The following is a 55865-nucleotide window of genomic DNA, read 5'->3' on the forward strand; positions in this document are numbered from 1 at the left end:
TTCAGGGAGAGGGCGGGGGAGAGGGCGTGCCCCGTGGCGATATTTCAGGTAGAAGCGGATTCCTCCGCGAAGGGCGAGCGGGCCGCCGGAGGTTATCCCGTTGGCAGCGAATTCCTGCGCGACGGTTTTCGCGGACAAGGTCCTGTCCTCCGAGGTCGCATACGAATTATAGGAGCGAGCAAAAGCGGTCAGCGCGCTGGGGTACCCACGTCACCCCAGTCGCTTCATCGTCAGCGTCACCGCCGCGATCCGCTCGGCCTGCTGGTAGGCCGGGCATTCCAGTTCCTCGCCGAAGACGTCCGGGTCCATCTCCTCGTAGCGCCAACTGACCGGCCGGTTGGCCAGCAGTGCATCGAGACGGCGGCGCAGCGGCGCGTCGCCATTGACCACCGCGGCACCGGTGTAGAGCAGCAACGACCCGCCCGGGGCGAGGCGCTCCAGTGCGGTCTCGACGATGCGCAGCGAGAGGCCGTCGCCCAGGTCGCCGCCGCCGTGGCGGTAGGTGCGTTCGTCCGGGTCGAGCAGGTAGGGCGGATTGGCGACTATCAGGTCGAACTGCCCGTCGATGGCATCCAGCAGGTTGCTCTGGCGGATCTGCAGATCGTCGATGCCGGCGAGGCAGGCGTTGGCGCGGGTGAAGTCCAGGGCGCGGGGGTTGATGTCCACCGCCGTGACTTCGGCGTCGGGGTAGGCCTGGGCGATGAGGATGGCCCCGGGGCCGGCGCCGCAGCCGATGTCCACGGCGCGGCGCACCGAGTCGGCCGGCTCGCTATCGAAATGGCGCTGCAGCGCCTGGGCGAAGCGATAGGTATCGGGGCCGAAGAACACCGCGTCGGATTCCAGCGTCGGGTAGGCCGAATGGGCGAAGAGCTGTCCGCCCAGGCTTGACCAGCGCACCGCGCTGCGCCACTGGCTGTCTTCGCGTTGCAGCAGGCCGCCGGTTTCCAGCAGCGCGAGCATGCGTTCGCTGATCACCGCGTCGGGGAACAACCGACTCCAGCCGAACACGCCTTGCAGGTTCTCGGCGACCTGGTTCTGCGGGCGCGAGTTGACTCGCGCGTGGGTCGCCGGGGTGACGGTGGTGAAGCAATAGTTCTCCGCGCGCAGTTCTTCTCCAAGGGTGATCAGGGCTTGCAGGCGCGTGTCGAAGAAGGCGGTCATGGTTCGATTCCCAGTTTGTCGGTGTAGATACGGGTCGCCAGCAGGCCGGCGGGGGTGAAGTGCGAGTGCGGCGCCATCAGCTGTACCAGGCGATGCATACGGCTGCGCGGTGAAAGGGTGGTGAGTTCGTTGAGCAGGGCGCGCTCTTCGAGGGCAAAGTCCGAATGCATCGGCGGCTCGCCGGCGATGGCCTTGTCGCTGCCACGCCAGGGGTTGCGCGGCTGCGGTTCGTTCCAGTCGCCGGCAATCCAGTCGTGCAGCAGTTGCCGCTCGTAGGGGTTGAATACCCCGAACATGGCCGCCCCATCGCCGGAAATCAGGTTCCACAAGCGGCTGTGGGCCGGGTCCTGGTGACGGTGGATCCAGCCCTGGCGCTCCAGCGCTGCGAGGAATTCGCCCATGCGCCCCGGGCCGGCCAGCCACTGGTTCACGGTGCGCCCGCCGATGCGGGCGCGGTCGTCGTGCATCTGCTTGGCAAAGGGGCGCTTGCGCTCGAGCATGGCGATCAGCTCGGCGTCCAGGTCGAAGCCATCGAGAATCTGCCGGTTGCCCAACCCGGCCTCGTTGAGGCGGTAGCCGGCGTGCACGCGGCGCAGGAATTCCTCCTGATCGGCCACCTGCGGCATGCACGCCTTGAGGGCCTGCAACGCCTTGCGCCCGTGGCCGCTGGCGGCGTTGTCGATGGTGACGTGGAGGCGGAAGTATTCCGGGTCGATGCCCAGTTCGCGCAGTTCGTAGCTGGTGATCATCAGGTGCAGCGGCGGCAGCTCGTAGCCCAGGTTGTATCCCAGCACTTCGGGCAGGAAGTCGTCCGCCAGATAACCCAGAGCGAGTTGCAGCGTACCCTGCAGGTAGTGCGCGTCACTGAGTTGCGGCGGGGCGTCGCAACCCAGGCTGTCGAGCAGGCGCTGGTAGATCACCACATGGTTGCGGGCGGGGATGCCGTGGCCCAGTTCTTCGAGGCAGATGTGCACCAGCGGCAGCAGGCGCGGGTCGCTCCAGTGCTCGAGGATCCCATAGAGCCAGGCTCCATCGACCTGCTTGGTGGGTGCCACTGCCTGCAGGAAATACAGCGCGTGGGCGCGGTTGCGGAAGTGTCGGCGCGGCGCGCCCTCGCGCCTGTCTTCCAGGTAGCTGGCGTAGGCGGCCGCGCTGCACTCCGCGCGGCTCGCCAGCCAGGCGTCCCAGTCTTGTGGGTCGGCGGGCAGCTCGTCGTCCTGCGATAGCTGTTGCTGCAACTGTTCCTGAAGGAATTCCGCCGCCATTTCCAGGTGGTTCTGCGGAGCGCGCAGCAAGGCGTCGTAGAGATCCTGGGTGGAACGGCGTGGGCGGCGGGGGGAGACGGCCTTGCGGGAAGCGGGCAGTGTCATGCTGGGCTCCTTGAGCGGGAATGCGGCTCTTTCCATTGCGAGTGGATGAGCGGGCAAAGGTTTCAACGAAATGACCGGTGCACCGCTGTGCTGTGACGCGGCTGAAAAGACTGAACGGCGACGGTCGCCTCGCGTCTGAGCGCTTAACCGCACAACAGGAAGCACCCCATGTCGCCACGTACCGGGCTGGCCCGTTTTGGTATCGAAGAGGAGTTCTTCCTGCTCGACCCACGCACACTGGATATCGCCCGCGATGTTCCCCTGGGCCTGCCCCATGCCTGCCGTGCAATTCTGGGTAGCGAGGTGAGCGAGGAAATCTTCGATTGCCAGCTGGAACTGGTGAGTCCGATCTTCCACGCCTTGCATCCGTCAGCGCAGCACCTGGCGGACCGTCGCAGCCGCCTGCGCGCCATCGTCAACGGCCACGGCCTGGAGCTGTTGTGCGCGGGGGCCCATCCCTTCAGCCAACTGCACCTGCAGGGCCCGCAGGTGCGCCCGCGCTATCGCAACCTGATCGAGGAGGAGGGTGTGGTGGCGCGGCAGAGCCTGCTGAGCGGGCTGCATGTTCACGTGGAAGTGCTGGGTGAAGATCGCGTGCGGGTGCTCAACAAGGTGCTGCCGTGGCTGCCGCTGCTGCTGGCGCTCAGTTGCTCCTCGCCCTTCTGGGGCGGGCGCGACAGCGGACTGTGCAGTTACCGCCAGGCGCTGTCCGGGGAATGGCCGCGCATGGGCATTCCACCGTATTTCGAGGACGAGGCGCGCTGGCAGCGCTTTCTGCGGCTGCTGCTGGAGCAGGGACTGATGGACGAACCCAGCCATGCCTGGTGGTTCCTGCGGCCCTCGGTACGCTATCCCACCCTGGAATTGCGCATAACCGACGCCTGTCCGCGGGTGGAGGATGCGCTGTGCATCGCCGGCCTGTTCCGCCTGCTGGTCGCCCAGGCACAGGCGGTGCCGGACCATCCCGATCCCCACTGGCAACGGGCGTTGCTGGCGGAAAACTGCTGGCAGGCGCGGCGCCATGGTGTGGCGGCGCGGTTTCTCCTGGGAGAGAGCCGCGTCGGGGAGGGGCTTCTGGACAAGCGCGCCGCGGCGAATGACGTGGGCAAGGGCGACAGCTGCGTGACGGCGCGGGACTGGCTCAGGCTGGCCCGGCATGCGTGCGAACCCTTTGCCGGCGCGGAGACCGAGTGGGTCTTCGCCCATGCACAGCGGATCATCCACGAGGGCACCAGCGCCGACCGCCAGCGCGCCGTGCATCGCGCCGCCCGCGAATCGGGCAGCACGGAGCAGCAGGCGCTGCGGGCGGTGGTCGAACACCTGCTGGCGGAGAACCGGAGTGCGCCCGACTACAGGGACTGACGGCGCCACCGGAACAACGCCACTGCGCGAGGCGGGCAGAGAATCAGGGCGCCTCGTTCAAAGCTTGCTGGCGGGCTGCGGAAAGATGCGGTTCCTGTTGGCTGTCTTCGGGTTCGATGTCCACCCATTCTTCCAGCGCCTGCTCGCCCGAGACTTTCGGATCGGGGTCGGGGATGTCGTTGGGATTTTTCATGGTCTACCTCGGCGATCTACCTGATGGCGTGCTGGAGTGCCCTGCTGTCATTTGCCCGAGAGCGCCCGTAGGCGTGCGCCGGCGACGACGATCTTGCGCGGCCGGTGGGTCGGATTGACGGGAACGAAGGTCTGCAGCTCGATGCGCTTGAGAAACCAGTCGACGTTCTCTTGCTCCAGCGGCCCTTCGACGGTCATCAGGTCGCGGCGGATGCGTTCCACCAGGTTGTTCAACAGCACCGCGCTGCTTTGTTCCTCCTGCTGAATGACGCGGGACATCAGGCGCTTGCCCGCCGCGTTGCGCAGGTTGATCAGCACGGTGCCGTCAGGGCGGATGAAGAACTGCGGTCGGTAATCGGTGAACAGAAGGCTCATGTGCTCGATGGCAGTGTCGCGGCAGTTGGACATGTCGGTGCCTCGTATGGCGGTGCGCGAACGCCAGTGGGGTGGCGCGGCTCGCATGGGTTGGAGCCTGGACCGTTGCATCAGCCGTTCCAGCCCGGCGCAGGTTGTCTCGTTTTCTTAACAGGTTGTTATTGCTGCGCTTGGTGTCGCTGTACTGGCCCCTGGTCATCAGCAAAGTGCAAGGTCACCGGGCAGGCGTGCGGGAAAATGCACGGCCGGCGCCTGCGTTCCGCTGGGACCTTCTGTCAGAAAGCTCGTATTCGCGAGAACCAGCCCGTCGGCAAAGCGACACTTGCCAGCACTGGCTATCAGCCAACTGCCCATGGCCTCGGCGCGTGGCTGGGCCAGGTGCCACCATTTCGCTTTGGCGCCAGCGGGCTAATGTGAGGGCTGGGGGACGGGAGACGGCCATGACTGAATTCAGACGCCTGGACGTGGAGGCCGTGCTGCACGACGCCTATCCATTGTTCAGCTTCTCGTGCTGCCGCGAAGAGGGTGGACGCTATTCCATTGCCTTGGGCAGCCAGCTGGCGAACATGCCGCGCACCACGGTGGTGGGCATTCACAGCGACGAATTGAGCAACGCCGGCCGCGTGCGCAGCCTCGGCATGGAATTGATCAATAGCTTCATCGACCCGTAACAACCCCCGCGGCGGCGCGTCCCGCTCCGCTGCCTCCCAGCAGAAAACCTGAACTCCCTGATTGCGCTCGGCTCAACCCAGCAGAGCGCAAGGGAGGCTGTCGCCATGAAACCTGAAGTCTGTCAATGCCCGGGCTGCATCTGCGAGCTCGACGGGGACGCGGTGCGCCGTGGCGATCGCTACTTCTGCGGCGAGGCGTGCGCCGAGGGCCACGGCCAGGACCAGTCCTGCCGCGATCCGGAGTGCCCTTGCGTCGACAAGGCGCGGGAGCGCAGGTCCCGCCAAGTACCGCCGGGCAAATTAGCGGCAAGCGGAGTACCGGTAAGCAAAGTGCCGGCCGACTCCCCGCAGGCCACGTCAGAGCCTGCCCCAGAAGAAACCTTCCGCGCCCGCGAACCCCTCTCGCCGGGACGGACCCTCCAGGAGAAACCCCATGACTGAACGACGCGAACAGCACATCGAGATCGATGACACCGAGGACCGCATGGGCAGCGTGCGGGAGCTGGATTTCGAGAAGGGCCCGGAGGGGCGCATCGGTGACGAGCGCTCGCCTGAAGACGTGGAACGCGACTTTCCCGCCCAGCGCCGCCGCGAAATGGGCCTGAGCGGTGGCGAAACGCTGGGCCGGGGCGAGACCGAGGACGGCGTGAGCATGGACGACTTGTCGCCCGAAACCCTGATCGACGAGGACGGCACCGAATCCCCGCTGGACCCGGCCGACAGCAAGCCGGCGGACAAGGAACTGTCCATCGTCCGCGAAAGCGAGATCGGCGGCGGCATCGGCCTGGACGAGGCCGAGGAAGGCCGGGTCCATCCGCTGGACGGCAAACCCTGGGACGAGTCCGACCCTGACGAGGAACAGTGAGCCATGGCCCGAGCCGAGACCCTCCACGAATATGCCCGCAAGCGCGACTTCAGCGGCACCCCCGAGCCCAGTGGTGAATCGGCTTCAGGCCATGCCGGGGAGTTCGCCTTCGTGGTACAGAAACATGATGCCAGCCACCTGCACTACGACTTCCGCCTCGAACTCGATGGCGTACTGAAAAGCTGGGCGGTGCCCAAGGGGCCTTGCCTGGACCCCAGCGTGAAGCGCCTGGCCGTCCAGGTGGAAGACCACCCGCTGGACTATGCGCGGTTCGAAGGGCATATCCCCGACGGGCATTACGGCGCGGGTGACGTCATCGTCTGGGACGAAGGCCGCTGGACGCCTATTGGCGACCCCCACGAGGGCATCCGGAGCGGGCACCTGAAATTCCGCCTGGACGGCAGCAAGCTCGCCGGCAGCTGGAACCTTGTCCGTACACGCATGGCCGGCCGGCAACCGCAGTGGTTCCTGATCAAGGGCCGCGACGACCAGGCGCGGGATTACCCGCGTTTCGACATCCTCGCCGAGGAGCCGCTCAGCGTGGTCACCGGTCAGTCGCTGCCCAGCGAGGCGGCAGCGGTGAAGAAGGCCGCACCCAGGAGCGGTCGCCCGGAAAGGGCGGCAGTCGCTCCGGCGAAGAAAACGACGAAGCAAGCCGCTTCGGGCAAGCGCGGCAGCGCCAGCTTGCCCGACGCGCTGTCGCCGGAGCTGGCCACCCTGGTCGAGGCGCCACCGCCCGGCGAATGGCGATACGAGATCAAGATCGACGGCTATCGCATCCTCGCCCGACTCGACCACGGCAAGGTACGGTTGCAGACCCGCAACGGCCACGATTGGTCCAGCAAGCTGCCCGAGCTGTGCGAGGCGCTGGCCGGGCTCGACGTGCAGTCGGCCTGGCTGGATGGGGAAATCCTGGTGATGGACGAAGAGGGCCGCCCGGACTTCCAGCGCTTGCAGAACGCCTTCGACGCGCACCTTTCTGAGCCGATCCACTACACCCTGTTCGACCTGCTCTGGCTGGATGGCGAGGATTACCGAGGCAAGCCGCTGGAGGAGCGCCGCGAAGCGCTGCAACAGGTGCTGCGCGGTAACGCCAGCCAATACCTGCGCTATTCCGAAGACTTCACCGACGACCCCCGGAGCATTCTCGACAGCGCCTGTCGCCTGGGGCTGGAAGGCCTGATCGGCAAGCGCGCCGGCAGCACCTATACCCAGAAGCGCTCCCGTGACTGGATCAAGCTCAAGTGCAAGCGGCGGCAGGAATTTGTCATCGTCGGCTACAGCGAACCCAAGGGCTCGCGTTCGCATTTCGGCGCCTTGCTGCTGGGCCTGCACGACAAGGATGGCGAGCTGCGCTACGCCGGCAAGGTGGGCACCGGCTTCAGCAGCACCAGCCTGAAAACCATCTACCAACAGCTCAAGCCCTTGCAGCGCAAAGCCTGCCCGTTGCATACGCCGCCTCGGGGCGCCGATGCCAAGGGGGTTACCTGGCTGCGACCGGAGCTGCTTTGCGAGGTGGCCTTCGCCGAGATCACCCGCGAAGGTCTGGTCCGCCAGGCGGTGTTCCATGGCCTGCGCAGTGACAAGCCCGCCCAGGCCATAGTCGAAGAGAAACCGCAGAAGGCGGCCAGAGCGCCCGGCAAAACCTCGGGCAAAACCTCGGGCAAAACCTCGGCCGGGGCAGGTGCCTCGACGGGCAACAAGGTCGAAGGCGTGACCATTACCCACCCCGACCGGGTGATCGACCCCACCAGCAAACTGCGCAAGATCGACGTCGCCCGCTATTACGAGAAGGCCGCCGAACGGATGCTGCCCTGGCTTGGCGACCGCCCCGTGTCGCTGGTACGGGCGCCGGATGGCGTGGGCGGCGAGCAGTTCTTCCAGCGGCATGCATCGCGCAACGCCATTCCCGGCGTCGACCTGCTGGACCCGAAGCTCGATCCGGGGCGCCCGGCACTGTTGCGCATCGCCAGCGCCAAGGGGCTGGTCGGCGCCGCGCAGATGGGAGCGCTGGAGATGCATACCTGGAACGCCGCAGTCGACGACCTGGAGAAACCCGACCGCTTCGTCCTCGACCTCGACCCGGACCCAAGCCTGCCCTGGTCCCGGATGATCGAGGCGACCCAGCTGACGCTGACGCTGCTCGACGAACTGGGCCTGCAGTCCTTCCTCAAGACCAGCGGCGGCAAAGGCATGCACATCCTCGTGCCGTTGCAGCGCAACCATGGCTGGGACGAGGTCAAGGACTTCGCCCACGCCATCAGCCGGCACATGGCCAGGATCATGCCGGACCGATTCAGCGCCGTGTCCGGGCCGAAGAACCGGGTCAAGCGCATCTTCATCGATTACCTGCGCAATGGCCGCAGCGCCAGCACGGTCTGTGTCTGGTCGGTGCGCGCGCGCGAAGGGCTGCCGGTATCGGTACCGGTGAGCCGCGAGGAGCTGGCCGAGCTCAAGGGCGCCAATCGCTGGACCATCGCGAACGTCGACGAGCGCCTCGCCGCAGCCGACCCCTGGGCCGACTGGAGCAAGACCCGCCAGCGCCTGACGCGCAGGATGTGGGATCAGCTCGAGGGCTGAATCGAAAGGCTAGGGTGCCTGCGAGGCCACGAGCTGGTCGGCCAGCTCACGCTGGTGATAGAGCATCGGCAGCCAGAGCCGGGCGAAGCCTTGCAGGTCCGGGTCGGCGCTGCGCCTGCTCATGCGGTCGAAGGCTTCCACCGCGGCCTTGCTCGCCTCCAGCTGCGCCACCGCGTAGTCATGGTCGAAGCGTTCGCTCCCGGCCAGTTGCGCCTGCGTTCCTTGCTGTTTGAGCGGAGCATCCGCCTGCGCCGGCACACCTTTCTTCTGCGCCAGGGTCTGCAGGTCGCGCAGCAGATTGGAGTGCTCGTCCAGCACGCCCTGGGCCTGGTCGCGCACCGCCAGCGTCTTGCCGTAGCGGATCGCCTGCTGGGCCCGGGCGAGCTGCTGCTGGCTGTTGCGCAGGGCTTCGGAGATGAAGGCCGATTCGCTTGACGGTTCTTGCGCCGGGGTGGCGCTGCCGAACAGCAGCAGGCCCAGCAGCAGCGGGCCGAGCAGGGTCGACAGTCTGGAATGCGTCATCGCCGTTCTCCTTGTTCTCCAGTGGGATACCGCGATGGACGCGGACACGGCGCGGGGGTTCAGAAAAGCCGGTTGGCGGCCGGCACCGCTCGCGAAAAAGCCTGAACTACGCCCGTGCCCGCCGGCCTACCCAGTGAGCCCAGCCCAGACCCGGGAGGTCACCATGAACGATCAACCCTGCTCCTGCCCCGGCTGCTCCTGCAGCCTGGGCGCCAACGCCGTCTACCGCGAAGGCCGCGCCTATTGCTGCCAGGCCTGCGCCGACGGCCACCCCGAAGGCGAAAAACGCTGCCAGGACCCGCACTGCCACTGCGGCGAGCAGAAACCGCCACGCGTCTGACATTCGACAGTTGGACCTTCATCGATGCCCCGGCGGCATCCCAAGGAGAACGGCATGAGCGATACCCAGACCCTTCCGCCCCAGCACCAGGACCAGCAACCCGGCAGCGAGGAGCAGATGCAGCCGCATCCCGAGTTCGTCTCCAGCCAGTACCGCGCCGCCGGCAAGCTGGCCGGCAAGGTGGCGATAGTCACCGGCGGCGACAGTGGCATCGGCCGCGCCGTGGCGGTGACCTTCGCCCGCGAGCGCGCCGACGTGGTGCTGCTTTACCTGAATGAATCCGAGGATGCGCTCAAGACCTGCCAGGTCATCGAATCCCTCGGCCAGCAATGCCTGGAAATGGCCGGTGACGTCGCCGATGCCGGCTTCTGCGCGGAGGTCGCACGCAAGGTGCAGGAGCGCTGGGGGCGCGTCGATATCCTGGTGAACAACGCCGGCGAGCAGCACCCGCAGGAATCACTGGAGGACATCAGCGAAGCGCAATGGGAGAAGACCTTCCGCACCAACATCTTCGGCATGTTCCAGCTGACCAAGGCGGTGCTGCCGCTGATGGGCGAGGGCGGGGCGATCGTCAACACCACCTCGATCACCGCCTACAAGGGCAATCCGAAGCTGATCGACTATTCCTCCACCAAGGGCGCGATTACTGCCTTCACCCGCTCCCTGGCGATGAACCTGGTCAAGCGCGGCATCCGCGTCAATGCCGTCGCGCCGGGGCCGATCTGGACGCCGCTGATCCCCTCGACCTTCAGCGCCGAGGAAGTGGCCCGGTTCGGCGCCAATACCCCCATGGGTCGGCCCGGCCAGCCGGAGGAGCTGGCGCCGGCCTACGTCTACCTCGCCAGCAGCGATTCCTCCTACGTCAGCGGGCAGGTGCTGCACGTGAATGGCGGGACGGTGGTCAACGGCTGAGCCGCCGACCACCGCGCCGGACTCACGGGTTCCGGCTCAACGCACAAGCCGCGGCAAGGAGGCCGGCGGCCGCGGCGAGGATCGCCACGGTCTGCCACGGATGCTCGCCGACGTAGTCGCTGCCGGCCTGCACGGCGCGCCGGCTGCGCTGCATCAGGTGGTCGCTGGTTTCGCGGCTCTGGTCGACCAGCCCGCGCAGTTTCGCCTTGAACACCGGAAGCTCGTCCACGGCGAGGTCGCGGCCGCTTTCCAGCAGGCTTTCCAGGTCGCGTACCAGCGATTGCAGTTCATTCACGCCACTGTGGCGCGAGGAAGGGGACCATCGATAGCTGCCCATAAGACTTTCTCCTGGTAAGTCGTCGGAAGTGGATTTCGCTGGCTGATGCTCAGGCCGCCTTGCGCAAGGCCTCGATCAGCTCGTGCTTGCGCATGGTCGAGCGGCCGCTGATCTGCCGGGTGCGGGCGCGGTTGAGCAACTCGGCCTTGGTCATGGATTCCAGCGACTGGTCCGGACGTGGTACGCCTCGCTTGGTGGCCACCGCCCGGCGCGCGGAGGATTTGCGCGACTGGCTCTTGGCCTGGGGACTCTTGCGCTGGCCCGAGCCGCCTTTGCGCTCGCCGCCGCCGGACTGCTTGTTCACCGTGGCCCAGGCACGCGCCTCGGCTTCGCCTTGGGAAACACCACGCTCTTCGTAGCTTTCCTCGATGTGCTCGGCCTTGCGCTTCTGCTTGTCGGTGTACTTGTCTTTGCTGCCGCGTGGCATGGCTGTTCTCCTCTTGTCTCTGCTGGAAGGGCGCGGGAACTGGAGCACTCCCGCGCCGGGCCGGCAATCTGCCGCCCACAAGGGGGAGAAACCGCTCGTCGCCGAGCGTTCAGCGATTCTGATGAACGGAGGCGCCCGCCCGGCGAAAAGGTCTGAACTGATCGTTTTCGCCGTGGACAGATGCACTGGGGTACGTTGCGCTTTGCCGGCCCGCGCCCCTTTCCCGCCCACATCAGGAGACGGCAATGGCCCTGGACAGCACCCCCGATCAGTCGGAAGTCGAAATCTTCAAGCACGCCGTGCTCACCCGCCTGCGCTACGCCGTGGGCAAGGACCCGGCCGACGCCTTCGACCACGACTGGTTCGAGGCGGTCGCCCTGGCCGCGCGCAAGTACCAGGTGGACCGCTGGGAAGAGGCCACCCGCGCGATCAATCGCAGCGACCGCAAGCACGTCTACTACCTGTCGCTGGAGTTCCTCATCGGCCGCCTGCTGATCGACAACCTGAGCAACCTCGGCCTGCTGGACGTCGCCCGCCAGGCGCTGTCGGAGCTGGGCGTGGACCTGGAACGCATCCGCCTGCTGGAGCCCGACGCCGCGCTGGGCAACGGTGGCCTGGGACGCCTGGCGGCGTGTTTCATGGAAAGCATGGCCACCCTGGATATTCCGGCCCACGGCTATGGCATCCGCTACGAACACGGCCTGTTCAAGCAGGCGATCGGCGACGGCTGGCAGCAGGAGCTCACCGAAACCTGGCTGGACTTCGGCAATCCCTGGGAATTCGAGCGGCCCGAGTGCAGCTTCAGTGTCGGTTTCGGCGGCGCCGTGTACAGCGAGCCGGACGCCAACGGTGTCGAACGCCAGCGCTGGGCGCCGGTGGAGCGGGTGAGGGCGGTCGCCTACGACATGCCCATCGTCGGCTGGCGCGGCGCCAGCGTGAACACCCTGCGCCTGTGGCGCGCCCGTGCCGAGCAAACCCTGCACCTGGAGCGCTTCAATGCGGGCGATTACCTCGGTGCGGTGGCCGACACGGTGCGCGCCGAAAGCATCTCGCGCGTGCTTTATCCGGCTGACAGCACCGAGGCCGGCCAGGAGCTGCGCCTGCGCCAGGAGTATTTCTTCGTCAGCGCCTCGCTGCAGGACCTGATGCAGCGCCACCTGGGCAACGGCGAGGAGATCCGTGGCCTGCCCGAGCGCGTGGCCATCCAGCTCAACGACACCCACCCGGCCATCGCCGTCGCCGAACTGATGCGCCTGCTGCTGGACGAACGCGCCCTGGAATGGGAGCAGGCGTGGGAACTGACCGTGGCAACGCTGTCCTACACCAACCACACGCTGCTACCCGAAGCGCTGGAATCCTGGCCGGTAGGACTGATGGAGCGCCTGCTGCCGCGGCACATGCAGATCATCTATCTGATCAACGCCTTCCACATCGACGCCCTGCGCGCCAAGGACATCCATGACTTCAGCCTGCTGCGCTCGGTGTCGCTGATCGAGGAAGACCACGGCCGCCGCGTGCGCATGGGTAACCTCGCGTTCCTCGGCTCGCACAGCGTCAACGGCGTGTCCGCGCTGCACACCGAGCTGATGCGCGAGACGGTGTTCCGCGACCTGCACCGGCTCTATCCGAACCGCATCAGCAACAAGACCAACGGCGTGACCTTCCGCCGCTGGCTGTTCCAGACCAACCCCGAACTGACCCAACTGCTGGTGGAAACCCTCGGCGAAGACGTTCTGGACAACCCGGAGAATCGCCTGCGCGACCTTGCCGCCTTCGCCGAGAAGACCGCCGTGCGCCAGCGCTTCGCCCAGCAGCGGCGCAACGCCAAGGAACGCCTGGCGGGACTGATCGAGGAGCGGCTGGGCGTGCGGGTCGACCCCGATGCCCTGTTCGACGTGCACGTCAAGCGCATCCACGAGTACAAGCGCCAGCTGCTCAACCTGCTGCACACCGTGGCGCTCTACCAGGACATCCGCAACGACCCCACCACCGAGCGCGTGCCGCGGGTGAAGATATTCGCCGGCAAGGCCGCGCCCAGCTACGTGCTGGCCAAGCTCATCATCAAGCTGGCCAACGACATCAGCCGCACGGTCAATGCCGACCCCACCGTGCGCGGGTTGCTCAAGGTGGTGTTCATCCCCAACTACAACGTCAGCCTGGCCGAGTCGATCATTCCGGCGGCCGATCTTTCCGAACAGATTTCCACGGCGGGCCTGGAAGCCTCGGGCACCAGCAACATGAAGTTCGCGCTGAACGGCGCACTGACCATCGGCACCCTGGACGGCGCCAACGTCGAGATGTGCGAGCGCATTGGCCCGGAAAACATGTTCATCTTCGGCCTCAAGGCCCAGCAGGTAGTGGCGCGCAAGCGCACCGGGGACCTGGCCATGCACAACGAGATCGCCGCCTCGCCGCGCCTGGAAGAGGCGCTGCGTTCGGTGGGCAGCGGGATCTTCTCGCCGGACGATCCGCAGCGCTACACCGCCCTGGTGGACAGCCTGCGCTACGACGACCGCTTCCTGGTCTGCGCGGATTTCGACGCCTATTGGGACGCCCAGGAGCGCGTCGAGCAACTCTGGAGAAAACCCTCGCGCTGGTGGAAAGCTTCTATGCTCAACACCGCGCGGGTCGGCTGGTTCTCATCCGACCGCACCATCCGCGAGTACGCCCAGGACATCTGGAAAGTATCGACGGGACAACAAGAATAAGGTGCGACGATTGGCGGCAGTTCGCGGGGCAGCGTAGCGGTGTTCGCTTGTGTAGGATGCCGCCCGCCACGCCATGAGCACTTCAAGAACCGGGAGACGACCGCCGATGCTGATCCGTGACCTTCGCGACGACGACATGGACCGGGTGCTGGATATCTGGCTGCGAGCCTCGCAGCAGGCCCACGACTTCATCGACGCCGATTTCTGGCAGCAACGCCTGCAGGACATGCGCGATGTCTATCTGCCTGCCGCCGCGTCACGCGTCGTCGAGAGCGACGGTTGCGTGAGTGGTTTCTACAGCCTGCACGATGGCGCACTGGCCGCGCTGTTCATCGCCCCGGAATGCCAGGGCAGGGGTCTGGGCTCGCACCTGCTGAGCGACGCCAAGGTTCACCTGCCGATGCTGGAGCTGTCGGTCTATTCGGCCAATGCCGGCGCGGTGGCCTTCTACCGGCGGCATGGCTTCGAGGTGCTGGAAGAGCGCGCCGACGAGCACACCGGCCATCCGGAGATACGCATGGGCTGGACCGCGCGCCCGACAGTCTGCGGATACTGAAGCAGGGCGCGGGCGCTGTGCTGCTGGCGGTTGCCGGCCTCGCCAACGCCATGGATGGCAAGGGCAACTCCTCCGACCACTTCACCGTCGGCAGCAGCCTCGGCACGGCCGCCGTCGGCGAGTCCACCAGCCAGTCGCCGCGCGCTGCCTATCAGCACGCCCGCGACGATGCGCTGGCCTATGTCGCTACTGCCGGGCTGATCCACGGCGCCCAACTCGAACAAGCCCTGCATCTGTATCGCAGCGAGCATCCGCAATCGCCCCTGAGCGACCTGCAGGTGGCCGAGGCCATCGCCAGCCAGGGCTGAGTTCTCTACCTACAAGGAATCAATCCGGCTTGCATTCGTGAGCTGGAGTCAATTGATTTTGCCGAAATGACGTCTTAATCCCCGCCGGTAAAGCCCGCAGACTGCCTTCCATTCGAACGATCGAGTGGTTCGCGGCACTGCACCGGGCCCCGCGAACTTCCCGATCGCGCCTCTTGCCGCTGAAGGAGTCCGCCATGAGCACCCACGCATCCCCGCTGTTCCAGTCCTATTCCCTGGGTGGCCTCGAACTGCCCAACCGCATCGTCATGCCGCCGATGACCCGCTCACGCGCCAGCCAGCCGGGCGACGTGCCCAACGAGCTGATGGCGGAGTATTACGCCCAGCGCGCCGGCGCCGGGCTGATCGTCAGCGAGGGCACCTGGATTTCCCCGCTGGGCAAGGGCTACGCTTGGACCCCGGGCATCCACACCCCGCCCCAGGTCGCCGGCTGGCGCAAGGTCACCCAGGCCGTGCATGCCGCCGGCGGGCGCATCTTCGCCCAGCTCTGGCACGTCGGCCGGCTCAGCCACATCAGCCTGCTCGACGGCCAGTCGCCGGTGTCTTCCTCGGCAATGCAGGCTGAAGGCGTCAACGTCTTCGTCGCCGAGAACGACGGCACACCCGGCTTCGTCCAGGCCTCGAAACCCCGTGCGCTGAAGGTGGAGGAAATCCACGCCATCGTCGACGAGTACCGCCAGGCCGCGCGCAACGCCATGGCTGCCGGCTTCGACGGTGTCGAGCTGCACGCCGCCAACGGCTACCTGGTCAACCAGTTCATCGACTCCAACGCCAACGACCGCACCGACCAATACGGCGGCTCGCTGGAGAACCGCCTGCGCTTCCTCGCCGAAGTGACCAGGGCGCTGGTGGAAGGCACCGGTGACAAGGGCCGCGTGGGCATCCGCCTGGCGCCGCTGACCACCCTGAACGGCTGTTCCGACGCCGACCCGCAAACCACCTACCTGGCCGCCGCGCGCCTGCTGGGCGAGATCGGCGTGGGCTACATCCATATCGCCGAAGCCGACTGGGACGACGCCCCGCATATGCCGCTCGAGTTCAAGCGCCGCCTGCGGGAAGTGTTCCCCGGCGCGCTGATCTACGCCGGCAAGTACACCGCCGAGCGTGCCACTGCCGCGCTGAATGAAGGCTGGGCCGACCTGATCGCCTTCGGCCGGCCCTTCGTTGCCAACCCAGACCTGCCCGAACGCCTGCGCCTGGGCGCACCGCTCAGCACGCACCAGCGCGAAACCCTGTTCGGCGGCGGCGCCCACGGGCTTACCGATTACCCGCGCCTGACTGCCTGAACTGCATCACTGCCTGAAGACAGGAATCCGAACATGAAAGCCCTCGCGACATTCACCCTCGCCGCCTTGTTGCCGCTGGCCATGCAGAGCGCCTCGGCAGAAGACTGGTACCCGTCCGTCTACGGCGCCAACGACGAGATCGGCGCCGCCAACCTGCTCACCCCGGCGGTGACCCGGCAGGCCGTGGAGCTGGTGAAGACCGGCAAGACCTACCCGCTGGCCGTGCCGGTGGACAAGCACCTGCCGGCCTTCCGCCACCGCAGCTTCCACCTGTACAACATCCAGCCGGGCGAGCAGGACGGGCAGACGCTGGGCCCGAACCAGTTCACCTTCAACGATGAACTGGTGAACGCCTGGACCGGTGTCGGTACCCAGCTCAACGGCATCGGCCACATCGGCATCGACAACCGCTACTACAACGGCAACCGCGCCGCCGACTTCGTCACCGTCGAGGGCGTGAAGAAACTCGGCATCGAGAAGGTGCCGCCTTTCGTGACCCGCGGCGTGGTGCTGGACATGACGGCGCACTACGGCAAGGCCATCGTCCCCGGCGGCACCGAGTTCAGCGTCGCCGACATCCAGGCGGTACTGAAGAAGGAAGGCCTGACCCTGCGCAAGGGCGACGTGGTGCTGTTCAACACCGGCTGGCTGGAGCTGATCGGCAAGGACAACAAGCAGTTCCTCGAAATCGAACCGGGCATCGGCATGGAAGCGGCCAAATGGCTGGCCGACCAGGGCATAGTCGCCTTCGGCGGCGACACCTGGGCCTCGGAGGTTTACCCGAACCCGCACGGCAAGGACGAGTTCCCGGTCAACCAGTACCTGCTGGCCAAGCGCGGCATCTACAACCTGGAACTGATCGACAGCCGCGCGCTGGTGCGCGATCAGGCCTGGGAATTCCTCTTCGTCCTCGGCCAGCCGCTGTACGTCGGCTCGACTCAGGTCAACATCAACCCGGTGGCGATCAGATGACGGAAAAGCCCCGGCCAATGAGCCGGGGCCTGTTTCGATGCGGACCGAATCAGATCGCCAGGCTATCCACCACGCCGCCGTCCACGCGCAGTGCGGCGCCAGTGGTAGCGGAGGAGTAGGGCGAGGCGATGTAGGTCACCAGGGCGGCTACTTCGTCGACTTCGGCGACGCGCTGGATGATCGAGCTGGGGCGTTCGCGGCGGACGAAGGCATCGGCTTCCTCGCGGGCGCTGCGGCCGGACTCGCGCACGGCATCGGCCACGAGGTTGGCCACGCCTTCGGTGAAGGTCGGGCCGGGGAGAATGGCGTTGACGGTGACGCCGGTGCCTGCCAGGCGCTTGGCCAGTCCGTGGGAGACAGCGAGGTTGGCGGCCTTGGTAACGCCGTAGTTGATCATCTGCGCGGGGATGGCGATGCCCGATTCCGAGGACAGGAAGATCACCCGGCCCCAGCCGCGCCCGACCATGCCAGGGGTGTAATGACGGGCCAGGCGCACGCCGGAGAGCACGTTGATCTCGTAGAAGTCCAGCCACTCCTGGTCCTGGGTCTCGTAGAAGTCGACGTCGTTGTAGATGCCCAGGTTGTTCACCAGGATGTCGGCGTGGGGTTCGGCGGCAAACAGTACGTCTGCACCGGCGGCGTTGCCCAGGTCCGCGACCACGCCGCGAGCCTTGCCATGGGCGCCGTGGATGCCGGCCACGGCTTCGTCAACCGAGGCTGCATTGCGTCCGACTATGACTACCTCCGCGCCGGAAGCGGCGAGCTGGCGCGCGATGCCCAGGCCGATGCCGCCGGTGGAACCACTGATGATGGCGGTCTTGCCGCCGAGATCGATCTGCATGTCTTCAATCCTCATCCAGGAAGGCGCGGGATGCGCCGATGATCGCCTGGAGTTGGCGCCATGCTAGGAACGACCTGTAAGATCGTACATAACTTAATTCGACATACTTGAGTCCTTGAGGGTCTATGCTCGATCTCAGACAACTCCGTTACTTCGTCGCCGTCGCCGAAGTCGAGCACGTCGGCAAGGCGGCGGAGACGCTGCACATTTCCCAGTCGCCGCTGAGCCGGCAGATCGCCCAGCTGGAGGAGCGCCTTGGCCTGCAGTTGTTCGAGCGCAGCCAGCAGCGCCTGCGCCTGACCTCCGATGGGCGCACCTTCCTGCACGAGGCCAAGGCGCTGCTCAAGCATGCCGAGCGCCTGGAATCCCTGGGCCGTCGACTGGGCCGGGGCGAGACCGGGGGCCTGTGCATCGGTTATGTCAGCCATGCCATCCATGCTGGCGTGTTGCCCGAAGCGCTGCGCCATGTGCGCGAGGAGCGGCCGGGCATCCATATCGCTCTCTACAATCTCTCGGCCCAGGAGCAGTTCGAGGGTTTGCGCCAGCGCAGCCTGGATATCGCCCTGGTGTGCGAACCGCCGGCCGAAGACGATCCGGACCTGCTCGCTGCGCCGGTGTTCGACGACCCGCTGCACCTGGCCCTGCCGCTGGGGCACTCGCTGGCGGATAAACCGCTGATCGAGCCGGCCGACCTGCATGAGCAGGACTGGATCATGGTGGAGGGCCACCTGCAGCAGAGCCGCCGCGAGCGCTTTCTCGCCAGTTGCGTCGCTGCCGGGTTCACTCCGCAGATCCGCCTGGAAGCCGCCGAGCCGCTCAGCGCCCTCGGCCTGGTGTCGGCAGGATTGGGTCTGGCGCTGATCCAGCGGAGCATCGGCGGGGAGCGCAACCCCAATGTGGTGCTGCGCGAGCTGCCCTGGCTTGGCCAGAGCACCGGACTGTGGGCCGCCTGGCATCGCGTCGACCTGCGGCCGATCGTGGGTGACTTCCGCGAAATGGTGCTGGCAGGTGCTCTTGTCTGAAAAGCGCTGGAAGACAACTTGATGCTGCGTTAGGTCTCAAGTCTGTCGAATTATGACTTGGACGGTCTAGGTGGGGCGGGCATAGGATTGTCGCCACTGGAGTTCACAAGCGACTCCCCCCAACCCGGAGAACCCTCCATGAGCCTCAAATCCTTGATTCCCACCCGCCTTGGTTTTGGCACTGCGCCGCTGGGCAACATGTACCGTGACGTGCCCGCCGAAGAAGTGCAGGCCACTGTCGATGCCGCCTGGGAAAACGGCGTGCGCTACTTCGATACCGCGCCGTTCTACGGCGCCGGCCTTTCCGAATCCCGTCTGGGCGCCGCCCTGGCCAACCGCCCGCGTGACGAGTACGTGCTCAGCAGCAAGGTAGGCCGCATCATCCTCGACGAGCTGGAAGACCCGGCCGCCCGCGAGCTGGGCGAGAAGAGCGGTCTGTTCGAGCACGGCAACCGCAACCGTATCGTCAACGACTACAGTGCCGACGCCACCCTGCGCTCCATCGAGGACAGCTTGAAGCGCCTGGGCACCGACCGCCTGGACATCGTCTGGATCCACGACATCGCCCAGGACTTCTACGGCGACGAATGGCTGAGCCAGTTCGAAATCGCCCGCACTGGTGCCTTCCGCGTGCTCACCCGACTGCGTGAGGAAGGTGTGATCAAGGCCTGGGGCCTGGGGGTGAACCGCGTCGAGCCCATCGAGCTGACCCTGGACCTGGACGAGCCACGCCCCGATGGCTTCCTGCTCGCCGGCCGCTATTCGCTGCTGGACCATGAGCGCGCGCTGCAACGCGTGATGCCGCAGGCAGTGGAGCAGGGCGTCGGCATCGTCGTCGGCGGCCCGTACAGCTCCGGCGTGACCGCCGGCGGCGAGCACTTCGAATACCAGAAGGCCAGCCAGGCCGTGCTGGCCAAGCTGGAACGCATCCGTGCCGTGGCCCGCGATCACGGCGTCGACGTGAAGGCCGCCGCGCTGCAGTTCGCCCTGGCCCATCCGGCCGTGGTAGCAGCAATCCCCGGCTCGACCCGCCCGCTGCACGCCAACCAAGACCATGCCGCGCTCAGCGCGGTCATCCCCGCCGCGTTCTGGAGCGACCTGCGCTCCCAGGGCCTGATCAGCGCGGTGGCGCCAGTCCCCGTCGTTTGACGCTTCAGGCGCCGGGCCTCGTGGTCCGGCGCTTCACCGAATCACCAAGGGGCCCTTGCCCCAGGAGAAACATCATGGCCAAGGCCACTGCTCACATCGACCTCAACGCCGACATCGACCAAGTCTGGCAACTCATCGGCGGCTTCGATTCCCTGCCCGACTGGCTGCCGTTCATTCCGCAAAGCCGGCTCAGCGAAGGCGGCCGCGTACGAACGCTGAACAGCGTCGACGGTGAAACGATCATCGAGCGCCTGCTGGATTTCAACGAAGCTGAGCGCAGCTACAGCTACACCATCCTGCAGGGCCCGGCGCCGGTGCGCGACTATCAGTCGACCCTGCGCGTTCTGCCCGGCAGCGAAGGCGTGCGCGTGGAATGGTTCGGTTCCTTCACGCCCGAGGGCATCACCGATGCCGAAGCTACCGCGTTGTTCACCGGCATCTACGTCGATGGCCTGGCGGCGCTGAAGCATAAGCTCGAAGGCTGATTGCGTCGGCGAAAAAAGCCCCTTGCCAGCGACTGGCAAGGGGCTTCGTCGTTCCTGCAGGGTGACTTACCAGAACCCCCCGGCATGCCGGCTGGACGCATAGTCCAGGTGCAGGGCGAAGGAGCTCTGGAAGAATTCCAGCAGGCGGGTGTCGAGCACCATTTCATTGAGCGAGGCGAGCGAGCCGATCACCTGCTGCACGTCGCCTTCGCTCTCGCCGCAGCGGTTCTCGTGGCATAGCCGCTGCGTCTGCGGGTCGGCGCTGATGCGGCAGACGCACTCCGGGTCATGGCAGGAGCCGCGCACCTTGAGGCTCAACTCCGGTAGCTCGCGGCGGCCCTCCAGCAATTCCACGGTGCATTCCAGACCGTGTTCGCGGGCGAATTCGCTGGCGCGGGCGAAGGCTGGCAGGGCCACTTCAACCAGCGCGCTCTGGTAGGCATTGGCAAAACTCTTCTGGGGGTCGTCGCTCATCCGCGGTCTCCTTTGCAGGTTGCACGAGGCCGGCTGACAGCAGCCGGGTTGAGTCATGGACCACGCAATACGCGGCTTGCGCGATGTATCGGCGGACTTTCCGCCGAGCGGTTGGGCCGCGCGCCGACGAAATGAAGCAAACCAAATGGCCATGACGCCGGTCAGCATTCAGGTAAGGGCTGCGGAGCCGGACATGGACACCCTGGAACGCATCTGGGCGACGCTGGTCGCCGAGTTTTCCGACCTCAGCGAAGTGGAGCAGATCACCCGCGCGTCGTTGCGCCTGGCGCTCGCCGTACTGTTGGGTGGAGTGCTGGGCTATGAGCGCGAAAGCAAGGGCAAGGCTGCCGGCCTGCGCACGCACATGCTGGTGACGATGGGCGCGGCGTTGTTCGTGATGGCGATCCGCGAAGGTACGACGGAGGCGGATGCCGTCAGTCGGGTTATCCAGGGCATTGCCGCCGGCATCGGTTTTCTTTGCGCGGGCACCATCCTCAAGGGCAACCGCGCTTCGGACGTCAAGGGCCTGACCACTGCGGCGGGCCTGTGGCTGAGCACTGCCATCGGCATCAGCGTGGGGCTCGGCCACTCCGCCACGGCGGTGCTCGGCACCCTGCTGGCATTGCTGGTGCTGCACTGCCTGCCGCATGGCCTGGAACCTGGCCGCGAGCAGGAATCCATTTCCCCTGGACAGCAGCGGGAGGACCGCGATGTTCCGTGAATTTCCCCAGGCCTGCGCCTGGACCGACGCCATGTGCGAGAACGGCCGCTGCAGCGGGCTGATCGAATACCAGGTGAGCCGCGAAGGAGCGCCGGTGGAGGTGCTCTGGGTCTATGCGCCCCTGAGCACCAATGCGGCGCAAGCCGAGGCCGTGGCGCAACGCATGCTCGAACGCGTGTGCGACATCGATGCAGAGGGCCGCGTGCACTTCGATGATGGCGTGATCCTGCAGGAGGACTGCCCATGGCCCGTGTGATCTGGAAAGGCGCCATCAGCTTCGGCCTGGTGCACATTCCGGTGGCGCTCAACAGCGGCGCGCGCTCCACCGGCACCAACTTCGACTGGCTGGACGAACGCAGCCTGGAGCCGGTGGGCTACAAGCGGGTGAACAAGGTGACGGGCAAGGAGGTGCCCAAGGAGCACATCGTCAAGGGCGTGGAGCTGGAGAAGGGCCGCTACGTGGTGCTCAGCGAGGAGGAAATCCGCGCGGCGCGACCCGAAGCCACGCAGACCATCGACATCCTCAGCTTCATCGAGGTGAGCGAGATTCCGGTGCCGTTCTACGACTCGCCCTATTACCTCACCCCCGAGAAGCGTGGCGAGAAGGTCTACGTACTGCTGCGCGACACCCTGCAGAAGACCGACAAGGCCGCCGTCTGCCAACTGGTGATGCACAGCCGCCAGCACCTGGCGATGCTGCGCGCCGAGGGCGATGCCATCCTGCTGATGACCCTGCGCTGGCCGGAGGATGTGCGCGAGGTGGACGAACTGGGGCTGAACCTGTCGAAGGTCAAGCTCGACAAGCGCGAGGCAGAGATGGCCGAGCGCCTGGTCAAGGACATGAGCGGCAAGTGGACCCCGGAGGACTACCAGGACACCTTCAGCGAAGAGATACACCGCCTGGTGGAGCAGAAGGCCGCCAAGGGCCAGCTCGCCGAAGTCGCGCAGGTGGAGGAGCGTTCCAGCGAAGGCGCCGACATCATCGACCTCACCGAGCTGCTCAAGCGCAGCCTGAAGGGCGACGGCAAGAAGCGCAGCGCCGCCAGCGCGCCGGCCAAGCGCAGCGGCGGGAGCAGCCGCAGCACCAGCAACAGCGCCAGTACCGGGAAGAGTGCGCCCAGGCGCAAAAGCTCCTGAACCCGCCGCCGGGAAAATAGCCTGAACTTGCGTCGCCCTCACGGTTCGGAAGCCTTGTACCGAACAGCGCAGCGAGGAGGGGCCGCGAATGGAACTGGAGAATCCCGCAAGCCGGGCCGAAGCCGCCGCCAACGAGGCGCGCATCGTCATCGAGGACGTCGAACCGCGCCTGGAAAGCGGGCGTTTCGCCGCGAAAGCGATCTGCAATCGGCGCTCCCGCGTGCACGCCCGGTTGTTCTGCGATGGCCACGACAAGCTGGCCGCGGAAGTCGCCTGGCGCGAAGACAAGCACGCGCCGTGGCAGAAGGTGCCGATGCAGCCGCTGGGCAACGATCATTGGGAAGCCCACGTCACGCCGACGCGGGTCGGCCGCGCCGAGTTCATCGTGCTGGCCTGGATCGACAGCTATGCGAGCTTCCGCTACGAACTCGAAAAGAAATATGCCGCCGGCCAGGCAGTGGACCTGGAATTTCGCGAAGGCATCGAGCTGCTGCAGGGCGTGCTGCAGACCGCCCCGGAGGATTGTGAGGCGGAACTGGCCGAGATCGTCCGCGGGCTGCAGGACAACGACGGGCGCGAGGCCCGCTTCGCCCTGTTCATGGCGCCGCGCACCCTGGAAGTGATGCAGCGCGCAGAGCACCGTCCGCACCTGACCCGCAGCCTGACCTTCGAGCTGGACGTGGAGCGGCAACTGGCCGAATTTGCCAGCTGGTACGAACTGTTCCCGCGCTCGGAAAGCCGTGTGCCCGGCCAGCACGGCACCTTCGCAGACGTCCACCGACGCCTGCCGGAAATTGCCGCGATGGGCTTCGACGTCCTCTACTTCCCGCCCATACATCCCATCGGCCGCACCCACCGCAAGGGCCGCAACAACAGTCTCCAGGCTGGCGAGAACGACCCAGGCAGCCCCTACGCCATCGGCAGCGAAGAGGGCGGTCATGAGGCTGTGCACCCGCAGCTGGGCACATTGGAAGATTTCCGCAAACTGGTCGACGCCGCCCGCGAGCACGGCCTGGAAGTCGCCCTGGACTTCGCCATCCAGTGCTCGCCGGACCACCCCTGGCTGCGCGAGCACCCCGGCTGGTTCAGCTGGCGCGCCGACGGTTCCATACGCCACGCCGAGAACCCGCCGAAAAAGTACGAAGACATCGTCAACGTCGACTTCTACGCCCCCGACGCGGTGCCCGACCTTTGGCTCGGGTTGCTGCAGGTGGTGCTGGGCTGGGTGGAGCAGGGCGTCACGCTGTTCCGGGTCGACAACCCGCACACCAAGCCGCTGCCGTTCTGGGAGTGGCTGATCGCCGAAGTGCGCCGCGAACACCCGCAGGTGATCTTCCTCGCCGAGGCCTTTACCCGCCCGGCGATGATGGCGCGCCTGGGCAAGGTCGGCTTCAGCCAGAGCTACACCTACTTCACCTGGCGCAACACCAAGGCGGAGCTGGAGCACTACCTGACCGAGCTCAACCAGCCGCCACTGCGCGATTGCTACCGGCCGAACTTCTTCGTCAACACGCCGGACATCAATCCCTACTTCCTGCAGCGTTCCGGGCGCGCCGGCTTCCTCATCCGCGCGGCGCTGGCAACCATGGGCTCGGGCCTGTGGGGTATGTACTCGGGCTTCGAGCTGTGCGAGGCCGACCCGGTGCCGGGCAAGGAGGAGTACTTCGATTCCGAGAAGTACCAGCTGCGCCAGCGCGACTACCACGGCCCCGGCAACATAGTCGGCGAAATCACCCGGCTCAACCGCATCCGCCGCGAAAACCCCGCGCTGCACAGCCACCTCGGGTTCCAGGCCTACAACGCCTACAACGACAACATCCTGCTGTTCGGCAAGCGCACCGAGGATCTTTCCAACTTCATCCTCATCGCCGTCAGCCTCGACCCGCACAACGCCCAGGAAGCCGACTTCGAACTGCCGCTCTGGGAGTTCGGCCTGCCCGACGACGCCCCCATGGGCGGCGAGGACCTGATGAACGGCCATCGCTGGACCTGGCACGGCAAGCGCCAGTGGATGCGCATCGAGCCCTGGCACCTGCCGTTCGGCATCTGGCGCCTGCACCCCGAGCAGTGACCCGATTTCGTAGAGGACCGCGACATGGCCAAGCGCAAGACCCGCCCGTTTCTCGATGACCCGCTCTGGTACAAGGACGCGGTCATCTACCAGTTGCACGTGAAGTCCTTCTTCGACGCCAACAACGACGGCATCGGTGACTTCCGCGGGCTGATCGAGAAGCTCGACTACATTGCCGAACTGGGCGTGAACACCCTCTGGCTGCTGCCGTTCTACCCCTCGCCACGGCGCGACGATGGCTATGACATCGCCATGTACAAGGGCGTCCACCCCGACTACGGCACCCTGGCCGACGCGCGCCGCTTCATCGATGCGGCACACGAGCGGGGGTTGCGGGTGATCACCGAGCTGGTCATCAACCACACTTCCGACCAGCATCCCTGGTTCCAGCGCGCCCGCCGGGCGAAGAAGGGCTCCCAGGCGCGCAACTGGTACGTGTGGTCCGACGACGACACCCGCTACGACCAGACGCGGATCATCTTCATCGACTCCGAGCAGTCCAACTGGACCTGGGACCCGGTGGCCGGGCAGTACTTCTGGCACCGCTTCTATTCGCACCAGCCGGACCTGAATTTCGACAACCCGCAGGTGCTGCGCGCGGTGCTCGGGGTGATGCGCTACTGGCTGGACCTGGGCGTCGACGGGCTGCGCCTGGATGCCATCCCGTACCTGATCGAGCGCGATGGCACCAACAACGAAAACCTCCCCGAAACCCACGTGGTGCTCAAACGCATCCGCGCCGAACTGGACGCGCACTACCCGGACCGCATGCTGCTGGCCGAGGCCAACCAGTGGCCCGAGGACACCCGCCCGTATTTTGGCGGGACGCAAGGCGGCCCCGGCGACGAATGCCACATGGCCTTCCATTTCCCGCTGATGCCGCGCATGTACATGGCCATCGCCCAGGAAGACCGCTTCCCGATCACCGACATCCTGCGCCAGACCCCGGCGATCCCGGACAACTGCCAGTGGGCGATCTTCCTGCGCAACCACGATGAGCTGACCCTGGAGATGGTCACCGACGACGAGCGCGACTACCTCTGGAACTACTATGCCGCCGACCGCCGCGCGCGCATCAACCTGGGCATTCGCCGCCGCCTCGCGCCGCTGGTGGAGCGCGACCGCCGGCGCATCGAGCTGCTGCACAGCCTGCTGCTGTCCATGCCGGGCACGCCGACCCTGTACTATGGCGACGAGATCGGCATGGGCGACAACATCTACCTGGGTGACCGCGACGGCGTGCGTACCCCCATGCAATGGTCGGTCGACCGCAATGGCGGGTTTTCCCGCGCCGACCCGGCCAGCCTGGTGCTGCCGCCGATCCTCGATCCGCTCTATGGCTACCAGAGCGTCAACGTCGAAACCCAGTCGCGCGACCCGCATTCGCTGCTCAACTGGATGCGCCGCATGCTCGGCGTGCGCAAGCAGCAGAAGGCATTCGGCCGCGGCAGCATCACCATGCTGTCGCCGCCCAACCGCCGGATCCTGGCCTACCTGCGCCAGTACAGGCCCGAGGGCGATGGCGCCAGCGAGGACAGCATCCTCTGCGTCGCCAACCTCTCCGGCGCCGCCCAGGCGGTCGAGCTGGACCTGTCGGCCTTCGATGGCCGGGTACCGGTGGAGATGCTCGGCGGCTCGTCCTTCCCGCCGATCGGCCGGATGACCTACCTGCTGACACTGCCGCCCTACGGCTTCTACTGGTTCTACCTGGCCGACAGCCAGCAGATGCCGGCCTGGCACGTGAAGCCAGTGGAACGCATGCCCGAGCTGCCGACCCTGGTGCTGGCGCAGCGCCTTGAAGAGCTCACGCGAGGCGCGCCCCGTGATTTGCTGGAGGGCGATTCGCTGCCGCGCTACCTGCCCAAGCGCCGCTGGTTCTCCGCCGGACGGGTGGATGCCGGCAGCGCCCATCTGCTCTACGCCATGCCGCTGGAAGAGGCCGACGCCGCGCCCATGCTGGCCGAGGTGGAAGTCACCGGTGCTGATGGCGCCGAGCATTACCAGCTGCCGCTGGCCGCGGTACCGGAGAAGGGTAGCGCCGGCAACGACCTGCCGCAGCAACTGGCGCTGGCGCGTCTGCGCCGTGGACGCAGGGTCGGCCTGCTGACCGATGCCTTCAGCCTGCCGCGTTTCAGCCGGCTGATTCTCAACCAGCTGCGCCAGGGCGCGACCCTGCAGGGCGCGGCTGGCGAATTGCAGTTCCTGCCGCAGCCGGGCCTTTCGCAGTACGCCGATATCGGTGACGACGCCGACATCCGTGTGCTGGGCGTCGAGCAATCCAACAGCTCCGCGCTGATCGGCAACCGCCTGCTGCTCAAGCTGCTGCGCCGCGTGTTCCCGGGCGTGCATCCGGAGGCGGAAATGGGCGGCTACCTGAGTCGCCGCGGCTTCGCCAACATCGCTCCGCTGCTGGGCGAGGTACGCCGTATCGACGCCAGTGGCCAGCCGCACACGCTGCTCCTGCTGCAGGGCTACCTGAGCAACCAGGGCGATGCCTGGACCTGGACGCTCAACCAGCTCGAACGCGCCATGCGCGACGGATTGCTGCCGGGCGTGGAAACGGCGGAACCGGAGTTCGACGCGATGGAAGAGCTGCGCCTGTTCGCCGGCAAGTTCGGTCAGCGCCTGGGCGAAATGCACCAGTTGCTCGCCGAGGCCACCGACGAGCCGGACTTCGGCCTGCACCGCAGCGCTGCCGCCGACAGCGCCTTGTGGACCCGCAGCATCGGCGCGCAGATCGAACAGGCGCTGGAGGCCCTGGGGACATCCCGCGAGGCCCTGGATGAGCGCGGCCGGGCGATGGTCGACTGGCTGCTGGAAAAACGCGCCGAGCTGCTGCAGGCCGTGGGCAATCTCGCGCGCCTGGCCGAGGGCGGGGTGATGATCCGCGTCCACGGCGACCTCCACCTGGGGCAGGTGCTGGTGGTGCAGGGCGACGCCTACCTGATCGATTTCGAGGGCGAGCCCAACCGGCCGCTGGCCGAGCGCCGCCAGCGCCATAGCCCGCTCAAGGACGTCACCGGCGTGCTGCGCTCCTTCGACTACGCCGCCGCCATGGCCCTGCGCAGCGCACAGGGTACCGAGGTGGCTGCCGCAGTGCAGTCGGCGCGCGCCGCCCTGGCCGTGCGCTACCGCCGCGAGGCCCGCGACGCCTTCCTCGAGGCTTACCGCGCAGCTGCCGTCGATCTGCCCCACGAATGGCATGGCCGCGAAGGCGAGGGCGCCGCGCTGGCCCTGTTCAGCCTGGAGAAAGCAGCCTACGAAGTGCTTTACGAAGCCGGTCACCGCCCCGACTGGCTGGAAGTACCCCTGCAAGGACTCTTTGAATTGGCGCGACACTTACTCGGAGGACATACATGACCCTGCGCAGCGATCTGGACCATCTTCAGCGGGCCGACCACGCCGACCCCTTCGCCTTCCTCGGCCCGCACCGCGACGTCGAGGGCGGCGTGGTGCGCGTCTGGCTTCCCGGTGCGCTGGCGGTGGAGTTGCTGTCGCCACAAGACGACTTCCTCGCCGCCATGCAGGCGGTCGACGCCAGCGGGCTGTTCGTCGCCCATCTGCAATCCCCCTTGGCCAGCGGCACGCCCTACCGCCTGCGCATCCACTGGCCCGAGCACGAGCAGGTCACCGAGGACCCCTACGCTTTCGGCCCGTCCCTGAGCGAGCTGGACCTCTACCTGTTCGCCGAGGGCAACCACCGCCAGCTCGGCAAATGCCTGGGCGCCCAGGTGATGGAGATGGACGGCGTGCCCGGCGTGCGCTTCGCCGTCTGGGCACCCAATGCCAGGCGGGTCTCGGTGGTCGGCGACTTCAATGGCTGGGATGGCCGCCGCCATGTGATGCGCCTGCGCTATCCGGCCGGTGTCTGGGAGCTGTTCATCCCGCGCCTGCAGCCCGGCGAAATCTACAAGTACGAGCTGCTGGGCAGCGACGGCGTCCTGCCGCTCAAGGCCGACCCCATGGCGCTGGCGACCGAGATGCCGCCGGCCACTGGCTCGCGGGTGCCCGACCCGACGCCGTTCAGCTGGCAGGACCACGACTGGATGAACCAGCGCGCCGAACGCCAGGGCGTCGACCGGCCGCTGTCCATCTACGAGCTGCACGCCGGCTCCTGGCAGTGGGTGGATAACCGCACACCGACCTGGGACGAACTGGCCGACCGGCTGATCCCCTATGTCAGCGACCTGGGCTTCACCCACATCGAGCTGATGCCGATCATGGAGCACCCCTTCGGCGGCTCCTGGGGCTACCAGCCGCTGTCGCTGTTCGCACCCACCGCGCGCTACGGCAGTCCGGCGGACTTCGCCCGCTTCGTCGACCGCTGCCACCAGGCCGGCATCGGCGTGATCCTCGACTGGGTACCGGCGCATTTCCCCACCGACGCCCATGGCCTGGCGCATTTCGACGGCACTTCGCTGTACGAATACGCGCATCCCTTCGAAGGCTTCCACCAGGACTGGGATACCTACATCTACAACCTCGGGCGCAACGAGGTGCACGGCTTCATGCTGGCCTCGGCGCTGCACTGGCTGCGCGAGTATCACATCGATGCGCTGCGCGTGGATGCGGTAGCCTCGATGCTCTACCGCGACTATTCGCGCAAGGAAGGCGAGTGGATCCCCAACCGCCACGGCGGGCGGGAGAACCTTGAAGCCATCGAGTTCCTCAGCCATCTCAACAGCGTGGTGCACACCGAGGCGCCCGGCGCCCTGGTGATCGCCGAGGAATCCACCGCCTGGCCGGGGGTCAGCCGGCCCACCGAGCAGGGCGGCCTGGGCTTTGCCTACAAGTGGAACATGGGCTGGATGCACGACAGCCTGTCGTACATCCGCGAGGACCCGATCAACCGCGGCTATCACCACCACAAGCTGACCTTCGGCCTGCTCTACGCCTTCTCCGAGCATTTCATCCTGCCGATCTCCCACGACGAAGTGGTGCACGGCAAGGGTTCGCTGCTGGGCAAGATGCCGGGTGACCGCTGGCAGCAGTTCGCCAACCTGCGGCTGTACCTGTCGATGATGTGGACCCATCCGGGCAAGAAGTTGCTGTTCATGGGCTGCGAGTTCGGCCAGTGGCGCGAGTGGGACCACGACGGGCAACTGGACTGGTACCTGTTGCGCTATGCCGAGCACTTCGGCGTCCAGGCATTGGTGCGCGAACTCAACCGCCTGTTGCGCGAGGAACCGGCCCTGCACGCCTTCGATGATCGCGCCGAAGGCTTCCACTGGCTGATCGGCGACGACCAGCTCAACAGCGTCTTCGCCTGGCTGCGCCTGGCCGGCGATGGATTGCCCCTGCTGGTGGTGCACAACTTTACCCCGGTGCCGCGCCCTCACTATCGCGTGGGCGTTCCGTTGCCGGGTCATTGGCAAGTGCTGCTCAACAGCGACGCGGACTGTTTCGGCGGCTCCGGCGCCGGAAGCCGCGGGACGCTGGAAAGCGACCCCCACGGGTCCCACGGGCAGGCCCAGTCCCTGGCGCTGGATCTGCCTCCGCTGGGCTGCCTGATCCTGCGCCCTGAAGGCGACGGGGTGGACTTGTAGCCGCGGAGCCTCGGCAGATCAAGAACCGTCAGGGCGGATAACGCTGGTGCGTTATGCGCCCTGCGCTCTACGGATGGCCCCCGAGCGATCGCACAGAAAATCGCGGATAAATCCGCTCCTACGCCCCCGGTTACTCCGGCGTTGTAGGAGCGGGCCATGCCCGCGATCCGTCGGCAGGGCCGACGCTCAGGACGCCCGCGCGGCCTCCTGCCGCTCCGCGCGGCGCTTGAGCTTCTTTGCGTGGCGCTCCAGCCACAGGTAGACGGCGCAGGCGAGCAGCAGCGGGATGAGGAAATACAGCACCCGATAGCCGATCAGCGCCGCCAGCAGTTCGCCACGGGAAAAATGATCGCGCAGCACGGTGATGAATACCGTCTCGATAACCCCCAAGCCCGCCGGTACGTGCAGCACCACACCCGCGATGCTGCTGATCAGCAGCGTCGCCAGCACCGTCGGGTAATGCGCCGAATCCGGCAGCAGGGTGTAGATCAACAGCGCCATCATCGACCAGTTGCTCGCCCCGGCGATGCCCTGCAGCGCCGCCAGACGCCAGGTCGGCAGGTTCAGCCGATAGCGCTTCCAGCCCCAGGCGCGGCGGCGGGCGAAGCGGCAGGCGAGCAGGTAGCCGGCGCCGAGCAGAAGCAGCACCACGCCGATGGCGCGCAGGCCGCTCTGGCCCAGTGACCAGGTGTCCGGCAGGTCGGGATAGCCACAGACGAACAACACCCCGGCCAGCAGCAGGTAGCCGTACCAGTTGGTGATCATGCTGAAGGTCAGGATCCGCGTGATATCCCCCGCGCTCATCCCCAGCCGCCCGTAGAGGCGGAAGCGCAGCGCGATGGCGCCGACCCAGGAGCTGAGGTTGAGGTTGAAGGCGTTGCACACGAAGGCCACGGTGAACACCCGCCGCACCGGCAGCGGGTGGCCGATGTAGAAGCGGCTGAGCACGTCGAAACTGCTGAAGATGGCGTAGCTGCCCAGGGCGATCAGCATGCCCAGCGCCAGGGTGCTGAACTTGTATTCGCGCAGCAGGCGGAACACCTCGTCCCAGTCGGTGGCGCGCAGCAACAGGAACAGCAGCACCGGCAGCGCCACCAGCAGGACGATATTGAAGACGCGGTTGGCGCGCTTCCAGAATTTCTTGTTCTTCATGGCTGCACCTGCGATTGGTGGGCGTTTTCCTCGAGGCTCGCGGGATGGAGCACCTGCCGGTGCGCCGGCAACTGGCCGGCAATGGCAGGGAAATGCCGCAGGAAGTGGAAGCTCAGGAACACCAGCGGCGCCCGCCACCAGTAGCCGCGCCGGGCATACTGGCGGGTGACGCGGCGGCAACTGCTGGCCGCCAGGTTTTCCAGATGGTCGTCCAGCTCGCTGGCGAAGGCGGATTCCTCGATCAGCAGATTGCCCTCCAGGTTCAGCGACAGGCTCAGCGGGTCGAGGTTGCTCGAGCCGACCGTGGCCCAGTGGCGATCCATCACCGCAACCTTTCCGTGCAACGGACGGTCCCGGTATTCGTAGATCTCCACGCCGTCGCGCAGCAGGGTGTCGTAGAGCAGCTTGCTGCACAGGCGCACCAGCGGCATGTCCGGCAGGCCCTGCAGGATCAGGCGCACCTGCACCCCGCGCCGGGCGGCGTCGCGCAAGGCGCGCAGCAGGCGATAGCCCGGGAAGAAGTAGGCGTTGGCGATCACCAGGCGTTCCCGGGCGCGGCCGATGGCGCGCAGGTAGTGTTGTTCGATCTCGGTGCGGCGGTTGAGGTTGTCGCGGATCGCCAGGCAGGCCCGGCAGGGGCCTGCCGGGCCGCCGGGATGCACGGCATCGGCGGCGGGCATATCGCCATACTGGGCGAGCAGGTCCAGGCAGGCGCGGCGGATGTCCTGCACGCTCGGCCCACGCACCTTCACCGCATAGTCCTGCTTGGCCATGACGCCGAAATCGGCCAGGTGGTCGGCGCAGAAATTGATGCCGCCGACGAAGCCGACCTGGCCGTCCACCACCACGTGCTTGCGATGCAGCCGGCGGAACAGGTTGGTGCGCATGCCCAGCAGCGGCCGCTGTGGATCGAACAGGTGCAGGCGCACGCCGGCATCCAGCAGGCCGCCCAGGAAGCTGGCATCCAGGTCCGGCGTGCCGTAGCCATCGGCGATCACGTCCACGCGCACGCCGCGCTGCGCCGCGTCGATCAGCACCTGGCGCAGCCCGCGCCCGACCTTGTCGTCACGCAGGATGAAGGTTTCCAGCAGGACTTCCTGGCGGGCCTCTTCGATGGCCTGGAACACGCTGGGGTAGAAGGCTTCGCCGTTGATCAACAGCTCGACCCGGTTGCCGTCGCGCCAGCACTCGTTCATAGCGATACCTCGGCCAGCAGGGGAAGATGGTCGGACAGGTGAGGCCAGGGCTTGCGGTTGAGCACCTCGCTCAGGGTGACCTTGAGGTTGCGCACGTAGATGCGGTCCAACCGCAGCAACGGCCAGCGCGCCGGAAAGCTGCGTGGCTCGCCGCCTTCCCGGGGAAAGGCCGGGCGCAGCCCGCAGCCGGCGAGCAGGCCGGAGGCGCGGCAGCGCCAGTCGTTGAAGTCGCCGGCCACCACCACCGGGTCGTTCGCCGGCAGCTCGCCGACCAGTTCGCAGAGCAGCCGCAGTTGCTGCTGCCGCTGGGTCTCGTACAGGCCCAGGTGCACGCACACTGCGTGCAGGGATCGCTCGCCCGGCAGGTCGATCTGCGCGTAGAGCAGCCCGCGTTCCTCGGTGCCGGCCACCGAGACGTCGCGGTTGTCCCAGCGGCTGATCGGCAGGCGCGAGAGCAGGGCGTTGCCGTGATGGCCCTCGGGGTACACGGCGTTGCGCCCGTAGGCGAATGCCGGCCACATGCTGTCGGCGAGGAACTCGTAATGCGGAGTGGCCGGCCAGTTGGGCTGGCGTTCGGCGTGCAGCTGGTGTTCGCCGTGGACTTCCTGGAGAAACACCAGGTCCGCCGAGGTCGCACGAACGGCGTCGCGCAGTTCGTGAAGAATGAAGCGCCGGTTGAAGGCGGTGAAACCCTTGTGGGTGTTCACCGTGAGCACCCGCAACAGGGTGCCGGCCTGTGCCTGGGCGAGGTGGGCCAAATCGTTCTCGGCGCGGGTCATTGCCAGTCTCCTGCCGGTTCGCCGGGTTCCTGGCGGCCCGCGAGCTGAAGGTCCAGCAGCGCCATCAATTGGCTGGCGTCGTAGGGGGCGCGGACCTTCATGTCATTGTCGAAGTAGCAGTACACCTCGCGCTGGCGGCGATCGCCGCGGGTGGAGGCATCGAACAGCTCGGCGTCGGCCGGTTGCAGGCCGCGCCGCCAGCGGGCGATGCGTTCGCTCCAGCGTTTGAGGGCGGCCTCGCCATAGCCGCTGGCGTACAGTTCCTTTTCGCCGTGCAGGCGCAGGTAGACGAAGTCGGTGGCGGTGAGGTCTTCGCCGTAGGGCCACTTGCGCGGCGCATCGGCGAACACCAGCGCCACGTTGTGGCGGCGCAGCTGCCGGGCGAATTCCGCGCAGGCGAAACTGGCGTGGCGCACCTCCATGGCATGGCGCAGCGGGTGTCGGGCGACGGCGGTCGGCCACTCGGGCGGGCGCCGCGTGGCGGCGTCCTTGGCCAGCTTCAGGGCGGCGTCGGTGGTGCGTGGCAGCAGCGTCAGGAAGGCCTCGACCACGTCCGGGTCGTACTTCAGCGACGGCGGCACCTGCCACAGCATCGGGCCGAGCTTGCCGCCCAGCTCCAGCGGGCCGGAGGCATAGAAGTTGGCGACGGCTTCCTCCACGTCCTTCAAACGCCGGGTGTGGGTGATGTAGCGCGGGCCCTTGACGCTGAAGACGAAGCCGTCGGGGGTGTCCTCTGCCCAGCGGCGATAGCGCTCGGGGTTCTGCAAGGCGTAGAACGAGCCGTTCAGCTCGATGCTGTTGAAGGCTCGCGAGGCGTAGCGCAGCTCGTCCTTCTGGCGCAGCCCTTGAGGGTAGAAATCACCACGCCAGGGGGTGTAGCGCCAGCCGGAAATGCCAATGTGCAACTCCTTCATAGGCCAATCATCCTGTGTCAGTGGCGGTGCGGCGGGCGCACCCTTTCTTCATCGCCCAGGCGTGCCTCCCGGCGCTGCGGTTGCAGTTCGACCTTGACCCAACCGGTCTCGCGCTGGTTGAAGGCCTCGAAGGCGTCGATCACGTCGTTCATCGGCTTGACCTGGGTGAGGATGGCCGCGGGATCGATGCGCCCGGCCAGCACCAGTTCGATGAGTTTCGGGATGTAGCGGCGGTGGTGGCAGTTGCCCATCTTCAACGTGAGGTTCTTGTTCATCGCCTCGCCGATGGGGAAGCTGCGCTGGTCCGGGCCGTAGACGCCGATGATGCCCAGACTGCCGGCCTTGGCGAGGGCCGCCACGGCCCATTCCAGGGCCTGGGTCGGCGCGTTGCCCGGCACCCATTCGGCTTTGTGTTCCTGCGCCGGCGCCTCGGTCTCGGCGCCATGGCTGTGCTCGGCGTCCACGCCCACGGCATCGATGGCACGGTCCACGCCTATGCCTTCGGTGAGCCAGAGCAGCGCCTGTACCGGGTCCTCGCGCTCGAAGTCGATCACTTCGGCACCCTGTTGGCGGGCCATATGCAGGCGGTCGGGGTGGCGGTCGATGGCGAACACCCGCGCCGCGCCCATCAGCAGTGCGCTGGCGATGGCGAACTGGCCGACCGGCCCGCAGCCGAACACCGCGACGGTGTCGCCGATGCCGACCTCGGCCAGCTCCGCGCCGAACCAGCCGGTGGGGAAGATATCCGAGAGCAGGATCGCCTGGTCGTCGCTGATCTGCGAGGGCAGGCGGATCAACCCGATGTTGGCGTAGGGGATGCGCGCCTTCTCCGCCTGCAGGCCGTGGAAGGCGCCGGTACTTTCCGGGCCGCCGAAGAAGGCGGTGCCGCCGCGCTTGCCGTTGGGGTTGGCCCTGTCGCACTGCGCGTAGTAGCCGGCGCGGCAGTACGAACAGTTGCCGCAGGCGATGGTGGAGGGGATCACCACACGATCGCCCACCTGCAGGTTGCGCACCTCGTCACCCAGCTCCTCGATGATGCCCACGCCTTCGTGGCCGAGGATGGTGCCGGGTTTCATGCCGCCCACCGAACCGCGCACGAAGTGCAGGTCGGTGCCGCAGATGGCCGAGGCCGTGAGGCGAACGATGGCATCGTTGGGGTGCTTGAGTGCGGGGGCGGGCACATCCTCCAGGCGGATGTCGCCGACGTCGTGGAATACGACTGCTTTCATCTTGTCCTCCTCGGCGCGCGCGGCGGTCGGCGATGCCGGCCCGTGCGCGGACTCTCGCGGAAAAAATCGGTGAGCCCCTTTACGGGGCCCCTACAGATTCCGACTGAGGGCGTGCGGGGCCGTTCAGACCGATTCTCCCCGCTCGTCAGTCCTCGCCGCGGCGCAGGGTGAACAGCACCAGCGAGCGCGCACCCAGGGGGTAGGCGGTGCCGAATTCCCAGTTGCGCTCGTGGTCCTGGCCCGGTTCGCGGGTGTCGAGGAGGAATTGCCACTCGCGACCCTGGGCGGTTTCCGGGAGCACGAAGTCGAGGTCTTCGTGGCCGGCGTTGACCAGCAGCAGCAAGGTCGCGTCGCCGCCGCTGCGGCGGATGCCGGTGGGCTGCGCGCGGCCATCGAGCAACATGCCGAGGCTGCGGCGCTGCGGATCGTGCCAATGGTCCTCGGTCATCTCCACGCCCTCGGCGGCGAGCCAGGTGACATCGCGCACGCCCAGCTCCTCGTTGTACTCGCCGACCAGGAATCTTCCGCGCCGCAGGATCGGGTAGGCTTGGCGCAGACGGATCAGGCGGCGGGTGAAGGCCAGCAGCTCGCGACCCTCGTCGTCGAGGTTCCAGTCCACCCAGCCCAGTTCGTTGTCCTGGCAGTAGACGTTGTTGTTGCCCTGCTGGGTGCGGCTGAACTCGTCGCCGGCCAGCAGCATGGGCGTGCCCTGGGAGAGCAGCAGCGTGGCCATCAGGTTGCGCATCTGCTGCAGGCGCAGGTGGCGGATTTCCGGATCGTCCGTGGGGCCCTCGACGCCGTGGTTCCAGGAGCGGTTGTCGTCGCTGCCGTCGCGGTTGTCCTCGCCGTTGGCCTCGTTGTGCTTGTGGTTGTAGCTGACCACGTCGCGCAGGGTGAAGCCATCGTGGGCGGTGATGAAGTTCACCGAGGCGTAGGGCCGCCGGCCGCGCTGATCGTAGAGGTCGCCCGAGGCGGTGAGGCGGCGCGCCAGGTCCGGCAACTGACCCTCGTCGCCGCGCCAGAAGCTGCGCACGGTGTCGCGGAAGCGGTCGTTCCACTCGACCCAGCCCGGCGGGAAGCCGCCCACCTGGTAGCCGCCAGGGCCGCAATCCCACGGCTCGGCGATGAGCTTGCGGTGGCTCAGCACCGGGTCCTGGCGGCAGGCGACGAGGAAGCTGTGGCGTTCGTCGAAGCCGTCGGCGTAGCGGCCGAGGATGGAGGCGAGGTCGAAGCGGAAGCCGTCCACGCGCATCTCGGTGGCCCAGTAGCGCAGCGAGTCGGTGACCATCTGCAGCACGCAGGGGTGGCTCAGGTCCAGCGTATTGCCGGTGCCCGAGTCGTTGACGTAGTAGCGCCGGTTGTCGGCCTGCAGGCGGTAGTAGGAGACGTTGTCGATGCCGCGCATGGAGAGCGTGGGGCCCAGCTCGTTGCCTTCGGCAGTGTGGTTGTAGACCACGTCGAGGATCAGCTCGATACCGGCGGCATGCAGGTGCGCGACCATCTCCTTGAACTCGTTGATATGGCCGCTGGCGAGGTAACGCGCCTGTGGCGCGAAGAAGGCGATGGTGTTGTAGCCCCAGTAGTTGGCCATGCCTTTTTCGAGCAGGTGCTTGTCGTCGAGGAAGCCATGCACCGGCAACAGTTCCAGGCTGGTGATGCCCAGCTGCCGCAGGTGTTGCAGCAACTCGCTGTTCATCAGCCCGGCGCAGGTGCCGCGCAGGCGCTCGGGCACGTCCGGGTGGCGCATGCTGAGGCCGCGCAGGTGCGCCTCGTAGATCACCGTTTCGTCCCAGGGCACGCGCACCGGCTGCTGTTCGCCCCAGGTAAACGCGGGGTCTATGACCTTGCACTTGGGCACGAAGGGTGCGCTGTCGCGCTCGTCGAAGCTCAGGTCGGCGTCGGGGGAGCCGATGGTGTAGCCGAACAGCGATTCGGACCATTTGAGCTCGCCGACCAACTGCCGGGCGTAAGGGTCGATCAGCAGTTTGTTGGGGTTGAAACGGTGCCCCGCGTCGGGTTCGTAGGGGCCGTGCACCCGGTAGCCGTAGATCTGGCCGGGATGGGCGTCGGGCAGGTAGCCGTGCCAGATTTCGTCGCTGTATTCGGGAAGTTCGATGCGTTCGATCTCGCGCTTGCCCTGGGCGTCGAACAGGCACAGCTCGACCTTGGTGGCGTGGGCTGAGAACAGTGCGAAGTTGACGCCCAGCCCGTCCCAGGTCGCCCCCAGCGGAAAGGGGCGGCCTTCGGTTACGCGGGAATGTGCACGTCGGGTCATGTCCGGCTCCTGGGTCAGACGGGCTTGGATTCTTTGGGTTTACCCAGCCGGGCGGTGGGCGTGGGCGGCGGCGCGCTCTTGGTACGCTTGGACGTGGCCGGCTGGGAAGGCACCGGCTCGTCAGTGGCCTTGGGTTTGGGCGCGGCGCGCTTGGGCGTAGGTGCCACGGTTTCGCCCACCGCTTGCGCGGGGATTTCGGGGTCGGCCTTGGGCAGGCGCCCCTTGCGGCGCGGCGGCTCCTGCAACAGGGCGGGCTTCTCCGGCTCCTGCTCGCCTTCGAAGCGCGGCTGCACCGGCTCCTCGGCCTCGCCTTTCTGGTTCGCCGCTTCGGCCTCGGCGAGGCTGCGCGCCATGCGCCAGTGGCGATCCTGCTGGCCTTCCGGACGCCCCTCGGACTCCCAGATCTGGTAGGCCAGTTCGCTGACTCTGCGCTCGTTGACCTTCATCGTTCACCTCCTGATATGAGCATGTTCACCGGTACCGCGCGCAGCAGGTCAGCCAGGCGCGGTTCGCCGTCGTGCGGATCGACAGGGCCGGCCAGCCCGCTCCAGCGGACGGCGGCCAGGGAAGAAGGCAGGTGCAGGCGGGTATCGCCCCAGTCCTCGGGGCGCACCCGCGGTAGCGTTGCGTCGCCCAGCAGGCCGGCGACGCAACGCGGCACCACCACCAGCAGGTGCTGGCCGGCATGGCTGCGCACGAAGGCAAGGACCTGGTTGGCCTGTTCGCCGCGCACTTCCAGGGCGAGGTAGTCCCCTTGCAGGAAGAGCGCAGGCCAGCGCTTGCGCAGGCCGAGGGCATCGGCCAGCAGGGCCTGCTTGATGCGCCCGCTGCGCCAGTCGCGCAGCAGCTCGGGCCAGTCGGGCGCGTGCTCCAGTGCGGCCTCGTGGGCGGCGTAGTCCGGCACGCGGCGGTTGTCCGGGTCCACCAGGGTGAAGTCCCAGAACTCGTTGCCCTGGTACAGGTCGGGTATACCGGGCGTGGTATTGCGCAGCACGCATTGCGCCAGCGAATTGAGTGCGCCAGCGGGCATCAGGTACGCAGCCGCCTCGGCGATGGCCCGGCGCAGTGGCGCGCCGGCCTCTTCGAGCAGGATGCCGGCAAGGAATTCGGCGCAGGCTCTTTCGTAGGCTTCGTTAGGAGCGCCCCAATCGCTGTCCAGCTTGGCCTCGCGGATGGCCTTGCGTTGCCATTGCTCGATGCGCTGGTGGTAGTCGCGCATGCCCTCGCCGTCGTCCGGGGAAAGCCCCAGAGGCCAACTGCCCAGCAGGCACTGGTAGAGGATCAGCTCGTCGCCGCCACTGGGCGCCGGGCCGCGTTCGATGTGCTGGCGCAGCGGAGCGGCGAGCTTCCACCAGGACCAGACCCGTTCGGCGAACCATTCGGCACGCTCGCTGAGCACGGCCAGGCGTGCGCGGCAGTCTTCGCCACGCTTGTGGTCATGGGTGGCGGTGGCCAGCATCGCCAGGGGAAAGTCGCGGGCGCGCTGTTCGCAGGCACGGTGGAAGGCGTCCACGTCGCTGCCGAGAAGCTCGGGGTCGAAACCGACGTCGTTGCGCCCCAGCGCCGCGGCCGAGCGATAGCAGGCGGTGTCTTCCAGGGATTTGGCGGCAATCGGCGGGGTCAGCTGCTGGAAGCGGTCCAGCGCGAGCTTGCGCAACTGCCGCAGCGGGCCGGGCGGCAGGGCGCGCAACGGCTCACCGCCGAGGATACGGTCGAGCCAGCCCAGGGTGCGCTGGTCGCTGGCGTCCAGATGCTGCTGTGCCTCTTCCAGGGCCTGACTGAAGAAGCGCTGGTCCTGCTCCGAACGGCCGAGCGCCCCGGCATAGGTGCGGTACACCGGGAAGGCGGTGAGCAGCTGGAACAGCGCACGGCGGATCGAGCCCAGCGGGATGTCGCGGCTGGCCAGCTCGAAGCGGGCGATCTGCCAGAGTTGCTGCGCCAGGCCTTCGACATCGCCGGCGAAGAGCGAGGCGAGCACATGCTTGCGGGCCTGGCGTACTTCCGCGGCGAAGCCGTCCTGGCGGCCGCTCACTTCCAGCCAGAGGTGCCGCAGCTGCGGTTCGCCGCGTACGTCGTGCTGCAGCAGCGATACCTGGTTCATGAAGTCGTAGCCGGTGGTGCCGCGAACCTTCCAGTCCGCCGGCAGCGATTCGCCGGGGCCGAGGATCTTTTCCACGTAGACCGGTGCACCATCCGTGGCGCGGGCCAAGCGCCGGCAGTAGCCGCGCGGGTCGGCAAGCCCGTCGACGTGGTCGATGCGCAGGCCGTCGATCAGCCCTTCGTCCATCAGTTGCAGCAGGTAGCGGTGGCTGGCGTTGAACACGTCGGGATGCTCGGCGCGCAGGCCGACCAGTTCGTTGATGTCGAAGAAGCGCCGCCAGTTGATGTCGTCCGCCGCCACCCGCCAGTTGGCCAGGCGGTAGTGCTGCTGGTCGATGAGTCGGTGCAGGCTGTGCCAGTCCTCGCGGTAGGACGCCAGCAATGGCTCCAGGGCGTTCGCGCTCAGGTGAGCGGCGACCTGCTGGCACAGCCCTTCGGCCAGGTGCCGGGCCAGCGGGTGGTGGTGCAACTCGACGAAGCGCGGCGCCAGTTCGAGCAGCTCGGGGACGTCGCTGTGGCAGAGGATCATGCCGTAGCTGGAAGGGCACACCGGGAAGCGCTGCTCGCCGTAGCGCAGCAGGAAGCGACCCGAGTCCGGCAGGTAGTCGAGGCGGATACGCCCGGCAGTGACTTCATCGATGTAGTCCTCACCCAGGCAGGGCAGCAACACCTGCTGGTCCAGCAGTGGATCGTCGCTGTGCCAGCGGATATCGAAGAAGTGTGCGTGGGGACTGTCCAGCCCCCATTCGAGGACGTCCTGCCACCATGGGTTGGCGTCGCCGATGCGCATGTGGTTGGCCACGGTATCGATGATCAGCCCCATGCCGTTCTGCCGCAGCCCGGCTACCAGGCGGCGCAGCGCGGGTTCGCCGCCCAGTTCGTCGCTGATGCGGGTCGGGTCCACCGAGTCGTAGCCGTGCGTCGAACCCGGCTGCGCGGCCAGCAGCGGGGATGCATAGAGATGGCTGATTCCCAGGCGAGCGAAATAGTCCAGCCAGGGCAGCGCATCGTCCAGGGTGAATTCACGGTTGAACTGCAGGCGCAGGGTGGCGCGTATCTCAGTCATGCTCGCGGCCTCCGTTGCGGGCGCGGCGCAGGCGTTCGAGGCGAGCGCGCACCCGGGGCTCGTCGAGCAGTTCGCCGGCGTTGCGCTCGAAGCGTCGCCGCCAGTTGGGATGGGTATCGCCCGGTCCGGGCAGGTTGGGCTGTTCCACGCAGGCCAAGGCGTCCTCCAGGGGCAGCAGTACCAGCGGCGCAGGCGTGGCACCGATGAATTCGATGGCGCCGTCGAGCAGCGGCTCGTTGTCGATGCCGCCATCGCTCAGCGCCCGGCGCAGGGCGAAGGTCTCCTGCTGGCGGCTGTTGCGGTCCTGCGCGGACACCTCGCGCGAGCTGTGGCCGAGACGCTCGCGCCAGTCGACGTCGCGCGCCTGCTGCCAACCTTCGAGCGTCGGCAGGTCGTGGGTGGTGGTGGTGGCCAGAGCGTTGTCCGGCCACTGCGGCGGTGCGGTGAAATGGCCGTGCTGCTGCTCGAACAGCAGCACGCGCATGCCGAGGATGCCGCGCTCCGCCAGCTTCTCGCGCAGGCCCGGCGGGACGGTGCCAAGGTCTTCGCCGATGATGATCGCATTGGCGCGCTCGGCTTCCAGGCAGATCAGCCGCAGCAGGTCGTCGAGCGGATAGTCGAGATAGGCGCCGGCTTCTGGCGGTGCGCCGGCGGGGATGACCCAGAGGCGGCGCAGGCCGAGCACATGGTCGATGCGCAGTCCGCCGACATAGCGCAGATTGGCCCGCAGCATCTCGATGAAGGCGCGGAAGCCGTTGCGCCGCAGCCCTTCGGGCGAGAAGGCGCAGATGCCCCAGTTCTGCCCGGCGCGGTTGAGGATGTCGGGCGGCGCGCCCACGCTGACGCCATTGAGCAGTTCGTCCTGGCGCATCCACGCCTGGCTGCCGGAGGGCTCGGCGCCCACGGCAAGGTCGGCGATCAGCCCGATGCCCATGCCAGACTCGCGCGCCTCGCGCTGCACCCGTTGCAGGCCGCGGGCGACCAGCCACTGACCGAAGGCCTGCTGGCTGATCGCCTGTTCCTCGTCGACCATGAAGTGGCCCAGCTCGGCACTGGCAGCATCGCGGTACGGCTCTGGCCAGAAGCGCCAGTCCAGCCCGTCGCCGGAGGCGGCGCGGCGCAGTTGCAGGACCTGGAAGCAGCAGTGCTGCAGCAGTTCGGCGCCGCCCTGCTGACGAAAGGCGAGGAAGTCTTCGTGCAGTCTGCCGTCCTGCTGCTGGAACTGCCGGTACAGCTGCGCCAGCAGGCGGTCGCGCAGATCGGCCACGCCCAGCCAGTCCACCAGCGGCAGCTGTTCCAGGCGTACAAGTTCCGCCTCCAGCCCGGCTGCCGCCACCGCCTGGCGTACCAGCTCGTCACCCAGCACCAGGCCGGGCGCGGCATACAGCTCGTTGAACAGCAGACGGCTGGAAGGCGAATAGGGGCTGAAGATGTTCCGTGCGGCGGGGAACATTGCATGCAGCGGGCTGATTGCCACGGCGTCCGCGCCCCGGCTGGCGGCGGCACGCACCAGTTGGGCGAGGGCGGCCAGGTCGCCGGCGCCGCCGTCCTGCTCGCGCCGCAGTGAATACAGCTGCGCGGCGACACCCCACGCCCGTTCCCGGCCGTCGCAGTACTGCGCCACCGACGGGCAGCGCGGTGGGGCGACGGCGACGATGATCTCGTGCTCGCCCAGGTGCAGCGAGTAATAGCCGCTGTGCGCGACGGCGGGAATCTGCCGGTGCTCGTCGACATGGCCTTCGCTGTGGCCGCTGTCGTCCTCGTTGAACAGTTTGTAGCGGCTGCCGGTCGCGGCCGGCACGTCGATGGGGCGGTCGCGGTCGGCGGTGATCAGCGCCGGCATCTGCGCGCGACGCTGCTCCAGCAGCTCCAGGCTCTGGCTGATCTGCTCGGGACTCTGGGCGGCAAACCCGAGGGCCTCGAGCACGTTGCGCTGGACTTCGCCGGTCAGCCGCTGCGGCCGGTTGTCGGCATCGATCCAGTCGATGGCCAGCCCGGCGGCGCTGGCCAGACGTTCCAGTTGCGGGTCGCTCATCGGGATGCCTCCAGGCTCAGCTGCAGGCTGGGCTCCAGGGACAACGCCAGTGCGGCGCCGGCGAGCCAGCCGTGGCGATAGTGCGCGGCGGTCTGGCCCAGGCAGAACAGCAGCTGCGCGCTTTCTCCCGGCGGTTCGATGGCGACTTCCTCCGTGCCCAGGTTCAGGTCGATGCGCCACAGGCTGCCGTCGCCCAGGCGCCAGCGCGCGCTGAGCGCGCGTTCACCCAGGGGCTGTGCGTCAAGTGCGCGGCTGCCGGGCAACTGCGGGACGAGCCAGCGGTGACGCAGTTCGAGCAGTTGCCGGTAGTGCTCGCGCCAGTCCGGGTCGCCCTGGTCCGGGCGCGGACGCGAGGCAACGAAGGTCTGGTAGTCGTTGGGATCGGGAATCCAGGCGGCAGCGCCAGGCTCGGAGAAGCGCGCGAAGCGCTTGAACTCCTCGCGCCTGCCAACCGTGACGGCCCGCGCCAGGTCGCCCTGGTAGTCGGTGAAGAACAGGAACGGCTGCTGCTCGCCCCATTCCTCGCCCATGAACAGCATCGGCACCATGGGTGTGAGCATCACCAGGGCGCTCGCCGCGCGCAGGCGGTCGGTCTGCGTGAGCATGCTCAGGCGCTCGCCCAGGGCGCGGTTGCCAACCTGGTCGTGGTTCTGCAGGAAGGCCACGAAGGCCTGTGGGCTCAGCGCGCCGCTGGGTTCACCGCGCTCGACGCCGCGGTAATCGGCCTGGCCCTGGAACACCAGGCCCTCGCGCAGGCAGCGGCAGAGCTTTTCGACGGTCTGCTGGGCGTAATCGACGTAGTACGCCTCGTCCTCGCCGGTGAGCAGCACGTGCAGGCAGTGGTGCAGGTCGTCGTTCCACTGGGCGTCGAACCCCTGCTCGGCAGGGCCCTGCAGCAGGTGCGCCTGGTTGTTCTCGTTTTCCAGCACCAGGTGCAGTTCGCGACCCTCGGCGGCCTGCCGGGCGCGGCTGGCCAGTTCGAGGAGGAAGTCCTCGTCGCCGATGGCGTGCACGGCGTCGATCCGCAGGCCATCGACGCGGTATTCGCGCACCCACATCTCGGCGTTGCCAATGAAGAATTCGCGCACCGCCGGTTGGCTGAAATCGATAGCCGGGCCCCAGGGCGTCTGCTGCTCCCGGTGGAAGAAGGCGCTGGCGTAGCGATTCAGGTAATTGCCCTGCGGACCGAAGTGGTTGTAGACCACGTCGACCAACACCATCAGGCCCAGGCCATGGGCAGTGTCGATCAACTGCCGCAGGCTGTCCGGCTCGCCGTAGGCGCCTGCCGGCGCGTAGGGCAGTACGCCGTCGTAGCCCCAGTTGCGCCGGCCGGGAAAGGCGTTGAGTGGCATCAGCTCGATGGCGGTGACGCCCAGCGCTGCCAGTTCGGCGAGGCGTCCCTGCAGGGCGGAGAAACCCTCGAAGAGGCCGACGTGGACTTCATAAATCACCGCTTCGTGCCACGGCCGGCCACGCCATTGCGGATGCTGCCAGCGGAACAGCGCGGGGTCGACCACCAGGCTTTCGCCTTCGACGCCGCCGGCCTGGGCACGGGAGGCCGGGTCGGCGACGCTCAGTTCATGGTCGATGCGGTAGCGGTACGTCTGCCCGACTATGGCCGGCACCTCGGCGCTGAACCAGCCGTCGGCGCTGGCCTCCAGGTCGTGGCGCCGGCCGCCGCTCAGTTCCACTTCGACACGCTGCGCATCCGGCGCCCACAGCGAAAACCTCACCCTGCCGCCGGGCAGGACCTGCGCACCGTGCCGCGCGGTCATCGCACGGCCTGCGCGGGCACGCGTTGCAGCAGACGTTGGTAAAGCGACGTGTAGGGCCGCACGGCGTCCTCCCACAGCAGCGGTGATTCCATGGCCTTGCAGCGCATGGCGTTGAGCAGCTCGGGGTAGCGGTAGATGTTCAGTGCGCGGCGCACGGCATCGAAGTAGCTGGCCGGAGTCTCGTCGCGGAACAGCAGGCCGGTGACGCCATCGATGATGGTGTCGGCCAGCCCGCCGGTATGCCGGGCAATGGGCAGCGAGCCGAAGCGCTGGGCATACATCTGGCTGAGGCCGCAGGGCTCGTAGCGCGAGGGCATGAGCAGGAAGTCGCTGGCGGCATAGATGCGCCGGGCGGTGGTCTCGTCGAAGCCGACCTGCACCCCGACCCGGCCCGGGTAACGCTCGGCCAGGTCGCGCATGGCCTGTTCCAGCTCCGGTTCTCCGCAGCCGATGGAGACCAGGCGTCCACCGGCGGCCACCATCTCGTCGGCGATCGCCAGGGTCAGGTCGATACCTTTCTGGTGCACCAGGCGCGATACCACGGCGAACAGCGGGCCGCGGCCCGGCAGCAGGCCGAACTGCTTCTCGATGTATTCGGCGTTGCGGCGCTTGCCGGCGAGACGGGTGGCGTCGAAGCCTTCGATCAGGTGCGGATCGTTCAGCGGGTCCCAGGTGGCGTCGATGCCATGGGTGATGCCGCTGAGCTGGCCGCGGTCGCGGCGCTGGGCGAGCACGCCATGCATGCCGCAGCCGAACTCCTCGCCGGTGATTTCGCGGGCGTAGGTTTCGCTCACCGTGGTGATGTGGCTGGCGTGGCTGATGCCGGCCTTGAGGAACGACAGCTTGCCGTAGAACTCCATGCTGCCCGGCAGGCCGGCCGCCTCGGGCAGGCCCAGCTCGGCGCAGCAGCCCAGCGGGCAGGAACCCTGGTAGCCGAGGTTGTGGATGGTCAGCACGCTGGGGGTGATCTGCCCGCGCCAGGCCATGTACGCCGGGGCGAGGGCGGTGGGCCAGTCGTTGACGTGGAGCAGGTCCGGGCACCAGCCCAGTTCGCTCATGCCGGCGGAAATGTCGGCCGCTGCCAGGCTCAGGCGGGCGAAGCGGATGTGGTTGTCCGCCCACTCCTGGCCATGCTGGTCGACGTAGGGCGTGCCGGGACGATCATAGAGCTCGGGGCAGATCACCGCGTAGACGATCAGGCCGTCGGCCAGTTTCAGCTCGCCGATATCGCAGGCGGGTAGCGCGGCAAGGCCCGGCAGGCGGCCGACCACCCGGCACGCCACGGCGCCCTTGAGCACCTGCGGATAACCGGGAATCAGCACGCGGATATCGTGGTCGGCCAGCAGTGCGCGAGGCAGCGCGGCGGACACGTCGCCCAGGCCCCCGGCCTTGACGAAGTCGCTGAATTCGGAGGTCGCGAAGAGGATTCGCTTGCGTCGCTGGGGCGGCGCGCCATCGGCCGGGGTGGGGATTGCGGTGAGATTGACGGTGGCTTCTTCCAGGCGCACATCGGCCAGCTGGTTGCGCATTGCTCATTCCTCTCTTGTCAGCGGGGCGTCTTTTCAGCGGGGCCGGCGTTTCCTTCCGGGCCCGTGGGTCTCTCCGTGGTGGTGAAGATGTCCTTCGGCGGACGGGGCGGCGAAGGACGAAGTTTCGAATTTCCGCCGATGGGTTCAGGACGGCGGCGCACGCTCCGGCTTTCGCCCAGACGGGAGCGGAGCGACGGCGCTTGGGTCGAACGGCGTCCGTGGATTCAGCATGGTGGCTGCCCTCGTAGTGGGTGGTTGCGGCAAGAACGGAAGGTGACGCCCGGCTGAATGCGCAGGCGTCAGGTAATGAAGCAAGCAGGGTCCGTACCAGACTTTGGATGGTGTATAAGTCCTTGAAAAACAAGAGAATTAGGCGGGTCAAATGGCGATGTGCAACCAGCAAAGTGCACGATGTGCCGCTTCGCCGGTTGCAATATGCCTTGCCGCTACGCTTCGCGGCGGGGGTTGTCCTTGCCCTTGTAATCCAGGTCCTGGGCGCGCTCCACGGGCAAGGGCTGGTCGAGGCTCTGCTCGGCGAGCTTCCAGTGGCGCTCGGCCTGACCGCTGGGTTTTCCTTCGGCCACCCAGAGGTCGTGGGCCTTCTGGCGGATCTGTGCTTCGCGGTCCTGGTCCATGTGTCCTCCGGCAGGTCGTTGGGGTACGCAAGGTTTCGCACCGGCAGTTCGTCATGTGCGTAGAACCGATGACTGTTCCATCAGTCGAGTGTTCATACAGCCTGACCGAGGGAAACCGATGAACGATGCCGACCGCTCACGCCTGGTCGTGACCTGCTCGCTGGCCCCCGACGCGCAACCCGCCGACCGGCAGACGCACGAAGCGCTGGCCGCCTGGCTGGCGCAGATCCAGGGTCTGGATTTCAGTCCGCAATTGCCTGAAGAGCGCTCGGCGGGCCGCCCCCTCTACTGGGTTCCGGACGCCACGGTGGTGGGGCGCCAGCAGGCTGCCGACCTGGGCATCCACGGCCCGCTGGAACTGTTCGGCGGCTTCGTCGAGCGCGCCTTCCAGGCCGGCAAGGCCATTGTCCATCCGCTGTTCGAGCGTCCCACCCTGACCCCGCGCGGCTGGAGCGAAGCCTTCGCCACACGGGTCAAGCCGCTGGTACTCGATGGCCACAGTGTGTTCTGCCACAACGATGCGGTGCGCTGCGCCAGTGCGCGCCTGCAGCGCGGGCCGCAACGCCTGAAGCCTGCATCCAGCCGTGGCGGGCAGGGCCAGCAGGTGGTCGAGGACATCGACCAGTTGGCCGACGCGCTGGCTTGCTACGAGGAGGGCGACTACCTCGAAGGGCTGGTGATCGAGGACGACCTGCGCGATGCCCGGACCCACAGCGTGGGACAGGTGATGATCAACGGCGTGCTGCTCAGCTACCACGGCATGCAGCAGCACAATCGCAACCCGCGCGGCGAGCTGGTGTATGGTGGCAGCGACCTGCTGGTAGTACGCGGCGATTTCGACTGCCTGCTGGCGCTGGACCTGGTCGCTTCGGTGCAGCAGGCGATCCGCCAGGCCGTGCAGTTCGACCGCGCGGCGCACCAGTTGCTGCCGGGGTTCTTTGCCTCGCGCCGCAACTACGACGTGGCCCAGGGGGTGGACGCCCGGGGCCAGGATTGCTCCGGCGTGCTCGAACAGTCCTGGCGCATCGGCGGGGCCAGCGGCGCGGAACTTGCTGCGCTGGAAGCCTTCGTCGCCGATCCCTCGCTCTGCGTGGTGCGCGCGTCGACATTCGAAATCTTCGAGGACAAGCCGTTGCCGGACAATACCCGCGTGCTCTATCGCGGCCCGGACGCCATCGGCGACTTCCTCATGAAATACGCGATGGTGGAGCCCTATGTTTTCCAATGACGAGCGCTACTCAGCCATCTCCATCGACGAGCAGGTGGACATCGATGTAGGCAGCCTGCGCTTGCAGGGCAACTTCCTGAGCCCGCGCACCCATGTGCCGGGCGTGCTCTTCGTGCATGGCTGGGGTGGCAGCCAGGAACGCGACCTCAAGCGCGCCCGAGGTATCGCCGGACTGGGTTGCGTGTGCCTGACCTTCGACCTCGCCGGCCATGGCGCGGGCGAGGCGTTGCAGGCATCGATTACCCGCGAGGACAACCTGCGCGACCTGCTGGCGGCCTACGACCGCCTGGTAGCGCATCCGCGCATCGACCCCGAGGCGGTTGCCGTGGTGGGCACCAGCTACGGTGGTTACCTGGCGGCGATCCTCACCGAGTTGCGGGCAGTGCGCTGGCTGGGCCTGCGGGTGCCGGCGATCTACCGCGACGAGGACTGGAACGTACCCAAGCGCGACCTGCCGCGCGACGACCTGATGGAGTACCGCTCCAGCCACATTCCGGCGGCCAGCAACCGCGCGCTGAAGGCTTGCAGCGGATTCAAGGGCGACGTGCTGCTGGTGGAGTCCGAGCACGACGACTTCATTCCCCGCCCGACCATCATGAGCTACCGTGCCGCTTTCCAGCGCACCCATTCGCTGACCCACCGGATCATCGACCAGGCCGACCACGCGCTCTCCAGCGAACGCTCGCAGGAGGCCTACACCGACATCCTGGTGCGCTGGATCACCGAGATGGTGGTGGGCGAACGCTCGAGTCGGTTGGTGGTGGGCTGAGCACGCGGCCAAGGCACGGTATGTCGGGTGGGAGCAACGGGCTTTCCCGGGTACGGCCGGTCCTGCCAGGTTTTCGCGGATAGGCTCCGCTCCTGGGAAACGCCGTGCCGTTCCGGTGTTGGGTAGCACCGGAACCGGCCACGCGCTCGCAGGAGCGGGCTGCGTCCGCGTTCAGGGCACGCTTGCGCGAACGCGGGCGAAGTCGGCGGTGGCCGATCAGGGGTGGTCGGCCGGAGGCTACTCCATTATTTCGATGGATGCGCCTTCACCAGTTCCTTGGCCATTTCCAGGTGTTGCTGCAGCACCGGCAGGGTCTTCTGGGCGAAGGCCTTGATCTGGGTGTCAGCCGAATTGTTCGCCGCATCGGTGAACAGCTTCACCGCATCCTCGTGGGCGCTCACCTGGTTGTTGGCGTAGGCCGCGTCGAAGGATTCGTCACGCACGTCCAGCACCTTGGCCTTGGCCTGGTTCATCACGCTGGGCGAGTCGGAGAGCTCGAGCTTCTGGTTCTGGGCGATGGCCTTGAGCTCGGTGTTGGCTTTGGTGTGATCGTCGATGATGTGCTGGGCGAAGGTCTTCACGTCAGTGGACTGGCTCTTCTTCAGCGCGAGCTTGGCGGCATCGATTTCCGCCATGCCGGCGGCGGAGGCCTCGGTGGCAAAGTTCTGCGCCTGGGCATGCGGATCATCGGCCAGCAGCGGGCCGGCGAACAGCAGGGACGCGCAAACCATGGCGCCTCGCAAAATGGCGGTTCCTTTCATGACGGATCCATTCATGACGATTCTCCCGATCGGGTGATGGGGCCTCGATGGTCGAGGCATTGGGTGTGACTACTGTGTTGACGGGAGCGCGCCACGGGGGTTCAGAGTTTTCCACTGACTGGCTGCGGGCCAGGAGCTACGCCGTCGGGCGGCATCTTCGGTAGGATTGGCGAGCCTATGCTTTGCTGCAATGAGCCGAGAGAGCGCAGACTTCATGCCTGATACCATCGCCAGCACCGCCCAGCTCGTCGAAGACGCCCGCTATCGCCTGTTGGTCGAAGCGGTCACCGACTACGCCATCTACATGCTGGACCCCGACGGTCGGGTCAGCAGCTGGAGTTCCGGCGCGCAGCGTCTGAAGGGCTACGCCGCCGACGAAATCCTCGGCCAGCACTTTTCCCGCTTCTACACCCCTGCCGACCGTGAAGCCGGCCTGCCCGAGCTGGCACTGGGCGAAGCGGCCCGCGTCGGCCGCTACGAAAGCGAAGGTTGGCGCCTGCACCGGGACGGCAGCTCGTTCTGGGCCCACGTGGTGATCGACGCCATTCGCGATGACTCGGGCGAGCTGCTCGGCTTTGCCAAGATCACCCGCGACCGCACCGAGCAGCACCAGACCGAACAGGCGCTGCGGCGCAGCGAGCAACACTTCCGCCTGCTGGTCAACGGCGTCACCGACTACGCGCTGTACATGCTCGACCCCAGTGGCAACGTCACCAGCTGGAACCCGGGAGCGGCGCGGATCAAGGGCTATCACCCGGAAGAGATCATCGGCCGCCGCTTCGATTGCTTCTATTGCGACGAGGACCGCCAGGGTGGCATTCCCGAGGCGAGCCTGAGCACCGCGCTGGCAGAAGGGCGCTACGAGGAAGAGCGCCTGCAGATGCGCAAGGACGGCTCGCGCTTCTGGGCCAATATCGTCATCGACCCGGTGTATGACGATGCCGGGGAACTCATGGGATTCGCCAAGATCACCCGTGACATCACCGACAAGCGTCGCGCCCAGGAGGAGCTGGAGCACGCCCGCGACGAGCTGATCCAGTCGCAGAAGATGGAGTCCCTCGGCCAGCTCACCGGCGGCGTTGCCCACGATTTCAACAACCTGCTGACGGTGATTCTCGGCGGCTTGCAGGTGCTCCAGCGGCACCTGCCCAAGGACAACGACAAGGTCCAGACCATCTGGAAGAACGCCCTGGAGGCGACCCGCCGGGGCGCCCAGTTGACCCAGCGAATGCTGGCTTTTGCCCGCAAGCAGCGGCTGTTCCCGCAACCGTTGCACCTGCCGACATTGCTGCAGGAGATGAGCGAGCTGCTGGTCAGCTCGCTGGGCCCGACCATCAGCCTGGAGACGCGTTTCCCGCTGCAGCTGGACTGCGTGATGAGCGACCAGAACCAGCTGGAACTGGCGATCATCAACCTCGCCACCAATGCCCGCGATGCCATGCCAGATGGCGGCAGCATCACCTTTTCGGCGCGTAACGCGGTGGTTGCCCCGCGCCAGAGCGGCAAGCTCGCCCCGGGGGAGTACGTGTGCCTGGCCGTGACCGATTCGGGACAGGGCATGAGCGAGGATACCCTGCGCCGCGCGGCGGAGCCGTTCTTCACCACCAAGCCCACTGGCAAGGGTACGGGGCTGGGGTTGTCCATCGTCCACGGGCTGGCCCAGCAGCAGGGCGGCGCGCTGTTGCTGCGCAGTACGCCGGGCATGGGCACCACGGCGGAAATCTGGCTGCCGGCGGTGAAAGTGAAGGTGGAGCCCGAAGCCGCGGACACGGCGCCTGCTGACGAGCTCTATGCCGAGATGAACGAGCCGCTCGGGCTGCATGTGCTGGTGGTCGATGACGACGCGCTGGTCCTCGCGGGCACCAGTGCGCTGCTCTCGGACCTCGGCTGTGCGGTGATCCGCGCCGACTCCGCGCGGGCGGCGCTGCAACTGCTGGAACAGGCGAGCTTCGACCTGGTCATCACCGATTTCGCCATGCCGGACATGGACGGCATGCTACTGATCCAGAAGGTGCGCCAGTCCCATCCGCAGCTGACCTGTGTACTCACCACCGGTTATGCGGGGCGGCTGGATACCCTGGCCGACTCGGTGCTGCGCCTGCCCAAGCCTTTCGACCGCGACCAGTTGCAGACACTGTTGCTGCAGGTGAAGCAAGTCGGCTAGAAAAACCGAACCTCCGCCGATGTGGCGCGCCCAATGATGACGCCCATACTTGCGGAGGTTCCCCATGTCTATCCAAGCCCAGCGCCCCGAGCCCCAGGAAGCGCCACCCAGCCGCGAAAGCCGGATTCCCGAGGAGTTTCCCGAAGAGGTGCCAATGCAACAGCCACCGGAGGAACCGGTGCCGCGACCGGAGCAATGACCAGGCGCGATGCGTGCGTTTGTACCGGTTCAGACCGTAGGGCGGATAAGCGCTGTCGCGTTATGCGCCCTACGATCCGCGGGAGTCGTCGCGCAACGGAGGCGATCGCGGATGGATCCGCTGCGCCTTCACGATGACAATGGCGCTCCCCGGTGGCACGCGGGAGCGGCTATTGCTGCAGATATTCGCCCGACCCGCTCATCGCCTGGCCCCACAACTCGAGGAAGGCGAAGGCGGTGGTGAGCAGCACGAGGAAGCCGAACGCCAGAATGCAGCCGGCATAGAACGCCGCGCTGCGCTGGGTCATGCGCATGTAGATGGGTAGGCCGACGAACAGCAGCCAGCACGAATAGGCCGTGGCGATGCCGGCCGCGACGAGCAGCAGCCAGCGCGACGGCAGCAGGGCGGCGACGCCCGCGAGCATCAGTGGCAGGGCCACCGCCGTAGAGAAGCTCATGCTGTAGTTCACGCCGGGCCGGTGCTCGGTGCGGAACAGCACCCAGCGCACCAGATAGGCGATCATCACGATGCCGGCCACCAGCCCGACATAGCACCAGAAGGCCAATAGCGCGGCGCTGCTGGGAGTGAGGAACTGGGTTTCCTCGTTGCCTGGCAGGCGCCAGCCGACCTGCGTGGTGCCAATGAACAGGCACACTGCGGGAATCAGCGGCAGCAGCAACCAGAACGGCAGGTAGGCGGCGGGGTGCTGGTCGACATTTTCGCGCAGCTCGTGCCAGGCCTTCTCCGGCCGGGTGAAAAAGTGGGTCAGGGGAAAGGTCATCTTCGCCTCCTCATCTTGACGGGTACGGCGTACCGGACTCAGCGCCGGGTACGAAAGCCTTCGGCGGTTTCGATCTCGATCAGCGAGCCGGGGTCCTCGTTGCCGGGGTCGTTGATGCCATCTCCCGCAAGGGCAGGTTCGCCGATCGCCGGGTCCAGGCTGCCCTGGGGCATCAAGCCTTCGCCGCGGTCGCGGCGGTCGAGCAGCGGCAACAGCTCATCGTGGAATTGCTGTTGCTGCTCCTCGGAAAGCGCGGCGAAGCCATGGTTGAGGATGTAGCGGGCGAGGATTTCCTGGCGGCTGTCGGTTTCCAGCGCGCCCTCGTCGAGCAGGCGGCGAAGCCCTTCGGACAGTTCGACATCCTGATGATCGTTCCAGCCCATCGTTCGTCACCTCCGGATCGGTTCAGCGAGTTTGGCTCGGCATGAGCCCTGGCGGTCGGCGGCCGCTTTCGCAGCGCCTATGCGGATGACCGATGCGAGGCCGCGCCTGTTCGGCGGGCGGGACGAACGGTCCCAGCGGGGGCTTGGCGCTCGCCGCAGGCACCTCGAAGGGTGCGAGTGTCTGCCCAAGTCCGGACATCCCGGCGGGCTTGGCCGCCCCGAGCCCTGCTCAAGGGGCGAGGGCAGGGTTGCGTCGCAGGCATTGCTGCCTCGTCGAACGGAATGAACCTTGGGCGATATTCGCGGCCAGCCACAGCACAAGGGCAAAATTTCCCCGCGACCCAAAGGAGACCGCCATGTCCACGTTCGCGCTCGCTTCCTGGTTCTGGATCGTCATCGCGATCATCATCGTGCTGCTGGACCTGTGGGCCATCGTCAGCATCTTCCGCAGTGACAAGGAGGTGAACGCCAAGGCCTTGTGGTCGCTGCTGATCGTCATCTTCCCGGTGGTGGGGCTGGTCATCTGGGGCATCGCCGGCCCGCGCGGCGTGGCCCAGGAACCGCCGCTGGACTGATCCTCCGGCCCGTCCGGAAGGACCCATCGCATTCCGGCATGGCCGGCATCGACCTAAGGTATTGGCCGGTGGCCGCGCACCACTCTTAGCATCTCGTTCGTCTATCAGCAGCCTGACAACGAGAACAACAAGTGGACCTGGGAAAAATCCTGCGCCGCAGCGCACTTTACTGGCCTGACCACGAAGCCGTGGTCGACTCCCGCCAACGCATCACCTTCGCGCAGCTTGAACGCCGTACCAACCGCCTGGCCTCCGGGCTTTTCGCGCTGGGGCTGGAGCAGGGCGCACACGTGGCGATCCTGGCGCTCAACCGCGTCGAGCTGGTGGAGGCGGAGGTCGCTCTCTACAAGGCGGCCATGGTCAAGGTGCCGATCAACGCGCGCCTGGCGCCCGATGAAGTCCTCAGCGTACTGAAGGATTCGCGCAGCCAGGCGGTGATCGCCGATGCCGCCTTTGCCCAATTGATCGACCGGCGTCGTGCCGAACTGCCGGACCTGAAGCGGATCATCCCGCTGGCCGATGAGGGCGCCGATGTGCCCTACGAAGAGGTTCTGGATCGCGGGTCGGACGCACACATCAGTTGCGACCCGGCCGATGACGCCCTGGCCGTGCTGCATTACACCTCCGGCAGCTCCGGCGTGCTCAAGGCGGCGATGCTCAGTGTGGGCAACCGCAAGGCCCTGATACGCAAGAGCATCGCCAGCCCCACCGGCCGCTCCGGCCCGGGAGACGTGATGGCCCACGTCGGCCCGATCACCCATGCCAGCGGTATGCAGATCATGCCGCTGCTGGCGGCGGGTGCCTGCAATCTGCTGGTGGAGCGCTACGACGATCGTCAGTTGCTGGAGACCATCCAGCGTGAACGTGTCACCCGGTTGTTCCTGGTGCCGGCGATGATCAATCGACTGGTGAATTTTCCCGGTGTGGAGACCTACGATCTCAGCAGCCTGCGCCTGGTGATGTACGGCGCCGCACCCATGGCGCCTGCGCTGGTGCGCCGCGCCATGCAGGTGTTCGGGCCGATCCTGGCGCAAGGCTACGGTGCCGGGGAGACCTGCTCGCTGGTCACCGTGCTCACCGAGCAGGATCACATCGCCGCGCTGGACGACCCCAAACGCCTGGCCTCCTGTGGCCGCTGCTACTTCGACACCGACCTGCGGGTGGTCAATGAAGATTTCGTCGACGTGAAGGCCGGCGAGATCGGCGAGATCGTGGTGCGAGGCCCGGACATCATGCAGGGATACTGGCAAGCGCCGGAGCTGACCGCCGAGGTCATGCGCGACGGCTATTACCTTACCGGCGATCTCGCCACGGTGGATGAGCATGGCTACGTGTTCATCGTCGACCGCAAGAAGGAAATGATCATTTCCGGCGGCTTCAACATCTACCCGACCGAGGTGGAGCAGGTGCTCTACAGCCTGCCGGAAGTCTTCGAAGCGGCGGTGGTGGGCGTGCCCGACGAGCAGTGGGGTGAGGCGGTCAAGGCCGTGGTGGTGCTCAAGCCCGGCATGCAACTGGACGAAGCGCGGATCATCGAGCTGTGCGCCGAGCAACTGGCCGGCTTCAAGAAGCCGCGCAGCGTGGACTTTGTGCGCGAGCTGCCGAAGAACCCCAATGGCAAGGTGGTGCGCCGCCTGGTGCGCGAACCCTACTGGCAGAACCAGGAACGGCGGATCTGAGGACCATGATCATGCAAGCGAATTCTATTCAAGCGAGCTATCCCGGGATCCAGCCCAGCGCCAAGGCGCAGGCCATCATCGACGACCTGCGCGGCTTCCTGCGCGAAGAACTGCTGCCGCTTGAGCAACGCGAGGGTATCCGGTTCGGCGAGAAGCACTCCCGCGAGCTGTTGCGCAACCTGTGGAAGCGCTCCTGCGAGCGCGGCTTCTACAACGTGATGCTGCCCGAGGAA

52 protein-coding genes (1 of these 52 running past the window's edge) are annotated in these 55865 nt (G+C 67.0%); 28 read left to right on the top strand and 24 right to left on the bottom strand.

Annotation, left to right across the window (positions count from 1 at the left end; genetic code table 11):
* Positions 1-210 precede the first annotated feature (210 nt).
* Both C167_RS0108510 and C167_RS0108515 read right to left on the bottom strand, forming a co-directional pair.
* The gene (locus C167_RS0108510; RefSeq protein ID WP_017517845.1) at positions 211-1161 is read right to left on the bottom strand and encodes a class I SAM-dependent methyltransferase; all 951 of its coding nucleotides are present in this window, start codon (positions 1159-1161) and stop codon (positions 211-213) included.
* Positions 1158-2531 (bottom strand): iron-containing redox enzyme family protein, encoded by a 1374-nt coding sequence (locus tag C167_RS0108515; RefSeq protein ID WP_017517846.1) that lies wholly within the window; start codon positions 2529-2531, stop codon positions 1158-1160. Before C167_RS0108515 ends, C167_RS0108510 begins: the two co-directional genes overlap by 4 nt.
* Positions 2532-2699: 168 nt before the next feature.
* Here C167_RS0108515 and C167_RS0108520 point away from each other — a divergent pair, with 168 nt between their 5' ends.
* A complete protein-coding gene (locus tag C167_RS0108520) occupies positions 2700-3893 on the top strand; it encodes a YbdK family carboxylate-amine ligase (RefSeq protein WP_017517847.1) in 1194 nt (397 codons plus the stop codon).
* 43 nt (positions 3894-3936) lie between these two features.
* Here the strand turns inward: C167_RS0108520 and C167_RS34835 are convergent, their stop codons facing one another.
* Positions 3937-4086, bottom strand: coding sequence for a hypothetical protein (locus C167_RS34835; RefSeq protein WP_017517848.1), 150 nt, complete (start codon positions 4084-4086; stop codon positions 3937-3939).
* Between the two features lie 47 nt (positions 4087-4133).
* Complete coding sequence (locus C167_RS0108530) at positions 4134-4493, bottom strand: DUF3509 domain-containing protein (RefSeq protein WP_017517849.1); 360 nt, start codon at positions 4491-4493, stop codon at positions 4134-4136.
* 407 nt (positions 4494-4900) lie between these two features.
* Here C167_RS0108530 and C167_RS0108535 point away from each other — a divergent pair, with 407 nt between their 5' ends.
* From C167_RS0108535 to ligD, 4 genes are all read left to right on the top strand, one after another.
* Positions 4901-5131: a hypothetical protein gene (locus tag C167_RS0108535; protein WP_017517850.1), complete on the top strand. Its 231-nt coding sequence runs from the start codon at positions 4901-4903 to the stop codon at positions 5129-5131.
* Positions 5132-5236: 105 nt separating this feature from the next.
* Positions 5237-5572 (top strand): hypothetical protein, encoded by a 336-nt coding sequence (locus C167_RS33655; protein ID WP_081596652.1) that lies wholly within the window; start codon positions 5237-5239, stop codon positions 5570-5572.
* Positions 5565-5996, top strand: a complete 432-nt coding sequence (locus C167_RS0108540) for a hypothetical protein (protein WP_017517851.1) — start codon at positions 5565-5567, stop codon at positions 5994-5996. The genes C167_RS33655 and C167_RS0108540 overlap by 8 nt, the downstream gene beginning before the upstream one ends.
* Before the next feature lie 3 nt (positions 5997-5999).
* The gene (gene ligD, locus C167_RS0108545) at positions 6000-8576 is read left to right on the top strand and encodes a DNA ligase D (protein ID WP_017517852.1); all 2577 of its coding nucleotides are present in this window, start codon (positions 6000-6002) and stop codon (positions 8574-8576) included.
* A gap of 9 nt (positions 8577-8585) precedes the next feature.
* Here ligD and C167_RS0108550 read toward each other — a convergent pair whose 3' ends face one another.
* On the bottom strand, positions 8586-9098 hold the full coding sequence (locus tag C167_RS0108550) for a DUF4142 domain-containing protein (protein ID WP_017517853.1): 513 nt from the start codon (positions 9096-9098) through the stop codon (positions 8586-8588).
* A gap of 163 nt (positions 9099-9261) precedes the next feature.
* Here C167_RS0108550 and C167_RS32345 point away from each other — a divergent pair, with 163 nt between their 5' ends.
* Both C167_RS32345 and C167_RS0108560 read left to right on the top strand, forming a co-directional pair.
* Positions 9262-9438: a hypothetical protein gene (locus tag C167_RS32345; RefSeq protein WP_017517854.1), complete on the top strand. Its 177-nt coding sequence runs from the start codon at positions 9262-9264 to the stop codon at positions 9436-9438.
* A 54-nt stretch (positions 9439-9492) separates the two neighbouring features.
* On the top strand, positions 9493-10350 hold the full coding sequence (locus tag C167_RS0108560) for an SDR family oxidoreductase (RefSeq protein ID WP_017517855.1): 858 nt from the start codon (positions 9493-9495) through the stop codon (positions 10348-10350).
* A 22-nt stretch (positions 10351-10372) separates the two neighbouring features.
* Here C167_RS0108560 and C167_RS0108565 read toward each other — a convergent pair whose 3' ends face one another.
* Together C167_RS0108565 and C167_RS0108570 are read right to left on the bottom strand one after the other, a co-directional pair.
* Entirely contained in the window at positions 10373-10687 is a 315-nt protein-coding gene (locus C167_RS0108565; protein WP_017517856.1) for a DUF883 family protein, read from the bottom strand.
* Between the two features lie 49 nt (positions 10688-10736).
* Entirely contained in the window at positions 10737-11114 is a 378-nt protein-coding gene (locus tag C167_RS0108570) for a Rho termination factor N-terminal domain-containing protein (protein ID WP_017517857.1), read from the bottom strand.
* Positions 11115-11359: 245 nt separating this feature from the next.
* Between C167_RS0108570 and C167_RS0108575 the strand changes: the two genes are divergently transcribed.
* From C167_RS0108575 to C167_RS0108595, 5 genes are all read left to right on the top strand, one after another.
* Positions 11360-13822, top strand: a complete 2463-nt coding sequence (locus C167_RS0108575) for a glycogen/starch/alpha-glucan phosphorylase (protein ID WP_017517858.1) — start codon at positions 11360-11362, stop codon at positions 13820-13822.
* Positions 13823-13931: 109 nt separating this feature from the next.
* Positions 13932-14378 (top strand): N-acetyltransferase, encoded by a 447-nt coding sequence (locus C167_RS0108580; protein WP_026078899.1) that lies wholly within the window; start codon positions 13932-13934, stop codon positions 14376-14378.
* Between the two features lie 17 nt (positions 14379-14395).
* A complete protein-coding gene (locus tag C167_RS0108585) occupies positions 14396-14686 on the top strand; it encodes a DUF2388 domain-containing protein (protein WP_017517860.1) in 291 nt (96 codons plus the stop codon).
* Positions 14687-14880: 194 nt separating this feature from the next.
* Positions 14881-15990, top strand: coding sequence for an alkene reductase (locus C167_RS0108590; RefSeq protein WP_017517861.1), 1110 nt, complete (start codon positions 14881-14883; stop codon positions 15988-15990).
* A 33-nt stretch (positions 15991-16023) separates the two neighbouring features.
* Positions 16024-16962, top strand: coding sequence for a cyclase family protein (locus C167_RS0108595; protein ID WP_017517862.1), 939 nt, complete (start codon positions 16024-16026; stop codon positions 16960-16962).
* A gap of 49 nt (positions 16963-17011) precedes the next feature.
* Here the strand turns inward: C167_RS0108595 and C167_RS0108600 are convergent, their stop codons facing one another.
* On the bottom strand, positions 17012-17803 hold the full coding sequence (locus C167_RS0108600) for an SDR family NAD(P)-dependent oxidoreductase (protein WP_017517863.1): 792 nt from the start codon (positions 17801-17803) through the stop codon (positions 17012-17014).
* Between the two features lie 125 nt (positions 17804-17928).
* On the opposite strand from C167_RS0108600, the gene C167_RS0108605 reads away from it, so the two are divergent.
* The 3 genes from C167_RS0108605 (at position 17929) to C167_RS0108615 (ending at position 20459) form a co-directional block, all read left to right on the top strand.
* Entirely contained in the window at positions 17929-18825 is an 897-nt protein-coding gene (locus C167_RS0108605) for a LysR substrate-binding domain-containing protein (protein WP_017517864.1), read from the top strand.
* A 138-nt stretch (positions 18826-18963) separates the two neighbouring features.
* Positions 18964-19974 (top strand): aldo/keto reductase, encoded by a 1011-nt coding sequence (locus C167_RS0108610; RefSeq protein WP_017517865.1) that lies wholly within the window; start codon positions 18964-18966, stop codon positions 19972-19974.
* A 74-nt stretch (positions 19975-20048) separates the two neighbouring features.
* Entirely contained in the window at positions 20049-20459 is a 411-nt protein-coding gene (locus tag C167_RS0108615; RefSeq protein WP_017517866.1) for an SRPBCC family protein, read from the top strand.
* A 66-nt stretch (positions 20460-20525) separates the two neighbouring features.
* Here the strand turns inward: C167_RS0108615 and C167_RS0108620 are convergent, their stop codons facing one another.
* The gene (locus C167_RS0108620; protein ID WP_017517867.1) at positions 20526-20933 is read right to left on the bottom strand and encodes a hypothetical protein; all 408 of its coding nucleotides are present in this window, start codon (positions 20931-20933) and stop codon (positions 20526-20528) included.
* Positions 20934-21126: 193 nt separating this feature from the next.
* Between C167_RS0108620 and C167_RS0108625 the strand changes: the two genes are divergently transcribed.
* The 6 genes from C167_RS0108625 to glgB all read left to right on the top strand — a co-directional run bounded on the left by C167_RS0108625 (position 21127) and on the right by glgB (position 30408).
* The gene (locus C167_RS0108625; protein WP_017517868.1) at positions 21127-21654 is read left to right on the top strand and encodes an MgtC/SapB family protein; all 528 of its coding nucleotides are present in this window, start codon (positions 21127-21129) and stop codon (positions 21652-21654) included.
* Positions 21644-21910 carry a hypothetical protein gene (locus tag C167_RS0108630; protein ID WP_017517869.1) on the top strand — a complete coding sequence of 89 codons (267 nt, stop codon included), beginning with the start codon at positions 21644-21646 and terminating at the stop codon, positions 21908-21910. Before C167_RS0108625 ends, C167_RS0108630 begins: the two co-directional genes overlap by 11 nt.
* On the top strand, positions 21898-22791 hold the full coding sequence (locus tag C167_RS0108635) for a Ku protein (protein ID WP_017517870.1): 894 nt from the start codon (positions 21898-21900) through the stop codon (positions 22789-22791). Before C167_RS0108630 ends, C167_RS0108635 begins: the two co-directional genes overlap by 13 nt.
* An 88-nt stretch (positions 22792-22879) precedes the next feature.
* Positions 22880-24862 carry an alpha-1,4-glucan--maltose-1-phosphate maltosyltransferase gene (locus C167_RS0108640; RefSeq protein WP_017517871.1) on the top strand — a complete coding sequence of 661 codons (1983 nt, stop codon included), beginning with the start codon at positions 22880-22882 and terminating at the stop codon, positions 24860-24862.
* 24 nt (positions 24863-24886) lie between these two features.
* A complete protein-coding gene (gene treS, locus C167_RS0108645) occupies positions 24887-28222 on the top strand; it encodes a maltose alpha-D-glucosyltransferase (RefSeq protein WP_017517872.1) in 3336 nt (1111 codons plus the stop codon).
* Complete coding sequence (gene glgB, locus C167_RS0108650; protein WP_017517873.1) at positions 28219-30408, top strand: 1,4-alpha-glucan branching protein GlgB; 2190 nt, start codon at positions 28219-28221, stop codon at positions 30406-30408. Before treS ends, glgB begins: the two co-directional genes overlap by 4 nt.
* Positions 30409-30594: 186 nt before the next feature.
* On the opposite strand, the gene C167_RS0108655 is transcribed toward glgB, so the two are convergent.
* The 12 genes from C167_RS0108655 to C167_RS32355 form a co-directional block, all read right to left on the bottom strand.
* Entirely contained in the window at positions 30595-31560 is a 966-nt protein-coding gene (locus tag C167_RS0108655) for a lysylphosphatidylglycerol synthase domain-containing protein (RefSeq protein ID WP_017517874.1), read from the bottom strand.
* A complete protein-coding gene (gene clsB, locus C167_RS0108660) occupies positions 31557-32756 on the bottom strand; it encodes a cardiolipin synthase ClsB (RefSeq protein WP_017517875.1) in 1200 nt (399 codons plus the stop codon). The genes C167_RS0108655 and clsB overlap by 4 nt, the downstream gene beginning before the upstream one ends.
* Complete coding sequence (locus tag C167_RS0108665) at positions 32753-33535, bottom strand: endonuclease/exonuclease/phosphatase family protein (RefSeq protein ID WP_017517876.1); 783 nt, start codon at positions 33533-33535, stop codon at positions 32753-32755. Before C167_RS0108665 ends, clsB begins: the two co-directional genes overlap by 4 nt.
* On the bottom strand, positions 33532-34449 hold the full coding sequence (locus C167_RS0108670; protein ID WP_017517877.1) for a DUF72 domain-containing protein: 918 nt from the start codon (positions 34447-34449) through the stop codon (positions 33532-33534). The genes C167_RS0108665 and C167_RS0108670 overlap by 4 nt, the downstream gene beginning before the upstream one ends.
* 17 nt (positions 34450-34466) lie before the next feature.
* Positions 34467-35678 carry a zinc-dependent alcohol dehydrogenase gene (locus C167_RS0108675; protein ID WP_017517878.1) on the bottom strand — a complete coding sequence of 404 codons (1212 nt, stop codon included), beginning with the start codon at positions 35676-35678 and terminating at the stop codon, positions 34467-34469.
* 145 nt (positions 35679-35823) lie between these two features.
* Positions 35824-37953 carry a glycogen debranching protein GlgX gene (gene glgX, locus C167_RS0108680; protein WP_017517879.1) on the bottom strand — a complete coding sequence of 710 codons (2130 nt, stop codon included), beginning with the start codon at positions 37951-37953 and terminating at the stop codon, positions 35824-35826.
* 14 nt (positions 37954-37967) lie between these two features.
* Positions 37968-38399, bottom strand: a complete 432-nt coding sequence (locus C167_RS32350; RefSeq protein ID WP_017517880.1) for a DUF2934 domain-containing protein — start codon at positions 38397-38399, stop codon at positions 37968-37970.
* Complete coding sequence (treY, locus tag C167_RS0108690) at positions 38396-41119, bottom strand: malto-oligosyltrehalose synthase (protein ID WP_017517881.1); 2724 nt, start codon at positions 41117-41119, stop codon at positions 38396-38398. Before treY ends, C167_RS32350 begins: the two co-directional genes overlap by 4 nt.
* The gene (malQ, locus tag C167_RS0108695) at positions 41112-43154 is read right to left on the bottom strand and encodes a 4-alpha-glucanotransferase (RefSeq protein WP_017517882.1); all 2043 of its coding nucleotides are present in this window, start codon (positions 43152-43154) and stop codon (positions 41112-41114) included. The genes treY and malQ overlap by 8 nt, the downstream gene beginning before the upstream one ends.
* On the bottom strand, positions 43151-44929 hold the full coding sequence (gene treZ, locus C167_RS0108700) for a malto-oligosyltrehalose trehalohydrolase (protein ID WP_017517883.1): 1779 nt from the start codon (positions 44927-44929) through the stop codon (positions 43151-43153). The genes malQ and treZ overlap by 4 nt, the downstream gene beginning before the upstream one ends.
* On the bottom strand, positions 44926-46458 hold the full coding sequence (gene glgA, locus C167_RS0108705) for a glycogen synthase GlgA (protein ID WP_017517884.1): 1533 nt from the start codon (positions 46456-46458) through the stop codon (positions 44926-44928). The genes treZ and glgA overlap by 4 nt, the downstream gene beginning before the upstream one ends.
* 446 nt (positions 46459-46904) lie before the next feature.
* A complete protein-coding gene (locus tag C167_RS32355; protein WP_017517885.1) occupies positions 46905-47093 on the bottom strand; it encodes a DUF2934 domain-containing protein in 189 nt (62 codons plus the stop codon).
* A 118-nt stretch (positions 47094-47211) separates the two neighbouring features.
* Between C167_RS32355 and C167_RS0108715 the strand changes: the two genes are divergently transcribed.
* Both C167_RS0108715 and C167_RS0108720 read left to right on the top strand, forming a co-directional pair.
* Complete coding sequence (locus C167_RS0108715; RefSeq protein WP_017517886.1) at positions 47212-48321, top strand: DUF3182 family protein; 1110 nt, start codon at positions 47212-47214, stop codon at positions 48319-48321.
* Positions 48308-49090 carry an alpha/beta hydrolase family protein gene (locus C167_RS0108720; protein ID WP_017517887.1) on the top strand — a complete coding sequence of 261 codons (783 nt, stop codon included), beginning with the start codon at positions 48308-48310 and terminating at the stop codon, positions 49088-49090. The genes C167_RS0108715 and C167_RS0108720 overlap by 14 nt, the downstream gene beginning before the upstream one ends.
* Before the next feature lie 245 nt (positions 49091-49335).
* Here the strand turns inward: C167_RS0108720 and C167_RS0108725 are convergent, their stop codons facing one another.
* Complete coding sequence (locus C167_RS0108725) at positions 49336-49851, bottom strand: DUF4142 domain-containing protein (protein ID WP_235154303.1); 516 nt, start codon at positions 49849-49851, stop codon at positions 49336-49338.
* A 214-nt stretch (positions 49852-50065) separates the two neighbouring features.
* Here C167_RS0108725 and C167_RS0108730 point away from each other — a divergent pair, with 214 nt between their 5' ends.
* Both C167_RS0108730 and C167_RS35280 read left to right on the top strand, forming a co-directional pair.
* Positions 50066-52015, top strand: coding sequence for a hybrid sensor histidine kinase/response regulator (locus C167_RS0108730; protein WP_017517889.1), 1950 nt, complete (start codon positions 50066-50068; stop codon positions 52013-52015).
* 64 nt (positions 52016-52079) lie between these two features.
* A complete protein-coding gene (locus C167_RS35280; RefSeq protein ID WP_268744087.1) occupies positions 52080-52214 on the top strand; it encodes a hypothetical protein in 135 nt (44 codons plus the stop codon).
* Between the two features lie 169 nt (positions 52215-52383).
* Here the strand turns inward: C167_RS35280 and C167_RS0108735 are convergent, their stop codons facing one another.
* Complete coding sequence (locus C167_RS0108735) at positions 52384-52995, bottom strand: Yip1 family protein (RefSeq protein WP_017517890.1); 612 nt, start codon at positions 52993-52995, stop codon at positions 52384-52386.
* A 38-nt stretch (positions 52996-53033) separates the two neighbouring features.
* Entirely contained in the window at positions 53034-53378 is a 345-nt protein-coding gene (locus C167_RS0108740; RefSeq protein WP_017517891.1) for a hypothetical protein, read from the bottom strand.
* 356 nt (positions 53379-53734) lie between these two features.
* On the opposite strand from C167_RS0108740, the gene C167_RS0108745 reads away from it, so the two are divergent.
* From C167_RS0108745 to C167_RS0108755, 3 genes are all read left to right on the top strand, one after another.
* Positions 53735-53953 (top strand): PLD nuclease N-terminal domain-containing protein, encoded by a 219-nt coding sequence (locus C167_RS0108745; RefSeq protein WP_017517892.1) that lies wholly within the window; start codon positions 53735-53737, stop codon positions 53951-53953.
* Positions 53954-54084: 131 nt separating this feature from the next.
* The gene (locus C167_RS0108750) at positions 54085-55632 is read left to right on the top strand and encodes an AMP-binding protein (RefSeq protein ID WP_017517893.1); all 1548 of its coding nucleotides are present in this window, start codon (positions 54085-54087) and stop codon (positions 55630-55632) included.
* A gap of 5 nt (positions 55633-55637) precedes the next feature.
* Positions 55638-55865: the start of an acyl-CoA dehydrogenase family protein gene (locus C167_RS0108755; RefSeq protein WP_017517894.1), read on the top strand. The gene runs 975 nt beyond the window's last position; 228 of the gene's 1203 nt are visible here — the first part of the coding sequence; its start codon is at positions 55638-55640; its stop codon lies off the right edge, out of view.

The organism is Pseudomonas nitroreducens TX1 (assembly GCF_000313755.1).
GTDB classification, from domain to species: domain Bacteria; phylum Pseudomonadota; class Gammaproteobacteria; order Pseudomonadales; family Pseudomonadaceae; genus Pseudomonas; species Pseudomonas nitroreducens_A.

Excerpts from the sequence above, each read along its gene's own strand:
- C167_RS0108510 (WP_017517845.1), bottom strand. The coding sequence starts at position 1,161 with ATGACCGCCTTCTTCGACACGCGCCTGCAAGCCCTGATCACCCTTGGA.
- C167_RS0108515 (WP_017517846.1), bottom strand. The coding sequence starts at position 2,531 with ATGACACTGCCCGCTTCCCGCAAGGCCGTCTCCCCCCGCCGCCCACGC.
- C167_RS0108520 (WP_017517847.1), top strand. The coding sequence starts at position 2,700 with ATGTCGCCACGTACCGGGCTGGCCCGTTTTGGTATCGAAGAGGAGTTC.
- C167_RS34835 (WP_017517848.1), bottom strand. The coding sequence starts at position 4,086 with ATGAAAAATCCCAACGACATCCCCGACCCCGATCCGAAAGTCTCGGGC.
- C167_RS0108530 (WP_017517849.1), bottom strand. The coding sequence starts at position 4,493 with ATGTCCAACTGCCGCGACACTGCCATCGAGCACATGAGCCTTCTGTTC.
- C167_RS0108535 (WP_017517850.1), top strand. The coding sequence starts at position 4,901 with ATGACTGAATTCAGACGCCTGGACGTGGAGGCCGTGCTGCACGACGCC.
- C167_RS33655 (WP_081596652.1), top strand. The coding sequence starts at position 5,237 with ATGAAACCTGAAGTCTGTCAATGCCCGGGCTGCATCTGCGAGCTCGAC.
- C167_RS0108540 (WP_017517851.1), top strand. The coding sequence starts at position 5,565 with ATGACTGAACGACGCGAACAGCACATCGAGATCGATGACACCGAGGAC.
- ligD (WP_017517852.1), top strand. The coding sequence starts at position 6,000 with ATGGCCCGAGCCGAGACCCTCCACGAATATGCCCGCAAGCGCGACTTC.
- C167_RS0108550 (WP_017517853.1), bottom strand. The coding sequence starts at position 9,098 with ATGACGCATTCCAGACTGTCGACCCTGCTCGGCCCGCTGCTGCTGGGC.
- C167_RS32345 (WP_017517854.1), top strand. The coding sequence starts at position 9,262 with ATGAACGATCAACCCTGCTCCTGCCCCGGCTGCTCCTGCAGCCTGGGC.
- C167_RS0108560 (WP_017517855.1), top strand. The coding sequence starts at position 9,493 with ATGAGCGATACCCAGACCCTTCCGCCCCAGCACCAGGACCAGCAACCC.
- C167_RS0108565 (WP_017517856.1), bottom strand. The coding sequence starts at position 10,687 with ATGGGCAGCTATCGATGGTCCCCTTCCTCGCGCCACAGTGGCGTGAAT.
- C167_RS0108570 (WP_017517857.1), bottom strand. The coding sequence starts at position 11,114 with ATGCCACGCGGCAGCAAAGACAAGTACACCGACAAGCAGAAGCGCAAG.
- C167_RS0108575 (WP_017517858.1), top strand. The coding sequence starts at position 11,360 with ATGGCCCTGGACAGCACCCCCGATCAGTCGGAAGTCGAAATCTTCAAG.
- C167_RS0108590 (WP_017517861.1), top strand. The coding sequence starts at position 14,881 with ATGAGCACCCACGCATCCCCGCTGTTCCAGTCCTATTCCCTGGGTGGC.
- C167_RS0108595 (WP_017517862.1), top strand. The coding sequence starts at position 16,024 with ATGAAAGCCCTCGCGACATTCACCCTCGCCGCCTTGTTGCCGCTGGCC.
- C167_RS0108600 (WP_017517863.1), bottom strand. The coding sequence starts at position 17,803 with ATGCAGATCGATCTCGGCGGCAAGACCGCCATCATCAGTGGTTCCACC.
- C167_RS0108605 (WP_017517864.1), top strand. The coding sequence starts at position 17,929 with ATGCTCGATCTCAGACAACTCCGTTACTTCGTCGCCGTCGCCGAAGTC.
- C167_RS0108610 (WP_017517865.1), top strand. The coding sequence starts at position 18,964 with ATGAGCCTCAAATCCTTGATTCCCACCCGCCTTGGTTTTGGCACTGCG.
- C167_RS0108615 (WP_017517866.1), top strand. The coding sequence starts at position 20,049 with ATGGCCAAGGCCACTGCTCACATCGACCTCAACGCCGACATCGACCAA.
- C167_RS0108620 (WP_017517867.1), bottom strand. The coding sequence starts at position 20,933 with ATGAGCGACGACCCCCAGAAGAGTTTTGCCAATGCCTACCAGAGCGCG.
- C167_RS0108625 (WP_017517868.1), top strand. The coding sequence starts at position 21,127 with ATGGACACCCTGGAACGCATCTGGGCGACGCTGGTCGCCGAGTTTTCC.
- C167_RS0108630 (WP_017517869.1), top strand. The coding sequence starts at position 21,644 with ATGTTCCGTGAATTTCCCCAGGCCTGCGCCTGGACCGACGCCATGTGC.
- C167_RS0108635 (WP_017517870.1), top strand. The coding sequence starts at position 21,898 with ATGGCCCGTGTGATCTGGAAAGGCGCCATCAGCTTCGGCCTGGTGCAC.
- C167_RS0108640 (WP_017517871.1), top strand. The coding sequence starts at position 22,880 with ATGGAACTGGAGAATCCCGCAAGCCGGGCCGAAGCCGCCGCCAACGAG.
- treS (WP_017517872.1), top strand. The coding sequence starts at position 24,887 with ATGGCCAAGCGCAAGACCCGCCCGTTTCTCGATGACCCGCTCTGGTAC.
- glgB (WP_017517873.1), top strand. The coding sequence starts at position 28,219 with ATGACCCTGCGCAGCGATCTGGACCATCTTCAGCGGGCCGACCACGCC.
- C167_RS0108655 (WP_017517874.1), bottom strand. The coding sequence starts at position 31,560 with ATGAAGAACAAGAAATTCTGGAAGCGCGCCAACCGCGTCTTCAATATC.
- clsB (WP_017517875.1), bottom strand. The coding sequence starts at position 32,756 with ATGAACGAGTGCTGGCGCGACGGCAACCGGGTCGAGCTGTTGATCAAC.
- C167_RS0108665 (WP_017517876.1), bottom strand. The coding sequence starts at position 33,535 with ATGACCCGCGCCGAGAACGATTTGGCCCACCTCGCCCAGGCACAGGCC.
- C167_RS0108670 (WP_017517877.1), bottom strand. The coding sequence starts at position 34,449 with ATGAAGGAGTTGCACATTGGCATTTCCGGCTGGCGCTACACCCCCTGG.
- C167_RS0108675 (WP_017517878.1), bottom strand. The coding sequence starts at position 35,678 with ATGAAAGCAGTCGTATTCCACGACGTCGGCGACATCCGCCTGGAGGAT.
- glgX (WP_017517879.1), bottom strand. The coding sequence starts at position 37,953 with ATGACCCGACGTGCACATTCCCGCGTAACCGAAGGCCGCCCCTTTCCG.
- C167_RS32350 (WP_017517880.1), bottom strand. The coding sequence starts at position 38,399 with ATGAAGGTCAACGAGCGCAGAGTCAGCGAACTGGCCTACCAGATCTGG.
- treY (WP_017517881.1), bottom strand. The coding sequence starts at position 41,119 with ATGACTGAGATACGCGCCACCCTGCGCCTGCAGTTCAACCGTGAATTC.
- malQ (WP_017517882.1), bottom strand. The coding sequence starts at position 43,154 with ATGAGCGACCCGCAACTGGAACGTCTGGCCAGCGCCGCCGGGCTGGCC.
- treZ (WP_017517883.1), bottom strand. The coding sequence starts at position 44,929 with ATGACCGCGCGGCACGGTGCGCAGGTCCTGCCCGGCGGCAGGGTGAGG.
- glgA (WP_017517884.1), bottom strand. The coding sequence starts at position 46,458 with ATGCGCAACCAGCTGGCCGATGTGCGCCTGGAAGAAGCCACCGTCAAT.
- C167_RS32355 (WP_017517885.1), bottom strand. The coding sequence starts at position 47,093 with ATGGACCAGGACCGCGAAGCACAGATCCGCCAGAAGGCCCACGACCTC.
- C167_RS0108715 (WP_017517886.1), top strand. The coding sequence starts at position 47,212 with ATGAACGATGCCGACCGCTCACGCCTGGTCGTGACCTGCTCGCTGGCC.
- C167_RS0108720 (WP_017517887.1), top strand. The coding sequence starts at position 48,308 with ATGTTTTCCAATGACGAGCGCTACTCAGCCATCTCCATCGACGAGCAG.
- C167_RS0108725 (WP_235154303.1), bottom strand. The coding sequence starts at position 49,851 with ATGAAAGGAACCGCCATTTTGCGAGGCGCCATGGTTTGCGCGTCCCTG.
- C167_RS0108730 (WP_017517889.1), top strand. The coding sequence starts at position 50,066 with ATGCCTGATACCATCGCCAGCACCGCCCAGCTCGTCGAAGACGCCCGC.
- C167_RS35280 (WP_268744087.1), top strand. The coding sequence starts at position 52,080 with ATGTCTATCCAAGCCCAGCGCCCCGAGCCCCAGGAAGCGCCACCCAGC.
- C167_RS0108735 (WP_017517890.1), bottom strand. The coding sequence starts at position 52,995 with ATGACCTTTCCCCTGACCCACTTTTTCACCCGGCCGGAGAAGGCCTGG.
- C167_RS0108740 (WP_017517891.1), bottom strand. The coding sequence starts at position 53,378 with ATGGGCTGGAACGATCATCAGGATGTCGAACTGTCCGAAGGGCTTCGC.
- C167_RS0108745 (WP_017517892.1), top strand. The coding sequence starts at position 53,735 with ATGTCCACGTTCGCGCTCGCTTCCTGGTTCTGGATCGTCATCGCGATC.